Origin of the sequence: Streptomyces sp. RKND-216 (genome assembly GCF_004795255.1) — a bacterium.
Lineage (GTDB): Bacteria > Actinomycetota > Actinomycetes > Streptomycetales > Streptomycetaceae > Streptomyces > Streptomyces hazeniae.
Genome location: NZ_SSBQ01000002.1, coordinates 3,692,580 through 3,747,500, shown reverse-complemented (window position 1 = coordinate 3,747,500; position 54,921 = coordinate 3,692,580). Strand labels below are relative to the sequence as shown.

Below are 54,921 nucleotides of genomic sequence, written 5' to 3'. Positions count from 1 at the left end.
CCCTGTCGCTTTCCTTCGAAAAGGTGGCGACCTCGAAGCTTCAGAAGTTCAGTGATGATGCTCCCACGCTGACCGCGTTTGGGGCAACTTCACCAATCTACACCCCCTGGAGCACCGCGTCAACGGTTCCCTGGGGGCTCGGAAAGCGTAGCAGGTTGATCGCCCCCGATGCACATCAGGCGACGACGGGCGCCTCGGCCGTCCTGTCGGCCGCTTCGACGTCTCCCGTCTCGCCCGCGCGAGCGGCCCGGCGGCCCACCGCGTAGACGTAGACGAGGAACGCGACTTCCGCGGCGACTCCGACGGCGATGCGTGCCCACGTCGGCAGGCCGGAGGGGGTCACGAAGCCCTCGATGGCGCCCGACACCGCCAGCACGGCGGCCAGGCCGAGAGCCATGCCCAGTGCGGATCTGCCCTCTTGCGCGAGCGCGGCTCGTCGGGTTCGCGGTCCGGGGTCGATCACGGTCCACCCGAGTCTCAGGCCCGTTCCGGCGGCGACGAAGACGGCGGTCAGTTCGAGGAGGCCGTGGGGGAGGACCAGACCGAGGAAGGTGTCCAGCCGCCCTGCGGAGGACATGAGTCCGATGCCGATGCCGAGGTTCAGCATGTTCTGGAACAGCACCCACAGGACGGGGATGCCGAGCAGCACACCGAAGACCAGGCAGATCGCCGCCGCGCGGGCGTTGTTCGTCCACACCTGGGCCGCGAAGGAGGTCGCCGGATGACTGGAGTAGTAGGACTCGTACTGGCCGCCCGGGCGGGTCAGCTCCCGTAGTTCGTCCGGCGCGGCGATGGCCGCCTGGATCTCCGGGTGCGCGCCGATCCACCAACCGAGAGCAGCTGCCACGACCGTGGAGAGCAGCGCAGTGGGGACCCACCAGTGCCGCGCGCGATAGACAGCAGCCGGGAATCCGGCCGCGAAGAAGCGCCCGACGTCGCGCCAGGACGACCGGCGGGCGCCCGTCACGGTGCTGCGGGCCCGGGCGACGAGGCTCGTCAGGCGGCCGGTGAGCTCCGGGTCGGGCGAAGCAGACCTGACCTGGGAGAGATGGGTCGAGGTGCGCTGGTAGAGAGCGACCAGTTCGTCGGCCTCGGCGCCGGTCAGCTTGCGACGGCGGCGCAGCAGCGTCTCCAGGCGCTCCCAGTCCGCGCGGTGGGCAAAGACAAAGACGTCCAGGTCCATGCGGAGAGCTTGGCAGACTCGTTGGCGGGGGCGGCAGACTGTTGCTACCCGGAGCGACGACGTTCCGGCCGGGACCGGTGCCGCATCGAGGCGGAGGCCGTCGGTTCCGGGTTCAGGTTCCGGGGATTCATCGGTGGGCGAGGAGGGTGTGCCGGGTGAACGAGCTGGTGACGGGGGACGCGGTCGTCCTCGGGCTGCGGCCGGCGCGCCTGCCCAGCCGCGCCTGCGCGGTGCTGATCGACCTGCTGCTCGTGTGGTCGCTGTACGTCGCGCTGTCCCTGCTGCTGCTCAGCACCGTCTCCTCGCTGGACCTTGCGGCGGTGGCGGCGGTGCAGGTGGCGCTGTTCCTGCTGGTGCCGGTCGGGCTGCCGATCGCGGTCGAGACGCTGAGCCGCGGGCGGTCGGTGGGGAAGCTGGTGTTCGGCCTGCGCGTGGTGCGGGAGGACGGCGGCCCCGTGCGCTTCCGGCACGCGCTGACCCGTGGTGCCGTCGGGGTCGTGGAGATCCTGCTGACCTCGGGGGTGGTGGCGTGCGTCGCGTCACTGGTGTCGGAGCGTGGCCGACGGCTCGGCGACGTGTTCGCGGGGACGCTGGTCGTGCGGGAGCGGGTACCGTCCGTGCGCTCCGAGCAGGCTCCGCCGCCTCCGGTCCGGCTGGAGGGACGCTTCGCGGGGCTGGATCTGTCCGGGGTGCCGGAGGGGCTGTGGCTGGCGGTCCGGCAGTACCTGATGCGCGCGGGCCAGCTGGATCAGGCGGTGAGCCGGGGGATGGCGGAACGGCTCACGGCCGACCTCGCTGCCTGCACCGGCGCGCCGCCTCCTGCGGACGTGCCGCCACCCCACTACCTCGCGGGCGTGCTGGCGGAACGGCAGGCACGGGACGCCCGGCGCGCTTTCGGCCCGGCGGGCGCCGGAGCCGCGCGGGGAACGGCCCCGCGCTACGTCGGGGCCCCGGCGGCAGGAGCCGCCCCGTCGGCTGCGCCGTCCCTCGGACAGCGGTGGACTCCGCCGGGCGGGGACGCGCCCCGGGGTGGCTGCGGGGCGGGTGCCCGGTCCGCGGCTGCTCGCCGCTCTCAGGACCGGGCCGTGGACGGCGGCACGTCACCGGGCCCGGGCACCGGGTTCGTCCCTCCGGCCTGAGCGTCGCCGCGCGGGCGGCACGGGCCTCACGCCTCCCGGGGGTCCTCCCCGTGGGTCTGGTCGGGGTCCTGGTCGGGGTCCTGGTCATGATCCGCGAAGCCGGCGGGGATCTCCGGGAAGGTGGACGGCGGCGATTCCAGGTCCTCCAGCTCGACGCCCGGGGCTGCGAGCACCACGTCCCCCGCGAGGTGCACGGGTTGCTCCTCGCCGGTTTCCAGGTCGGTGACCTGGTAGTTCTCCACCGTTAGCGGGTCGTTGTCGGTGGCGTGTGCTTCCGTGGAACGCAGGTGCCAGGACCGGTCGAGGGTGCGGGGCGCGAGAACGGGGGGTGCGAAGGAGACGAGGCGAACGCGGGTGGCGGGGGCTCCGGGCCTGGGTCGCAGCAGGCGGGCCGTCGCCACGAGGAAGGCGGGGGAAGCTCCGGTGAAGCCGTGGGCCTTGGCGTTCCCCTCCTGCGCGTGCCGCCCGGCCGGGTCGGTGCGGACCCAGGTGACGCCGTCCATCGTGGCGCCGCGCACCTGCCAGTCACCGGCCCGCAGTTCGAGGCGAAGAGTGCGCCCGAGGGTGTCGAGGGTGAGGTCGACGGAACCGGCGGGATCGCCGGAGGGGGTGAGGAGCTGGGAGACGTACCTCCAACCGGAAGGGCCGGTGGCGCAGTGGAAGTGCTCCTCGCCGAGCGGGGCGTGGTCGTCGGGGTCGTGGAGGGAGTAGCGGCCGCGAGGCATGGCAGCGAGCCTACGTGCGTGCGCAAACGGGTACGCGCGGCGCCTGCCGACCGGCCGTGCCGGCCCGGCGGGCGGCCCGCGTGCGACGGGCGCAGGCCCCCGACCGGGAGGTCGGGGGCCTGCGGGGTGTGCGGTGGGCGGGGCCGGACGGACGGGCCCGGCCCGGCCGCTCAGTACCGGTAGTGGTCCGGCTTGTACGGGCCCTCGACGGGCACGCCGATGTAGTCCGCCTGTTCCGGGCGGAGCTCGGTCAGGCGGGCGCCCAGCGCCTCCAGGTGGAGGCGGGCGACCTTCTCGTCGAGCTGCTTGGGGAGCACGTACACGCCGGTGGGGTAGGCCTCCGGCTTGGTGAAGAGCTCGATCTGCGCGATGGTCTGGTTCGCGAACGAGTTGGACATCACGAACGACGGGTGGCCGGTGGCGTTGCCCAGGTTCAGCAGGCGGCCCTCCGACAGCAGGATGATCTTCTTGCCGTCCGGGAACGTCCAGGTGTGGACCTGCGGCTTCACCTCGTCCTTGACGATGCCCTCGATCGCGGCGAGGCCGGCCATGTCGATCTCGTTGTCGAAGTGGCCGATGTTGCCGACGATCGCCTGGTGCTTCATCCGGGCCATGTCGCCGGCCATGATGATGTCGCGGTTGCCGGTGGTGGTGATGAAGAGGTCCGCGGTGTCGAGGACGTCCTCGAGCCGAGCCACCTGGTAGCCGTCCATTGCGGCCTGGAGTGCGCAGATCGGGTCGATCTCGGTGACGATCACGCGGGCGCCCTGGCCGCGCAGGGACTCCGCGCAGCCCTTGCCGACGTCGCCGTAGCCGCAGACCACGGCGACCTTGCCGCCGATCAGGACGTCGGTGGCCCGGTTGATGCCGTCGACGAGCGAGTGGCGGCAGCCGTACTTGTTGTCGAACTTCGACTTGGTCACCGCGTCGTTCACGTTGATCGCCGGGAACAGCAGCGTGCCGGCCTGGTGCATCTCGTAGAGGCGGTGCACGCCGGTGGTGGTCTCCTCGGTGACCCCGCGGATCTCCGATGCCAGCTGCGTCCACTTCTGCGGGGTCTCGGCCAGCGTGCGGTTCAGCAGCTGGAGGATGACCCGGTGTTCGTCGTTCTCGGCGGTGTCGACCGAGGGGGCCGCGCCGGCCTTCTCGTACTCGACGCCCTTGTGGACGAGGAGGGTGGCGTCACCGCCGTCGTCCAGGATCATGTTCGGGCCGCCGGTCTCGGCGCCCGGCCAGGTCAGTGCCTGCTCGGTGCACCACCAGTACTCCTCCAGCGTCTCGCCCTTCCAGGCGAAGACGGGGACGCCCTGCGGGTTCTCGGGAGTCCCGTCCGGGCCGACGGCGACGGCCGCCGCCGCGTGGTCCTGGGTGGAGAAGATGTTGCAGGAGGCCCAGCGGACCTGCGCGCCCAGGGCGGTGAGGGTCTCGATGAGCACGGCCGTCTGCACGGTCATGTGCAGCGAGCCGGTGATCCGGGCGCCGGCCAGCGGCTGCTGAGCGGCGAACTCCTCGCGAATCGCCATCAGGCCGGGCATCTCGTGCTCGGCGAGGGTGATCTCCTTGCGGCCGAATACGGCCTGAGAGAGGTCTGCGACCTTGAAGTCGTGCGTCGACGTCGTGGCGGTCGTCGTCATGCGAACTGCATCTCCTCGGGGATGTCGAGGTAAGGCTGACTGTCCGTGCCGCGGCGCTTTCACGAGGCACACGCCGACGCGCGTGACGCATCACGACGCACGTGTCCCCTGCCCGCAGCCCAGTCCGTCGGAGGCCCTCTCTCCCTCGGTGGCCCGATCGTCCGGGCCGCCCGACCGCCATCAGCAGCGACGACTGTGTTGCTACGAATCTACACCGCCCGTCCAGTCGAACGGATGGGGTGGGGGAAACGCAAGGGCGGCTCGGGCTTCCGCCCGGCCGCCCTCACGCGTTCCCGCAGGTCAGACTCCGGCGTCCGCCTTCTCGGTGGCCGGCCGGTAGATGTCCGGTTCTAGGTAGATCACCCGAGCGATCGGCACCGCCTCGCGAATACGGGCCTCCGCCGCGTCGATCGCGCGGGCGACGTCGGCGGCCGAGTCGTGGTGCCGGACGGCGATCTTGGCCGCCACGAGCAGTTCCTCCGGGCCGAGGTGCAGAGTGCGCATGTGGATCACGCCGGTCACGGTCTCCTCGTCGACCAGCACCTCGCGGATCGCGCGGACCTGCGACGCGTCCGCGGACTCGCCCAGCAGCAGCGACTTGGTCTCGGCGGCGAGCACGATCGCGATCAGCACCAGCAGGACGCCGATGCAGATGGTGCCGAGGCCGTCCCAGAAGGAGTCGCCGGTGAGCACCGCGAGGCCCACGCCGAGGAGCGCGAGGAAGAGGCCGACGAGCGCGCCCAGGTCCTCCAGCAGCACGACCGGAAGCTCCGGCGCCTTGGCCCGGCGCACGAACTGCGTCCAGGTGAGGGAGCCGCGGACCGCGTTGGACTCCTGGATGGCGGTGCGGAAGGAGAACGCCTCCGCGATGATCGCGAAGACCAGCACGCCGACCGGCCACCACCAGTTGCTGAGTTCGTGGGGGTGAACGATCTTCTCGTAGCCCTCGTAGAGGGCGAAGACGCCACCGACCGAGAAGAGCACGATGGAGACGATGAAGCTGTAGATGTAGCGCTCGCGCCCGTAGCCGAACGGGTGCTCCTCGCTGGCGGTCTTCTTCGCCTTCTTGCCGCCGACCAGCAGGAGCGCCTGGTTGCTCGAGTCAGCCAGGGAGTGAACCCCTTCGGCGAGCATCGAGGACGAGCCGCTGAAGGCGAACGCCACGAACTTGGCCACCGCGATGGACAGGTTGGCTGCCAGGGCGGCGACGATCGCCTTCGTTCCGCCTGATGCACTCATGTGCGAAGGGTCCCTTTCTGGTGGAGGCCCAGCCGCCTCGTGTCAGACGGCCACTGTGGCGCGGAAGATCGTACCTTCGCCGGAAACGCGCGGACAGGCGGAGGCCGGAAGGTAGACGGATCGCCCCCGGGCCAGGCGGAGTTCGCCGCCCGGCTCCCCCGTGGTGCCGGACGGGTCCCCGCCCGCCGCGGCCTGCTGCCCCGCCTCGTCGACGAGGGTCACCTCCCCGTCCGTGCACAGCACGATCTGCGCCGCCGGCGCGTTCAGGCTCCGCGGTGCGCCGCCCGCCGCGAGGACGTGCCGGGACAGCCGGAACTCGCCGACGGGCGTCCGGTACACCTCCGCACCGTCAGCGTCGGCCTCGGGCACCAGCACACCCGGCCCGGTCGCCTCGAACCGCACAACGCGCAGCAGTTCGGGCACGTCCACGTGCTTCGGTGTGAGGCCGCAGCGCAGCACGTTGTCCGAGCTCGCCATGATCTCCACGCCCAGCCCGGACAGGTAGGCGTGCGGCACCCCGGCGTCGAGGTAGAGCGCCTCCCCCGGTCGCAGGCGGACGAAGTGGAGCAGCATCGCGGCCAGCAGGCCGGGATCGCCAGGATGGTGGCGCGCGATGCCCGCGTAGGCGGCGTAGTCCTCGGCGTGCGGTCCCGGTTCCCCGGCGAGGCGGCTCGCCGCGGCCGCCGCCTGCCGGACGGTGTCCGCGACCTCGTCACGGTCCGCGGAGAGGACAGCGGTGAGCACCTCGCGCAGGGCGGCCTCCTCGGGGCTGGCCCTCAGGATGTCGGCGTAGGGCTTGAGTCCGTCGACGTCCAGGGCGGCCAGCAGTCCGGCGGCCTCGGCGGCCGGCCGGAAGCCGCACAGCCCTTCGAACGGTGTGAGCGCGGCGAGGAGTTCGGGCTTGTGCTGGTCGTCCTTGTAGTTGCGGTGCGGCGCGTCGCGCGGGATGCCCCGGGCCTCCTCGTCCGCGAAGCCGGCGACGGCCTGCGCAGGGTCCGGGTGCACCTGGAGGGAGAGTGGCTGCGCGGCGGCGAGCAGCTTCAGCAGGAACGGCAGCCGGGGGCCGAAGGCGGCGACCGCGGCCGCGCCCAGCTCGCCCTCCGGGTCCGCGGCGATCACCTCGGAGAGGGGGACCGGCCCGCTGCCCCGGTCGACCAGGGACGGCGCGCCCGGGTGGGCGCCCATCCACAGCTCCGCCTGCGGTGCGCCCGTGGGGTGTTCGCCGAGCAGCTCGGGCAGGGCGGTGGGCGAGCCCCAGGCGTAGGGGCGAACGGTGTTCTGCAGACGGTCCATGGGGTGACGGGCTTTCCGTGCGAGTGCGTGTACGTGCCGCCGGCGGGCCCCGGCCTGGGGTGCGGCGGCGGCCGCACCGCCGCGACGGCCGGGTCAGGATGCGTCGCCGAGAGCGAGCGTGAGGTAAACGGCGGCGAAATCCAGCGTGGCGATCAGTTCCGCGGCGGCCTGCAGGGGGTCGCTGCCCTCGCCGGGCTCCAGCTCGCTGAGCGGCGTGCCCCGCGTGTACGCGAGGTCGCGGGCCGCCACCACGGCGGAGTCCGCGCCGGGCGCGTGCTCGCGGAGCAGCACGACACGGGTGTGCAGTGGTTCCTGTGAGTCGACGCGATCGCGGAAGAAGTCGTCCTCCGCAGATCCTCCGGGGGTGAACGCGTCAGCGAGCAGGCGGCCGTGCACCTCGATCGCCTCCGGCAGCGCGGCCACCAGTGCGGGACGCCCCGCCTGCGCGGCCAGCACGGTGGCGGAGTGCCGGGCGGCGGCGCCCGCGACCGGGCCCTCGCTCCACAGCAGCGGCAGGGCTCCGGCGAGTTCGGCGGCGAGGGTCTTGGCGGGGTTGCCGTACGTCTCCACGGCCGGGCCGCAGCGCTCGGCCACCTCGTCGAGCCGGTCGGCCAGCGCCTCCAGCGCCGCCCACGGCGCTGGAAGCAGGCCGAGTCGGTCGGTCAGCGCGAGGAGGGGGGTGAGCAGGGCCCACAGGGTGCCGGGGGCGGTACGTGCCAGGCCCCCGGTGCCGGTGGGCGCGTCGGCGTCGAGAGAGCCCGCAGACGGGCCGGGGGCCAGGGGTACGGCCAGGCCGTGTGTCTCGGTGACCGCCTCGGCCACCGGCGTGCGGGGCGGGACCACACCGACGACGCTGCAGCCGCGCCGGTACGCCTGGTCGGTCAGCGCGGTGAGGCCCGGTTCGTCGCCGGACGGCGAGGTGAGCAGCAGCAGGTCCAGCGGGCCGGCCCAGCCCGGCAGTGCCCAGCGCAGCGCACCCGGCGCGGGGAGGTCACCGGTGGGGTGCACCAGGTTCACTGTCACGGTGCCGTTGCCCAGGGCGTCGAGGAGTTCCGCGACGCAGGCGGTCACCGGTCCGGGGCCCGCCACCAGGACGGAACGAGGGCGGCCGTCCGGACGCAGGTCGGCGAGGCCGGCCTCGTGGGCCTGCCGTACGGCGGTGCGGACGCGGGCGCCCGACCCGGCGGCGTCGCGCAGCAGGCCGTCGGCGTCGGCGCGGGCGAGTGCGTCCGGGTCGTCCAGCAGCGACTCGTCGAGCATCGTACGGAGCCTCCTGTCGGTCGAACGCGGATGGCGTCGGACGTCGCCGGGGCCGCGCGGCCGTGGGGTGTGCGGGTGTGCCGGCGCGGGGTGCGCTGCCGGTGGGCGGTGCGGGTGCACGGGTGCGGGCACCCGCCGCGGCGCCCGGTGGCGGCGTCAGGCCGGGGTGCGGGCCTCGTCGACGAGCAGGACCGGGATGCCGTCCCGGACCGGGTAGGCGAGGCCGCACGTGGAGCTGGTGCACACCAGCTCGGCGGTGGCGCCGGGCTTGTCGGTGCTCCCCGCCGGGGCCGTGGCGGCCGCCTCCGCGGAGGTCTCCTCCTCGCGGAGCGGGGCGTGGCACGCCGGGCAGGCGAGGATTTGGAGAAGGCCGGCTTCGAGCGGCATGGACGGTCCCTTCGCGAGGCGGGCTCGGCTGTGGGGTCAGGGTACCGCTGCGGGCCGGACGGCCGGGTCGCCCGTAAGGCCGCACCGCAGGGAGCGCTCCGTCCCGCCCGTCCCGTGCCCCTGGGCCATCGCCTCCGGGGCCCCGGTGCACCCCGGCTGCGGCGGCGCGGCACCACCAGGCTGCGCCGTCGAACGACGCGCCACCACAGCCGAGTTGGAGTGCCGCTCCGGAGCGACGGCACCGGGCGGGCGCCCGGGCAGAGAGCCGTACGGGCTCGGCCGCGGGCACCGTCGGACGGAGCGCACCGCCGGCGAGGGCTTCCGCCGCGGTCGGCCGACTGCTCGGCGGGCGAGGAGCCCCTCAGGCGCGGAGGAGGCCGAGGGCCTCGTCGCGGATGCGGGAGACCGTCGCGGCGTCGCGGGCCTCGACGTTGAGGCGCAGGAGGGGCTCGGTGTTGGAGGGGCGGAGGTTGAACCACCAGTCGTCGGCGGTGACGGTCAGGCCGTCGAGTTCGTCGAGGGAGACGCCCTCGCGCCCGGCGTAGGCCTCGCGGACGGCGGCCATGCTGGCGGCCTGGTCGTCGACGATGCTGTTGATCTCCCCCGACGCGGCGTACCGGTCGTAGCGGGAGACCAGGTCGGACAGCGGCCCGTCCTGGCCGCCGAGGGCGGCGAGGACGTGCAGCGCGGCGAGCATGCCGGTGTCGGCGTTCCAGAAGTCGCGGAAGTAGTAGTGCGCGGAGTGCTCGCCGCCGAAGAGGGCGCCGGTGCGTGCCATCTCCTCCTTGATGAACGAGTGCCCGACCCGGGTGCGTACCGGCGTGCCCCCGGCCTCGCGCACGATCTCGGGCACGGACCACGAGGTGATGCAGTTGTGGATCACCGTGGAGCCGGGATCCTTGGCGAGTTCGCGCTCGGCGACGAGTGCGGTGATGGCGGAAGGGGAGACGGGGTCGCCGTCTCCGTCGACGACGAAGCAGCGGTCGGCGTCGCCGTCGAAGGCGAGACCGATGTCGGCCCCGGTCTCGCGGACGCGGGCCTGCAGGTCGACGATGTTCTTCGGGTCGAGCGGGTTGGCCTCGTGGTTCGGGAAGGTGCCGTCCAGCTCGAAGTACAGCGCGTCGAGTTCGAGCGGCAGGCCCTCGAAGACAGTGGGCACGGTGTGGCCGCCCATGCCGTTGCCCGCGTCGACGACGACCTTCAGGGGCCGGATGCTGCGGAGGTCGACGAGGGCGCGCAAGTGGTCGGCGTAGGCGCCGAGCACGTCGCGCCGGGTGACCGTGCCCGGGGTGGCGTCGGTGGCGGGAAGCCCGGACGCGGCCCAGGTCTCGACGCGTGCACGGATGTCGGCGAGTCCGGTGTCCTGGCCGACGGGTGCGGCCCCGGCGCGGCACATCTTGATGCCGTTGTACTGCGCGGGGTTGTGCGAGGCGGTGAACATGGCGCCGGGCAGGCCGAAATGGCCGCTGGCGAAGTAGAGCTGGTCGGTGGAGCAGAGCCCGATCTCCATGACGTCCGCCCCGCGTCCGGCGGCACCCCGGGCGAAGGAGCCGGACAGGCCCGGCGAGGAGGGCCGCATGTCGTGACCGACGACGATCACTTCGGCGCCCGTCACCTGCACGAACGCGGCGCCGAAGAGTTCGGCGAGGTGCTCGTCCCACTGGTCCGGTACGACGCCGCGCACGTCGTACGCCTTCACGATCTGCGACAGGTCTGTCACGGCCACCCTGCACTCCCGAGGTCGACGGCGGGCCGCCAATCTACCCGGCACACCACCGCGGCGCCGGTGGCGGGAGGGCGGCGTCGTCGGTCAGGAGTCGGGGGAGCGCAGCACCCGCAGGTGGCCGCGTCGGGCGACCTCCATCGGGTCGGTGTCGCGGCGCCGCGGCCCGGACGGGTCGGCGGGCGGGGCGTCGGCGCCGGGGCGGCCGCGGGTGCGTGCGGCCTCGCGGACGGCGTCGGCCAGGGCTTCCAGGTCGTCGCCGCTGGGGCGGACGTGCGCCGGGTCGAGGGCGAGCCGTACGACCTCCCAGCCGCGCGGGGCGGTGAGGCGTTCGGAGTGCTCGGCGCACAGGTCGTAGCAGTGCGGTTCGGCGTAGGTCGCGAGTGGCCCGAGGACGGCGGTCGAATCCGCGTAGACGTACGTCAGCGTGGCCACGGCGGGGCGGCCGCACGCGGTGCGTGAACAGCGACGTACAGGACTCACGACGTTGGACGGTACCGCACTTGTGAGCGGGCTGCGACGACTCTCCTTCAGCTCACCCGGCCGTGTCGTCCGCTTCGCCGGAAACGCCCCACTGGTGGGGAGCCGTACTGACCTGCGGCCCGGTCCGGGCCACCGGGCGGACGGGCGGACGGCCCCCGCCGGGCGGGCCGGACGGCGGTCGCGGAGGTGCGGCGAAACGGTCGTTCCGCGCGAGATCACCGGTCGGGGGACGAACGGAGACGGACGGCAAAGCGCACCGGAACGGTCGCCCGGCGACACCTCCGCCCGTCCGTGCGGTCCTTTCCGCCGCACGGGGGCTCCGGAGGGGTGCCGACCCGGGTGGGACGGCTACGCTTTTTCGGTGATGAGCGACGCCGTCCCGCCCCGGGTCTCCGACCGGCGGCCGCGCCACCGGGACCGACACGGCCGCGGCATGCGCGGGCCGGTCGCCCCGCCACAGGTGCCGCTGGCCGTGAGCAGGTCGGAGGCCTTCGACGATCTGGTTCGCGACTCGGCGCACCGGCTGGAGCGGCACTGGCCGCAGCTGGCGGGCGTCGACTTCGCCGTCCAGGAGGTGCCGCGCGCCGACGGCCTGCCCGCCGACGGCGTGACCGTGCCGCTGGGGCGCCTGGTGCCGGCGCACGGACACCGGCCGGACTGCGTGGTGGTCTACCGGCGCCCGGTGGAGCTGCGCACGAAGAGCCGCGACGAGCGCGCGCTGCTGGTGCACGAGGTCGTGGTGGAGCAGGTCGCCGAGTTGCTCGGCCTCTCCCCCGAGTCCGTCGACCCCCGGTACGGACAGGACTGAGCCGGACCGGACTGAGCCGGACCGGTCCGGAGCGGACGGACCGAGGCGGGCCCCGGACCGGACGGGCCGGCCGGGGCGGCGCAGGCGCCGGTCCGGACCGTCCGGTGGCTCAGCGCTGCAGGACGGAGAGGTCCTGTCCGGCCTCCGGTACGGCGACCCGGCCACGGTCGTCCGGCAGCGTCTGCACGGTGAACGCCGGCACGCCGCCGTCCTCCTCGGCGAGGGTGCGGGCGGCGTAGACCGTGCCGCCGGAGAGGCGTTCCACGGTCAGCGCGTAGGTGCCCTCGGCGCCCTTCGGACGTGGAGCCTCGACAGCGGTGGTGGTGCCCGGCTTCAGCGTGTAGGTGCTGCTCTGCGGGGACCCGCCCTCGCTGCCTGCGGAGGCGGTGACGCGAACCTTCGCCTGGCCGTCGAGGGCGAGGAGGGAGAGCGTGGAGCCCTTTTCCTGGTTGTCCGCTGCGGTCGCGCGCTGTTCGACCGGCTGGGTGCCGGTGAGGAATGCGGTCTCCTGCTCGCCCTTCTTCCCGCGGGTGATCCGCGCGGCGGCGACGATAGGCGTCTCGTCCCCGCTCTCGGTCGGGGTGAGGACCAGCGAGGCGGCGGCGCCCTGGGTGAGGTCGTCGAGGTCGACGGCGGCGGTCATGCCGGCCTTCACGTGCAGCGTCTCGAGGCCGGCCGGAGTGATGGTGCCGTTGGGCGTGGCGACGCCCACCTTGAGGTCGGCGTCGCTGTCGCCGGGGGCGTGCACCGCCAGGCGTACGGAGGTGGCGTCGGCGGGGATACCGGGGAGCACGGCGGTGGGCCGCGGCACGCCTGCGGGCGGCAGCCAGTCGCCGCCGAGCTTCTCGTCGGACGCGTGCACCTGTGCGGAGACCCGGCCGGCGCGGACCACGGCGTGCACAGTGACGTTGGTGACGGGCTCGTCGGTCAGCGTGGACAGCAGCACCGGCAGCGTCGAGCGCGGCGGCACGGTCAGGCCCCGCCCGTTCTCCCCCGGCAGGGCGCCGTCCTTGCTGTGCAGTTCCAGGTCCACGACGGCCGCGGTGTCGTCCGGGTTGGTCAAGTGGACGAAGTCCTGCCGGTCCTCGGCGGTGCTGGCGCCGGGGAACCAGAAGTCCGTGTCGGGGGCCGAGCAGGCAGTGCCGTGCAGACCGCGCCCGGTACCGGCGCTGACGACGGTGGTCTGCTGCACCGTCCAGCCGGGCGCGAACGGCCCGTCGGCGGAGCCGGCGAGGGCCGGCGCGTCGGCGCTGCCGTCGGTGTCGGTGACGGGCGTGCCGGGCTTCTTCAACGGCAGTACGGGGTCCGGCTGTTCGCCTTCACCGTCCTGCGGGTCCTTGTCGTCCTTGCCATCGCCCTTGTCGTCCTTGCCGCCCTTCTCCGGGTCGTCGGTGAGACCGGTGTCCTTCTCCGGGACCGGCAGCAGCGCGGCCTCGCCCTCGCCCTCGGTCTTGTTCGGCGGGCTGAAGGCCGTGTAACGGGTCTCAGCCAGGTCGGAGGAGGACGGCTCGGGGCAGACGAGAGTGGACCGCTGCACCGGCAACCGTTCGGCGACGGGCGCCTGGTCCGGGCTCTGCGGCGCGGGCGCGGTCAGCGCGGCGACTCCGGTGACCGCCGCGAGCGCCGTCGTCACGCCGATGAGGGTGAGGGTGGTGCGGTTCACTGGTTCTCACTCCTGTCGCCGTACGGCGTTCCTCCGCCGGTCCGGGGGTCGTAGCCGTAACTCTGCGGGGGCTGCTGCGGCTGCTGCCCGTCCCACTCGCCGTACTGCTGTCCGGGCACGTACGGCTGCTGCGCGTACGGCTCCTGACCGTCGCCGTCGTATCCCGTGTACGGGTCGTCCCCGTAGCCGCCCTGCGCGGGGACGGTGGCCTGACCGTACGGGTCGGGGTATCCGGTGCCGTACTGGTCGGCGTACTGGCCGTAGGGGACCTGCTCGGGCATCGGGGGCGCGGGCGGCTGCTCGAAGCCCGGCTCGGCGTCGGCCGGTCCGTCGGCGTCGGGGCTGTGTCCGGGTACTCCGTCGGCCGGGTCCGGCTCCGCGGCCGTCCGGTCCGCGCCCTCGGCCTCGGCGGCCGCGGCCCGCAGGCGGCGGGCGCGGCGGCCCTCCCCGGCGACGGGCTCCGCCGGGACGGTCTCCTCCTCGGGCAGGTCGTCGTCCACGTCGCGGCGCCGGCCGGGCAGCGCGAGCACGAGGACGACGAGGACCAGCGCGGCCTGCGTCCACAGCCACACGGTGTGGGTGACCGGAGTCTCGTAGGTGAGGTCCAGGCGGCCGCCCTCGGCGGGGAGTTCGAAGCCCTGCGCCCAGCCGTCGACGGTGACGGCGGTCAGTTCGCGGCCGTCCAGTGTGGCGCGCCAGCCGGTGTCCGCACGGTCGGCAACGCGCAGCACGCGCCCGTCGGAGCCCGACGGGAGGTCGGTGTGCGCCTCGACCGGCCCGGCGGGCACGAGTACCGGCCCCGGCGCGGCGCCGGTTCCGTCCCCGGACTTCTCCTCGCCGGGGACGATCCGGATCCGGGCCACCTCGGCGTCCACCCGCCACAGGGCGCTGCCGTCCTCCTGGCTGAGCCGGGTGAGGCCGGGTGTGGCGTCCAGCGTGCGGCTCAACTGCCGCGGCGCGCCCTCCCGGACGAGCACGTAGGCCACGGCGTAGTCACCGAGGCGCCTGGTCTGCTCGGCGCCGGAGCCGGCGACGAGGTGCGCGACGGTCTCGTCGAAGCGGGTGTCGCGGACGGCCGCGGCCGCGAGGTCGGCGTCGCCGAGGCGGGCGCCGGAGCCACGGACCACGGCGTAGGACACCTGGCCGGTGGCGGTCGCGTCGCCGCCTTCCTCTCCGTCGAGGACGAGGGTGCGGGCCTGGTCCTCGGTGTTGCTCTCCTCGGCGACGAAGGCGGGGACCTGGACGGGGCTGCGTCGGGTCAGCGGCTCGTGCGCGCCGTCGATCATCCAGCCGACAGCGGACAGCAGGGGCGCGGCGACGGCGGCGGCGGCGATCAGCGCGGCGACCGGCTGCTTCCAGCCGAAGTTCTGCGAGGCAACCCGTTCGCGTGCGCCCTCGGCGCCGACGGCGGCGGCGGCCAGCAGCGCGATCCCGTAGACCAGGGTGGCGGGGCCGGCCCAGCCCTGGGCGTTCGCGAGCCCCGCGAAGACCAGGCCCGTGAGGGCGACGGTCCAGGCGGCGCGTACGGGCGTCTGCCGGTCGGCGCGCAGCAGTGCGGCGAGCGCGGCCAGCACGATGCCCGCGAGCAGCAGTCCCCCGGCCGCGCCGGGGCCGCCTGGGGAGAGGGTGGCCAGGTCGAGCGCGTCGGCGGCACCGGTGCCGTAGGGCAGCCCCGCCTCGGTGAAGAGGCGGGAGGGACTGGTCAGCAGGGCGAGCGACCAGGGGGCGAGCAGCAGGGCCGGGGTGACGGCGACGACCGCGGCGCGGAGTGCGGCGCCCGCGACGCCGTCGCCGCGGCGCTGCGCGAGCACCACCGGGGCGAGGGCGAGGAGTACGCCGATCGGCCAGGTCACGGGCGTGAAGGCGGTGGTGAAGGTGAGCAGCAGCGCGTACGCCCAGACGGCGCGCCAGGAGGGCCGTCCGCGCAGGCCGCTCGCGGCCACGGCGGTGCGGGCGAGCAGGGGCAGCACGACGGCGAGTACCGCCGTGCCGATGCGGCCGCCCGCGAGGGCGCCGGTGGCGGCGGGCAGGAAGGCGTACGCGACGGCGGCCCAGGCGCGCACCAGGCGGGAGTCGACGAGCGGCCGGGAGGCGAAGTAGGCGGTGAGGCCGGCCAGCGGCACGGAGCAGACCAGCAGCAGGGTGAGCGCGGTGCCGGTGCTGCCGAAGAGGAGGGTGGCGACGAGCGCGAGCACCGCGAGGTAGGGCGGCGCGGTCTGGGTGCCGCCGATGCCCACGGGGTGCCAGGCGTCGGTGTACCGGGCCCACAGGTCGGACACGCTCTCCGGCGCGGGAAGGAGTGCGCCGCCGGCGAGGGAGCCGCCGGAGAGCAGCGCACGGCAGGCGATCAGCGAGACGAGCAGCAGGACGGCGAAGAGCAGCGGTCCGGGCTTCTGCGCGAGGCGCTTCATCCGGGCGAACTGCTCGACCTCGAGGAAGTCGGCGTCCTCGTCGGTCGGTCCCGACTCGACGGCGCCGTGCCGGCCGCCGGAGGACCGTTCGGGTTCGGCGCGGCCGGCGAAGTTGCTGACGACCTGTTCGACGGTGGCCCGTACGGTCGCGCCGGGCGGCGGGAAGAGCGGGCGCAGGTCGCGGTGGTCGACCACCGGCTTGCCCCGGCGCCTGCGGGCCCCGAGGATGCGCACCGGCCGCAGCAGGGTGCCGACCAGGCCGGACACCTCGTCCAGCGCCTGGCCGGGGACCTTGCCGACGAGATAGGCGAGGGTGCGCAGCAGAGTGCCGAAGACGAGCCGCAGCAGCACCCACGGCAGCCCGCGGGCGGGGGCGTTGGCCAGCATCGTGTAGACGGCGCCCGCCTTGTCCACCTTGTGCGGGCTGGCGCCTCCGCCGCGCCCGACGCAGTCGACGGGACGGCGTTCGCGGGAGGCGGCCTCGGCGTGCCGCATGTGGGCGTCGGGGACGACGAGCACGCGGTGGCCGGCGGCGTTGGCGCGCCAGCACAGGTCGACGTCGTCGCGCATCAGTGGCAGACGGCGGTCGAAGCCGCCGAGTGCGAGGAAGACGTCGCGGCGGATCAGCATGCCGGCGGTGGACACCGACAGCACCGGGCGCACCTGGTCGTGCTGGCCCTGGTCCTGCTCGCGGCGTTCGATGCCGGTCCAGCGACGGCCGCTGTTGGCGATGGTGACGCCGGTCTCGAGGAGCTGACGGCTGTCGTACCAGCTGCGCAGCTTGGGGCCGGCGACGGTGGCGGACGGATCGGCGTCCACGACCCGCAGCAGGTGGTGCAGGGCGTCGGGGGCCGGGGCGCAGTCGTCGTGCAGGAGCCAGAGCCACTGCACGGGTTCGCCGTGCGGCAGCTCGGGCATGTCGTACGCCTCGTCGTGCCAGGTGCGGGTGACGGGGTCCCAGCCGCTGGGGCGCTTGAGGTACGGCAGGTCGTCGGGGGTGAGTTCGCCCGCGGTGCGGACGGCCTCCTCGACGGCCGCGCCGAAGCCCGTGCGCCGGGCCATGTGCAGGACCCGGTCGGTACCGAGGGCGTCGGTGACCAGGCGGGCGGAGTCGTCGGCGCTTCCGGTGTCGGCGGCGATGACGTTCTGGACCGGGCGCTCCTGCCCGATCAGTCCCGACAGTGCTTCGGGCAGCCAGCGCGCGCCGTCGTGGGAGACGAGCACGGCGGTGACGACGTGCCGGGGGAAGTCAGGTGTGGCCGCCTGGTGTTGGGCCGCCGAATGACTGTGCACGGACATCGAGGTACAGGCCCCGTTTGAGTGGACGGCGGTGGACGCGCGCCCCCGCGAGGCGGGGCCGGACGCGTCTCGGACGGGCCCACACTAGAGGAGTGGCGCCGAGGTGGCGCCGTCCGCCCGCGTACGGGGCTCCGCCGCGCTCGCGGAGTGCGGGCGGAGAGCGGGATCGCCGCCGGTGCAGGCCTCCGCTCGCCGCCCCGTCGCGTCGCGCCGTCCGCCGCCCCGCGTCACGGCCGCCGGGACGTCACCGGTGGTCGGCCACCGCGGGTCGGCCACCGCGGGTCAGACCGCAGCTTTTTTCAGCCGTCGGCGCTCGCGCTCGGACAGTCCGCCCCAGATTCCGAAACGTTCGTCGTTGGCGAGTGCGTATTCGAGACACTCGGACCGGACTTCGCACGCGAGACAGACCTTCTTCGCCTCTCGCGTGGAACCGCCCTTCTCGGGAAAGAACGACTCGGGATCGGTCTGGGCGCACAGCGCGCGCTCCTGCCAGCCGAGTTCCTCGTCCGCCTCTTCGACCAGCAGTTGCTCCACCAGCTCGGTCATGTGCGCGCCCCTCGTCTGTCTTTGCTTCCCCGTGATGTCGTCGTTATCGATCCCGCCTGAACGACACGTGTGAAATTACAAGTGCGCCGATCCGGGAGGGTCAAGCTGAGATCTGCTATTGAGCCCGATATTCACTCTGCGGAACCAAGAGCTTGCAGAAAGTGTTCAATTCTCCACAAACTATGACAGTCGTACCGGGCGATCCGCCCGTGGCACTCTCCCGCCCTGAGTGACGACTCAGCCGTCGATCACGTTCCCGACCGCAGACCGAAGCGAAGCGGATCACAACCGGATCACAGATTCACAACGGCGCTCACGGGCCGGGATGGTGCGCCATGTGTCCGCGATCACCGGAACACAAACCCTTCTGTCCCCGACGTCACTCGAAGCGGTGAGACCTTCGCCGCCAAACGCGACATCCGGTTGACACCGCCCACGGGCTCCGGTCTCCTTGTGCCCATGCCCGTGACCCGCTCGCTCACTCCGGCCCGCCGCGGCGGGATCCCTGGTGCTGCGTCCGGTCACTGTCGCTGTCACTGCTGTTGAGGCACCCGAGGTACCCACACCCCCCTCCCCTCCGGCACGAAGGCGACTTTCCCCGTGAACAGCGACGTCCAGATCGCCGGCGACCTGCTCGCCGTCCGCCACCTCCTCCAGCCCGCGCCCGCGCACCCGACGACCGTCGCGGAGTTCGCCGGGCTGGCCCGCACCCTGGCCGCCGACCGCGCGTCGTGGGCGCCGCTGGTGCGCTACGACGCCACCACCCGCTGGTACCACCGGCTGCGCACCGGCCCCGGCTACGAGGTGTGGCTGCTCAGCTGGCTGCCCGGGCAGGGCAGCGGACGGCACGACCACGGCCCGTCGTCCGGCGTGCTGACCGTGCTGGAGGGCGAGCTCACCGAGCACTCCCGCGGCGGCACCAGACGGCTGCGGTCCGGCGCGCAGCGGGTCTTCGCCCCCGGCTACGTGCACGAGGCCGTCAACACCGGCCTCGAACCGGCCGTCACCCTGCACGTCTACTTCCCGGGCCTCACGCAGATGCCCATGCACGCCCCCGTCCGCCCGGAGGCCGTGCCCTCCGCAGCCGTACCCGCCACGGCCGTGCGGCCGGACGGCGCGACGACCGCCCGCTGAGCCCCGGCTGCCTGCGGCCGGGCCGGGCTGCAAGACTGTCCGTCATGCAGCGCATCGTGGTTCTGGCCGGGGGTATCGGCGGCGCCCGCTTCCTCCGCGGCCTCCAGTCCGCCGCACCGGACGCGGACATCACCGTCATCGGCAACACCGGGGACGACATCCACCTCTTCGGGCTGAAGATCTGCCCCGACCTCGACACCGTGATGTACACGCTCGGCGGCGGCATCCACGAGGAGCAGGGCTGGGGCCGCGCGGGCGAGACGTTCGCGGTGAAGGAGGAGCTGGCCGCGTACGGCGTCCAGCCCCAGTGGTTCGGGCTCGGCGACCGGGACGTCGCCACGCACCTCGTCCGCACGCAGATGCTCGGCGCCGGCTATCCCCTCAGCGCCGTCACCGAGGCGCTGTGCGCGCGCTGGCGACCGGGCGTGCGGCTGCTTCCGATGACGGACGACCGGGTCGAGACGCACGTCGCCGTCGAGGAGGGCGGCGAACGCAAGGCGCTCCACTTCCAGGAGTACTGGATCCGGCTGCGCGCCGAGCCGGACGCGCAGGCCGTCGTGCCCGTCGGCGCCGACCAGGCCGAGCCCGCGCCCGGTGTCCTGGAGGCCATCGCCGAGGCGGACGTGGTGCTGTTCCCGCCGTCGAACCCGGTGGTGAGCATCGGCACGATCCTCGCCGTACCCGGCATCCGGGAGGCCATCGCCGAGGCCGGCGTGCCGGTCGTGGGCCTCTCCCCCATCGTGGGTGACGCGCCGGTCCGCGGCATGGCCGACAAGGTGCTCGCCGCGATCGGCGTCCGGTCCACCGCCGCGGCCGTCGCCCGGCACTACGGCTCCGGGCTGCTCGACGGGTGGCTCGTCGACACGGTCGACGCGGGCGCGGTCGACGAGGTCGAGGAGGCCGGCATCCGCTGCCGGGCGGTGCCGCTGATGATGAGCGACCCGGAGGCGACCGCACGGATGGCGTCGGACGCGCTGGCACTCGCCGAGGAGGTGCGGGCATGACCGCGCCGGAGCACCGCGACGCCCGCCCCGGCTACCGCGTCTGGGCGCTGCCCGGAATCCCCGAGGTGCGCGAGGGCGACGACCTGGTGAAGCTGATCGCCGAAGCGGCCGCGGCCGAGGGCCTCGACGGCCTGATGGACGGCGACGTACTCGTCGTCACCTCGAAGATCGTCAGCAAGGCGGAAGGCCGTACGGTCGCCGCCGACGACCGGGAGGCCTCCATCGACGCCGAGACCGTACGCGTCGTCGCACGACGCGGGCCTGCGCGGATCGTCGAGACCCGGCACGGCTTCGTGATGGCCGCCGCGGGCGTCGACGCGTCCAACACCCCGGCCGGAACCGTGCTGTTGCTGCCCGAGGACCCCGACGATTCCGCCGCCCGTATCCGGGACGGCCTGTACGACGTACTGGGCGCGCGAGTGGGCGTCGTCGTCACCGACACCTTCGGACGCCCCTGGCGCGAGGGGCAAACCGACGTGGCGATCGGCGCGGCCGGCGTGCGCGTCCTGGAGGATCTGCGCGGCGGCGTCGACTCGTACGGCAATCCGCTGGGCGTCACGGTCACCGCCGTCGGCGACGAACTGGCCGCGGCTGGCGAACTGGTGAAGGGCAAGGCCGACGGGCGACCGGTCGCGGTCGTGCGCGGCATGGGGCGGCACGTGCTCGGCGCCGGAGACCGGGACACCACGGCGCAGCCCCTCGTACGGGACGCGGCGCTGGACATGTTCCGGCTCGGCACCTCCGAGGCCGTACGGGAGGCGGTGACCGGGCGGCGCACCGTGCGCGAGTTCACCGACGAGCCGGTGGACGGCGCGGCGGTGCGCCGGGCCGTCGCGGCGGCCGTCACCGCACCCGCGCCGCACCACACCACGCCCTGGCGGTTCGTCCTGCTGGAGTCCGAGGCGTCGCGGCTGCGGCTGCTGGACGCGATGCGGGACGCCTGGATCGCCGACCTGCAGGCCGACGGCAGGAGCGAGGAGAGCATCGCCAAGCGCGTGCGGCGCGGCGACGTGCTGCGCAACGCGCCTTACCTGGCGGTGCCGTGCATGGTGGCGGACGGGTCGCACACCTACCCGGACGCACGTCGGGCCACCGCCGAACGCGAGATGTTCGTCGTCGCCCACGGTGCGGGCATCCAGAACTTCCTGGTGGCGCTGGCCGGCGAGCAGCTCGGGTCGGCGTGGATCTCCTCGACGATGTTCTGCCGCGACGTGGTGCGCGAGGTGCTCGAGCTGCCCGGGACGTGGGAGCCGATGGGCGCGGTGGCGATCGGTCACGCGGCGGGCGCACCGAAGGCACGGCCGGCACGGAGCGCCGAGGCGTTCACGGTGGTGCGCTGAGACGTCCCCGGCCGCTCCGGTGCGCCGGGCGTCGGCTGCCCCTCCCCGGCCCGGCGCTCCCCGCCTCAGAGCGTGGCGATGTCGGTGCGGGGCATCTTGGGCACGCGGCGCGGCGGGATGCGGCCGGTCGTGAGCAGGAGCCGGGCCGCGCGGTGGCGCTGGCCCTGCGCCGCGTAGGGAGCCAGCAGTTCCAGCATGCCGTCGTCGTCGCAGCCCCGGCGTCCGGTCAGGGCGTAGCCCACGATGCCCGGCAGGTGCAGGTCGCCGACCGTCAGCGCGTCGGCCGCGCCGTTGCTGCGCTGCAGCGTCTCCGCAGCGGTCCACGGGCCGATGCCGGGGATGGCGCAGAGCCGGGCGACCGCCGCGTCGAGGTCCATGCGTGCGGCCTCCTCCATGCGCGACCAGCGCTGCACGGCACGCAGGATCGTCGCGGAGCGCTTGGAATCGACCCCGGCGCGGTGCCACTCCCAGGAGGGAATCAGCGCCCAGGTCCGCGGCGCGGGCAGGACGTGCAGGTCCTCGCGCGGGCCGGGTGCCGGCTCACCGAAGCGGCGCACCAGGCGGCGCCAGGCACGGTGCGCCTCCTCCGCGGTGACCTTCTGCTCCAGCACCGACGGGATCAGCGACTCCATCACCAGGCCGGTGCGGACGAGCCGCAGGCCGGGGTTGCGGCGGTGCGCCTCGCGCAGCAGGTCGTGGTGGGCCACGAACGCGCCGGGGTCGTCGTCGGCGCCGAGCAGCGCCGGAAGCCGGTCCAGCGACCATTCCGCGCCGGTCCCCCACGCCTCCGCCTCGACGCGGACGCCGGACCCGCCGCCCCGGGCGGCGATCCGCAGCGTGACCGGCCCGGCGGGCGTCCGCATGGTGCGCCACACCGCGCCGTCCACCACCCGGCAGGTGGGGTCGTACGGGCCGCGACGCAGCACGTGCAGACTGCTCAGCAGGTCGTACGGCCCTTCGGGGTCCCATCGGCGGCGGACGCCGGACCGGGACGGGCGCACGCCGGGCGCCTCCGGCCTCGGCCGGGACAGCCCGTCGGCCGGGGACGGCCTGTCTCCTCGTCGGGCCATCGTCGCCACCGCCTCACGTCACGTCCGCCGCGTCTCTCGCTCACTGGTCGGAGGAGAACCGCACCGCACCGGCCCCGATGCGTGCACCGCACCATATGCGGATGCCGTCGCGCAGCTCGTTGTCGGGGCCGACCTCCGCGCGGTCGCCGATGACGGCGCCGTCCAGTACGGTGCGCGCACCGATGCGCGCGCCCGCGCCGATCAAGGAGTCGCGTACGACGGCGTCCGGCTCCACGACCGCGTCGTCGAGCAGGGTGCTGCCCTCGACGCGGGCTCCGGTGCCGACGACCGCGCCCGCGCCGACGGCGGTGCCGCCGGAGAGCTTGGCGTCCTCGGCGACGGTCGCTCCGTCCAGCACCAGGCACGCGCCGCGGCGGCCCGGCACGGCCGGCGAGGGAGCGTGCCCCAGCACCAGGTCGGCGGAGCCGCGGACGAAGGCCTGCGGGGTGCCGAGGTCCAGCCAGTAGGTGGAGTCGACCATGCCCTGGAGGTGGGCGCCGTCGGCGAGCAGGCCGGGAAAGGTCTCGCGTTCGACGGACACCGGACGGTCGTGGGGGATCGTGTCGATCACGGACCGCTGGAACACGTACGCGCCCGCGTTGATCTGGTCGGTGACGATCTCCTCGGGCGTCTGCGGCTTCTCCAGGAAGGCGGTGACGCGCCCGTCGTCGTCAGTCGGGACGAGCCCGAACGCGCGCGGGTCGGCCACCCGCGTGAGGTGCAGGGACACGTCGGCTCCGGTGTCGGCGTGCGTGCGGACCAGCGCGCGGATGTCCAGGCCGGTGAGAATGTCGCCGTTGAAGACGAGCACCGGTTCGTCCGGCCCGGAGGTGAGGCGGGAGGCGACGTTGCGCAGGGCCCCGCCGGTGCCCAGCGGCTCCTCCTCGGTGACGTACTCCAGGTGCAGGCCGAGGTCGGAGCCGTCGCCGAAGTACGGCTCGAACACCTCCGCGAGGTAGGAGGTGGCCATCACCACGTGCTCGACCCCGGCGGCGCGGGCACGGGCGAGCTGATGGGTGAGGAAGGGCACCCCCGCGGCCGGGACCATCGGCTTGGGCGTGTGCACCGTGAGCGGCCGCAGCCGGGTGCCCTTGCCTCCGACGAGGAGAATCGCCTCAGTCAACGTCGTCTCTGCTTCCTGCCGGGACCGGTCCGTCTCGTCCGCCACGCCTGCGCCCCCCTGACACCGGGGCCGTCGGCGGGCCGGCGCCGCGCGGCATGACGTGGGACGCGCCGTCGGCCGCGCGGGGTTGACCGACGGGTTGCCGTCGACGGGGATCCGGCCGGGCCGACGCCGACCGCCGCCCCGGTTCTTCGGAGCGTGCGGGGCCGGGACCCGGGCGCCGGGCGTTCGGCAGCCAGTCTATGCGGACGGCGCCGCCCGTCCCGGCCCGCGGGTGAGCGCTTCCGGCCCGCCGGCCCACCGACCCGCAGTACGCCCGTCGGCGCGGGGAGGACGCCTCCTTCGAGGTCAGCGCCCCTGGAGCTTGGCGGCGAGCTTCCGGACGGCGCCCAGATCCCCGTAGAGCTGCTTGCCGGGGCAGGCGGTGGAGAAGCCGTCCCGGTGGCCGGAGATGGTGCGCATCCTGACCTTGGCGCCCTTGCTGTACTTGCCGCCCTCGGACGTCATACGGGTGCGGCCCTCGGCGTTGACGCCGTAGAGCCCGAGCTTCCAGGCGGTGAGCTTGGCGATGGCGTCGGTGGCCTTCTTCGGCGGGTTCTTGCTGCTGAAGTCGCCGAGGACGGCGACGCCCATGCTGGCGTTGTTGAAGCCGAGAGTGTGGGCGCCGCGCACCGGCTGGGTGACCCCGCCGGCCCGGCCCTCGTAGAGGGTGCCGCACTTGTCGACGAGGAAGTTGTAGCCGATGTCGCGCCAGCCGAGGCTCTTGACGTGGTAGCGGTAGATTCCGCGGATGACCTTGGGCGCTTCCTTGCAGCTGTAGCCGTTGCTGCCCGCGGTGTGGTGGACGAAGGCCATCTTCACGTCGTCGCCGTACGCGTAGCCGCTCTCGCGCACGCTCTCGTCGGCACCCCAGCCGCTGCGGATGACGATGCCGGGCCGGGGCCCGACGTGCGGCTTGCCGTCCGCCGCCCGCACCTCGGGGGTGAGGTCGTGCTCGGCCGCGTCCGCCAGGGTCTCCTCCATGGTCAGCGCGGGCAGCCGGCCCGGCGCGGCGGCGGCCTTCTCCCCGGCCGACTCCTCCCGGGCCGGAGTCTCCTCGGCGGCCTGCTCCTCGACGGGCGCCTTCTCGGCGGCCCGCTTCTCCGCAGGCTCCTTCTCGGTGCCCTGCTTCTCCGCGGGCTCGTCCTCCGCGAGGCTCTGCGCCCCGCCGCCTCGCGGAGCGCCGGCTCGTGCGCTCGTGCCCGGTACGTCGGAGGCCGGACGTCCGCCGGCGGCGTCGGCGATCCGGGCCGGGGCGTCACCGGGGTCGACCAGTTCCATCCGCAGGCCGCGCGGGAGTTCGCCGTGCTCGGGGCGGACCTGCACCTGGACGCCGTCCGAACGGCCGACCCACAGGGGCGGGGTGGAGCCGCGCTGCGCGCCGTCCTCGCCGCCGGCCCGGTGGGACGGCGTCGGGGCGTGTTCGCTGTGCGTGGCGAGGGTCCGCCAGCCCGACCAGTCGCCCGTCGCCGCATTCCGGGTACGGATGCGCACGTCGGCGTCGAGCCGCTCCCGGGGTCCTGCCAGACGATGCCGACCAGGGAGAAGGGGCGCACGGTGCGCTGTTCCAGACCGACCGTGTCTCCCGGAGCGGCTCGTCCGTCCACTTCCCCGGGACGGGCCTCGTGCGGGTGCGGGGCGCTGCCCGAGCGCCGGGAACCGGTCGGGTCGCCGTGGGACGCGACTCGGGCGAGCGGCAGCGACTGCGTGCTGCCGGGCATGCCGGTGACGGGGGATGCGAGCGACGCGTCCCGCTGCGCGGCGCCGGGGGTCCGGACGTCGCCGGGCGCGACCGCCGCGGCGGCCGGCTGCAGCAGGAGAGTCACGGTGGACAGAACACCGAGCGAGGTGGCGAGAAGTGCACGCATACATACGACAATGAGCCGATTAGCCCGCTTCTGTCCATCCGGAAACTGACACGCCGTCGGCCCCGGAACGCTCGAACAGGTGCCCCGCGCGGCGGGTGACGTTCCGTCGGACGCGTAACCTGGCCCCGATGAACGCCACCGACCGCACCCCCGCCGACCTGCTGTCTTCCGCGCTCGCCGCCGACCCTGCGCGCCCGCTGGTGACCTTTTACGACGACGCCACCGGCGAACGCGTGGAACTCTCCGTCGCGACCCTCGCCAATTGGGTGGCGAAGACCGGCAACCTACTCCAGGACGACCTGTCCGCCGCGCCCGGCGACCGGCTCGCGCTGCTGCTCCCGGCGCACTGGCAGACCGCCGTCTGGCTGCTCGCCTGCTCCGCCGTCGGGGTGACCGTGGACCTGCACGGCGACCCGTCCGGTGCGGATCTCGCCGTCGCCGGCCCGGACGCCCTCGACGCGGCACGCGCCTGTGGCGGCGAACGGGTGGCCCTCGCGCTGCGGCCGATGGGCACCCGCTTCCCGCAGCCCCCGGAGGGCTTCGCGGACTACGCGGTGGAGGTCCCCGGCCAGGGCGACCGCTTCACGCCGTACGCCCCGGTGGACGCCGACACCACCGCGCTCGTCCTCCCCGGCGGCGAGGAGCTGACCGGGGCGCAGCTCGTCGAGCGGGCACGCGCGGACGCGGCGGGGCTCGGCCTGGAAGCCGGCTCGCGACTGCTGACGCGCCTGCCGTACGACGACTGGGCCGGGGTGTCGGCCGGGCTGTACGCGCCGCTCGCCGCCGGGGCGTCCGTGGTGCTGTGCCGGAACGCGGACGGGCTGGACGCCGCCGCGCTGGAGCACCGCCGCGACGCCGAACGGGTCACCCACACCGCCGGCTGACGCGCTCCCGCCACGCTCGTCGGCAGGGCCGTCGCGACCGTCGGCGTCACATCGGCGCGACCGTGCGTACAACCCTTGGCCCGTCCCGCACGTCTGTCTGAGTGACCGGCTTCCGTACGGCCACCCGGCGGCCTGGCGCCCGAACTCCGCCTGCGCCACCCGCGCGCCGCCCGTACGTCCGCACGCCGCCCGAGCCACCCGGCTCCGCTGCGGTGCGCCGGTCCGCCCGCGCACCAGCGAACCCCGGACGGACGGACGCCCACGTGACCACGCACACCGGCCCCATCGGCGACGACGGAACGGCCGCCACCCCGGCGGCCTCCCCGGAGACCACCGAAGCCGGACCGGCGAACTCCGCTTCCCGGCCGCGCCCCTCGGACCGGCGGCGCCGCGCACTGCGCTGGGTGGCCTTCGGCACGTCGGCGGCGCTGCTGACCGGCGCCGGCACGGCGTGGGCGGTGCTGCGGGACCTCGACGGCAACATCCGCACCGACACCTCGACCGCCCGCGAACTGGCCCGCCACGCGGGCGAACGCCCCGACCCGACGGCGGGCGAGACGCGGAACGTCCTGCTGCTGGGCTCCGACAGCCGGGAGGGGCGTAACTCCGGCTACGGCGACGCGATCGGCGCCCGCAGCGACACCACGATCCTGCTGCACCTGCCGGCCGACCGCAGCCACGCCACCGCCGTGTCGATCCCGCGCGACCTGATGGTCGACGTCCCCGAGTGCCGCCGGTCCGACGGCACCACCACCCGGGCGCAGTTCGCCCAGTTCAACTGGGCGTTCCAGTTCGGCGGCGCGGCCTGCACCATCCGCACCGTGGAGAGGCTGACCGGGGTGCGGATCGACCACCACCTGATCGTCGACTTCAAGGGCTTCAAGAACATCGTGAACGCCGTCGGGGGCGTCGAGGTCTGCCTGCCGCACGACGTCCACGACCGGGACGCCAGCCTGGACCTGGAGGCGGGGCGGCAGACGCTGAACGGCAAGCAGGCGCTCGGCTACGTGCGGGCCCGCAAGGCCTTCGACGGCAGCGACACCCAACGCATCGGCCGCCAGCAGGACTTCCTCGCCTCGCTGCTGGACGAGGTGCGCGAGGAAGGGGTGCTGACCGACCCGTCCAAGCTCTACCCGCTGCTCGACGCCGCCACGTCGGCACTGACCGCGGACGAGGGCCTGGACTCGCTCCGCGAGCTGTACGGGCTGGTGCGGAGCCTGCGGGAGACGCCCGAGGGCGAGGTGCACTTCCTCACTGTGCCCCGGCAGCCCCACACCCTCGACCCGAACCGGGACGAACTCGTACAGCCCGCCGCAAACCAGCTGTTCGAAAGGCTGCGCGACGGAGAACCCGCGCGCGTGACACACACCACAACACCAGGAGCGACGCCCGACTCGTCGCCGGAGCCAGAATCCCCTTACCGTGAGGCCTCCGATGCCACCGGCGTATGCGGCGGGGACGGTGCACGGAATGGGGGGAATTGACCTACTAGGAGCTGGCGATGCCGGTCACCGGCATCGCCGACCGCCCGGACCGCCGGATATGGTGAGCGATCCGGTCCGCCCCTCGCCGGGGCGCCAGGCGCACAATGGAGGACACTCGCAATCGTGGACGCGCAAGGCCGGCGACACGCAGGCGACATCGACCCCGCAGACCAGTGGGTGTTCAACCCGAGCACCGGCACCTACGAACTGCAGTCGGGCCCTGCTGCCGACAACTCCCGCCACACGTACGGCAACGGCGACCGCATGACGGCGCCACGCCAGAGAACGTCCTCCTCCACGAAGCCTACCGACCGTCAACGCGCGGCGACCGACGGCTACGTACCGCCGCAGCGCGGACGCCGCCGCACCCGCCCGCAGGACGACGGCGAGCACCCCCGTTCCGGGGACGACGGCGGCGGGCCGCGCGCCAGCCGCCGCAAGCCCCGCCCGAAATCGACCGGGAAGAAGCGCGCCCTGCAGTGGGGCGGAGGCATACTCGGCATGCTCCTGCTGGTCGGCTGCGCGAGCGTGGCCTGGACGTACTACCGGCTGAACGGCAACCTCACGACCGTCGACGTCGGCATCGACAACCCGGCGGTCTCCGACGGCCCGCTGAACATCCTGCTCATCGGCACCGACTCCCGGCAGGGCAAGGGCAACGACGGCTACGGCGACGCGGAGAGCGTCGGCCACGCCGACACCACGCTGCTCTTCCACGTCTCCGCCGACCGCTCCAACGCCACGGTGCTCTCCATCCCGCGCGACCTGATGGTCGACGTCCCCGACTGCCCGGTGACGCAGGAGGACGGCTCCAAGAAGATCATCCCCGGTACCCAGAACGTGCGCTTCAACACCAGCCTGGGCCAGTTCGGCAGGGACCCGGGCTGCACCTGGCGCACGGTGCATGAAGTGACGGGCGTCCAGCCCAACCACTTCATGCTGGCGGACTTCAACGCGGTGAAGGAACTCTCCACTGCCGTCGGTGGCGTCGGGGTATGCCTCGAACACCCCGTCAAGGACCCCAAGTCCCACCTGGACCTCCCCGCCGGACGCAGCGTCGTCGAGGGCGAACAGGCCCTGGCCTTCGTACGGACGAGGAAGTCGATCGGCTTCTCCAGCGACCTGGACCGGATCAAGCTCCAGCAGCAGTTCCTGAGTTCCATGGTGCGCAAGATGAAGTCCAGCGACACCCTCACCGACCCGGGCAAGCTGTTCGACCTGGCGGACGTGGCCACCAAGTCGCTGACGGTGGACGACGGCATCGGCGGGGTGGACAAGCTGATCGCCCTCGCCAAGGACCTGCGTCGGATCGACACGAAGAACATCAGCTTCGTCACCGCGCCGGTGCTGGACAACCCGGAGGACCCGAACACGGTCATACTGGACCCGAACAAGGCCCAGCCGCTCTTCCGCATGGTCCAGCAGGACAAGTCCCTGACGAAGACCGACAAGGGCAAGAAGAAGGCGAAGAAGGACCAGGGCGCCGACCTGTCGAAGGTCGAGAAGGCGCCCGCGTCCGAGGTGCGGGTCGACGTGCTCAACGGCGGCGCCCCGGCCGGGTCCGCGCAGACCACGCTCACCTGGCTCCAGACCGAACAGGGCGTGCCGCTCTCCACCAACGCGGGCAACGCCCCGAAGGAGCTGGAGAAGACGACGCTCGAATACGCCCCGAACCAGGCCTCTCAGGCCGCCGCCCTGGCGGAGATGATGGGGCTGCCCTCCTCGGCGCTGAAGCAGACCTCCGGGGACGCCGGACCGCAGGAGGGGATGACCCTCACGCTCGGCGCGGACTTCGTCGAACCGGGCGTGAAACTGGAGGCGCCCGACAAGGCCCCCGTGGACGCCGTCAACGCCGGCGACAAGTCCCTCTGCGCCGGATAGCGCGGACCCCCTGCCGCCTCCCGGGAGGCGGCAGGGGACGTACAACACCACATCAGGACGGAGAGGTCTCGTGCGGCAGCAGGACGACATCCGGCACAGCAGGAGACGTTCGGATGCGCCCTCGGCCGGCGATCTGGGCTGGGACGACGGTCTCTACGACGACTCCCACCGCCCTCCCCACCCGCGCAGCGGCGACCACGACGAGCCCGGCGAGCCCGGCGAGCCCGGCGAGCCCGGCGACGACTCCGGGGAGATATCCGGCGGCGGGCGGAAGCGTCCGCGGCGCCGCACCCTGCGCTGGATCGCCATCGGCCTCGCCGTCCTCGTCCTCGTCACGTCCGGCGGCGGTTACCTCTACTACCAGCACCTGAACGGCAACCTCCGTACCGGCGAGCGCAGCGCCTCCGACAGCGGTCTCACCGCCCCCGGACCCAACGCGCAGGGCGACACCCCGCTCAACATCCTCGTCCTCGGCTCCGACAGCCGGAACTCCGACGCCAACCTCGAACTGGGCGGCAGCAGGGACAGCGTCGGGCAGAAGCCCCTGGCCGACGTCCAGATGCTGCTGCACATCTCCGCCGACCGCTCGGACGCCTCGATGATCAGCATCCCCCGCGACACCCGGGTGGACATCCCCGAGTGCAGCGACGCCGACACCGGGAAGACATACCCGGAGACCAACGGGCTGATCAACACCACCCTGGGCCGCGGCGGTCCCGGCTGCACGCTCGCCACTTGGGAGAAGCTGACCGGCGTCTACATCCACCACTGGGTGACCGTCGACTTCGCGGGCGTCGTGGCCATGGCCGACGCGGTCGGCGGCGTCGAGGTCTGCGTCGAGCACAACGTGTGGGACCGGCCGCTGCCAGGCGCGGGCGGCGGATCGGGGCTGAAGCTCACCGCCGGCACACACGAGATCAAGGGCGAGACCGCCCTCCAGTGGCTGCGCACCCGGCACGCCTTCCACAGCGACATCGGCCGCGCCAAGGCCCAGCACATGTACCTCAACTCGATGCTGCGGAAGCTCAAGTCGCAGAACGTCTTCACCAACACCGGACGGCTCCTGGACCTGGCGGAGTCCGCCACGAAGGCCCTCACCGTCTCGAACGAGATCGGCTCGGTGAAGGACCTCTACAACGTAGGCGTCCAGTTCCAGAACGTGCCGACCGACCGCGTCACGATGGCGACCATGCCGACCGTCCAGGACCCGTCGAACCCGAACCACCTGCTGCCCGGCGAGGACGCCTCGCACCTCTGGGCGATGCTGCGCGACGACGTGCCGCTGGACGGAAACGGCGAGAAGGCGGACACGGAGGGCGACGACGGGAAGGCGCCGGGCGCCGGGGCGTCGCAGGGGCCGGAAGCGCAGACCGCCTCCGCGATCCCGGTGCGGGTGCTCAACGGCACCGGCAGCGACGGCGAGCCGGCCGTCGGCGGGCGCGCCGGCAGCGTCACGCAGCAGCTCCAGGCGGCGGGCTTCGGCCAGGCCATCACCGTCGCCACGCCGCAGCCGCAGGCGGACACCACGCTCACCTACCCGGAGTCGGGTGGCGAGCAGTCCCGCGCCGACGCGCTCTCCGTGGCGAAGGAACTCCGCATCCCCGAGGACGCGGTGAAGGCGTCGTCCCAGGTGCAGTCCGTCACCCTCGTCGTGGGCGACGACTGGCGTGAGGGCACCTCCTACGAGGCGCCCGGCGCCGGTTCCGTCCCCGACAGCGCCGACCCCCTCAACGCCTCCGACGACAGCGGGACGTGCATGCCCGTGTACGAGCCCTACCGCTGGTGACTCCGCCGCCCAGAAGGTGACCGGAATACCCTTTGTGCGCGCCTTACGCGCCGTGGAACGATCGGGCCCGCACGACCTCGTCGGGCTCGCTCGACGGGCACGGACGGAATTCCGACCGAGGGGGGACTTCGGCATGCTCAGGAACGCGACACGTGTGCTCACCGCGCTCGCGATCGCCGCGGCGGCGACGCTTCTGGGACCGGCGGGCACCGCGCAGGCGGCCGCCCACGGCTGCAACGGCACGCAGATCGACAGCTGGAACAACTACCACAACGGCACCCGGGTGGCCACGACGTACCTGTACTGGGACGGCACGTACAACTGCGTGGCGGCCGTGAAGCGGGGCGACTACTACGGGAAGCGGTCCCGCATCGCGGTCCAGGCGTGGACGGACGCCACGGGATACGTCGGCGAGGACGACGGCCACTACCTCTACTACGCCAATTACCGCTTCTACGGGAAGAACCGCTGCATCGCCGTGGAGACGGCGATGTGGAACTTCTCCGGCAGCAACATCGTGCAGGACCACGTCCCGCCGTCCGGCTGGTTCCACTGCGGGTGACGTGCGCGCCCGCCCATGACGACGCCCCCGCCGGTCGGCGGGGGCGTCGTCGCGTCGCTGGTTCCGGTCAGCGCGGCGTGGTCGCCGTGGGGGCGGGGCGGCGGGAGGCGATGACGCGGCGCGCGAGCTTGCGCGGGCTGGTGAGGAAGCCCCAGCCCCACGACATGTGCATGGTCGCCAGCGCCACCGGGATGCGTACCCGGGCGGCGAGCGGCAGCCCGCGCCCGGCCGGGACGGAGCCGGCCGTGATGGCGGCGAGGTAGCCGGCGGGCACGGCGAACGCCCACGGGGTGAGCGTCGCGCCCGCGACGAGCCCGGCGGCGATGGCGCAGAGTGCGGTGGGCGGCGCGAGGTAGCGGAGGTTGATGGAGCCGGCGTGGTAGCGGGCGACGACGTGCCGCCAGCGCCCGTAGTTGCGGTACTGCAGCGCCAGCGCCCGCACGTTCGGCCGCGGCCGGTAGGAGACGCGCAGCTCGGGCGAGAACCAGATGCGCCCGCCGGCCTCCCGGATGCGGAAGTTCAGCTCCCAGTCCTGCGCCCGGACGAACTCCTCGTTGTAGCCGCCCTGCTGCTCCAGCACCTCGCGGCGGAAGACCCCCAGGTAGACCGTCTCGGCCTCGCCCGCCTCGCCGCCGGTGTGGAAGGCGGCGTTGCCGACGCCGATCCTCGCGGTCATCGCGGCGGCGACGGCCTGCTCCCAGGCGTTCTCGCCCTCGGCGTGCATGAGACCGCCGACGTTGGCGGCGCCGGTCTCCGCCAGCAGCCGCACGGCGGTGGCGATGTAGTCCGGGGAGAGCATGCCGTGTCCGTCGACCCGCACCACGACGGGGTGCCGGGACGCCCGGATCGCGGCGTTGAGTGCCGCGGGCGTGCGGCCGGTGGGGTTCGGGACCGTCTTCACCCGCGCGTCCTCGGCGACCAGTTCCGCGGCGATCTCGTCCGTGCGGTCCGTGGACGGGCCGAGGGCGATGACGACCTCCAGCTCGCCGTCGTACTCCTGGCCGAGGATGTGGCGCACGGAGTCGCGCAGGTGCCGCTCCTCGTCGAGGACGGGCATGATCACGGACACGGCGGGGGAAACACGGGGATTCACGGCGGCCACGTTACCGCGAACGAGGGACACGCCCGCACGCCAGCCGGGTGCCCGGGGGGCCGCGGCGCGGCGTGTGACCCGGTCGGGCCGGTCATACGTGCCTACAGTCCCGGTCACGACGCCGATACGTCCGGGTCGTCCGCCGTGGAGGTGCCGCTTGCCCCTGTCCCCCCGTCCCCGCTCCCGCCGCGACGCCGACCTCCCCCAGGGCCCGTCGGGCCCGGGGGACGCCTCCCTGGGCCGGCGGCGGGGCAGAGGGCGCGCGCGCTGGGGGATCCGCGTCGCGGTCGGCGGCTCCGCGCTGGTGCTGCTGACCAGCGGCGTCGGACACCTGGTGGTGAACGGGCTGGAGGGCGGGGTGAACCGCATCAACGCGTTCGCCGGTCTCACCGACCGGCCGGAGTCCACCGGCAACGGCCTCAACTTCCTCGTCGTCGGCGTCGACGACCGGCACGAGCTGAGCGAGCGGCAACGTGACCGGTACAAGCTGGGCGGCGCCTCGTGCGACTGCACGGACACCCTGATGCTGGTGCACGTCTCGGAGGACCGCGACCGGCTCAGTGTGGTCAGCATCCCGCGCGACTCGTACGTGGAGCTGCCCCCGCACACCGACGGCCGGACGAAGGAGCGCCACGACGCGCTCCCCGCGAAGATCAACTCGGCCTATGCGCACGGCGGCCCGCATCTGACCGTGCGGGCCGTGGAAAAGCTGACCGACGTGCACATCGACCACTACCTGGAGGTCGACTTCACCAGCTTCGTGAAGACCGTGGACGTGCTCGGCGGCATCAAGGTGTGCACCGTGCGCCCGCTGCAGGACTCCTACTCCGGCCTCGACCTGCCCGCCGGTACGTCCACGCTGGACGGCGGCGAGGCGCTGAGTTACGTCCGGGCCCGGCACGTGGACGGCGGCTCGGACTTCGGGCGGATGCACCGTCAGCAGCGGTTCATCGCCGCCGTCATCGAGAAGGCGACCAGCAACGGCGTGCTGACCAGCCCGGTACAGCTGAGCAAGGTGACCTCCACGATGCTGGAGTCGGTGCGCGCCGACCGGAACTTCGGCACCGACGAGATGCTGGCCCTCGCGGAGGCCATGCGAGGCTTCACCCCCTCCGCGTCGGAGTTCGTGTCGGTGCCCGTCGCGGACCCGAGCCACGCCGTCGAGGGCGTCGGCTCGACCGTGCGGTGGAACGAGAAGAAGGCGGCCCGGCTGTTCGAGGCCGTCCGTCAGGACAGGCCGCTGGCCGGGCACGACACCGCGAAGAACGCCGGCGGCAGCGGCAATCCCGGTGGCGGCGGCACGACCGGACGGCGGGCCGAACCCACCCTCGTGGACGTGCCGCCTGCACAGGTCCGGGTCCAGGTGCAGAACGGCACCACCCGGTCCGGTCTGGCCGGACGCGCCGACACGGCCCTGCGGGAGACGGGTTTCCGCACCACCGGGCTGCCGCGCAACGCCGAGACGCAGGACGTACGGCGGACGGTGATCGCGTACGACCCGCGCTGGGACCGCTCGGTGCGGACGGTCGCCGCGGCCTTCCCCGACGCGAAACTCCGTGCGGAGCCGGGACGCGGGCCTCTGATGGAGGTCACGCTGGGGAAGGGGTTCGCCGAGGTGCACCCGGTCCGGGCGGCCGACCCGTTCGCGGCGGAGAAACACGACGGCGACCAGGGCAAGGGCTTCGAGGCCGTCACCGGCGACGAAGTCGCCTGCGACTAGTCGCAGGCGACTCGTAAGGTTGGGGACGCGGAAGCGTCAGCCGAGGCGGCGCCAGGCGGCGTGCAGACGGCGCGCGTCCCGGAGGCGCTGTTCGTACGTGGCCCCGACGGCGAGCAGCAGCAGCCCGGCGACGGCGGGCGGCAGCCAGCGCGGGAGGAGGCCGACGGCCTGCGCCAGATACGGCGCGAGCTCGTGCGCGGCGACGAGCGCGAGCGCGGCACCGCCGAGCAGCAGCGGCGCCTGAAGGCGGAACCGGGCACCGAGCAGCGTCACGGCCAGCGCGCCGATGCCGAGCAGCAGCGGGCGCAGCCCGTGCGGGTCGCCGAGCAGGGCGACCAGGCTGGGCAGCAGCGCGAGGGTCAGGGCGGGGGCGTAGGCCGCCCACGAGGACAGGCCCGGCTGGGCGCGGAGCCGCAGCAGGCCCATGGCCAGCGCGGCGACGGCCGGGGGCAGGGTGTACGCCTCGGGCACCTCCACGTCGGAGGCGTACAGCCGCACCCACGTGGCCAGCAGGAACAACGCGGTCGCGACGTACGCCGCAGGACGGCGGTCCTCGCGCACCGCGACGCACCCGGCCAGCACGCCGCACAGGGCGAGCGCCAGGGCGAGCAGCGACGCGTCTGCGGCGGCCGGCAGCAACGACCAGCCGGCGACGACGTATCCGGCGCCTTCCACGGCCAGCGACACGACGGCCCCCGGCGCGAGGAAGCCGGAGGGCACGGCGGCGGTGCCGGTACCGGTGCTGGTGCCGGTACCGGTGCTGGTGCCGGTGGTCGGGCGGGCCAGGCGAGCGGCCACCCAGGCGGCGACTGCCGCGAAGGCGAACACGGCGAAGGCCGCCCGCTCGTGCGGGACGTCCAGGGCGACGGGCACCGCCCACGCGAAACCGGCCGCGTACAGCACGGCCACCGCCGCGCACAGCGCGGCCACGGCGACCTCGGTGGCGAAGCCGCCCCCGGGACGGGCCCCTGCGCTCGGGGCGCTCGGCGAAACGGCGCCGCCCGGCGGGACGGACACGCCGTCCCGCGTCGGCCGGGCGGTGTGCCGCCGCGCCGACAGGACCGCGGCGGCCGTGAAGGCGGCACTCAGCACGGGCAGCGTCACCAGCGTGGCCGTGCGGTCCGTCAGGGCCCAGCCGAGCGCGGTCAGCGAGGTCACGACCGCCGCGCCGAGGGCGGTGGCGGCGCTCAACCGGTCCCCCGTGCCGGTAGCGGCGAGGCCGAGCAGGGCCACGACCAGCGCCACGAGCACCACGCGCACCGCCGCGTAGGGCAGGTCCAGAGCCGTCGGCGCGACGGCGACGCCCGCCGCACCCAGGACGAGCGCACCGAGGGCGGCCGCACGCCGCACCCCGTCCGGCACCGGCACCGGTACGGACACCCGGCCCGCGACCGCCAGGACCGAGGCGCAGACCCCGAGGACCACCACGGTTCCGGCGTCGCCGGTCCAGTGGGCGTCGAAAGCGCTCGCGTCCCGGGGCACTCCCCGCCACGGAGACTCCGCCCACCCCAGCGGCGCGAACAGCGCGTACGCCAGGGGCGGGGCCGCGTACAGCAGCGCACAGGCATGGACCCCGGCCGCGGCGAGGAGCAGGCCCGCCCGCGGCGACCTCCTCGGTTCCGCGGCGACGCCGGTCTTCCCCCGCCTCCGTACGCCGGGCACGACCGCCGCGAGCAGCACGGCGCACAGCAGGTAGCCCGGGGCCACCCAGGTGACGGACGGCACGAGCGTGCGCACCAGTCCACCGGTGGCCGCGACGGCGAGCAGTCCGGCCGCGCAGCCCAGCGCCACCGCGTAGGTGCGCCGCCGCCACCCGGCGGAGAGCAGCACGGCTGCCGCGGCGAGCAGCAGCGCGCCCGCCTCCACGGCGCTCGCCGGGTCCTGCGCGGCCAGCGACAGCCACCCGGCGAGCAGGAGGGCCGGTATGCCGGTGAGCAGCGCCGTGACCGAGGCGGTGACACGCACCGCCTGCGACGGGCGCCTGGCGCCCGTCCACGGCGCGACCGCGAGCAGCGTGTCAGCGGCGGCCGTGGCAAGCAGGGCCCATGCCGTGCCGTGCAGCCCGGCACCCGCCGCGCCGGCCCACAGCGGCACCGGCAACTGAGCGAGCACGACCGCGGCCGGTACCGGCCCGCGCAGCCCCGGCCGGGGCACGAGGGTGCCGTACACCGCCCACAGACCGGCGACGACCGCGACGGCGGTCGCCGTGTAGGCGAGGGCCTCGGTGTGCTGGAGCCGGACCTGCCGGAGCGCGTAGGCGTCGAGGAGCAGCAGCACCAGGGCCACCCAGCCCACCGCTTCGGCGGTGGCGTTCAGGGTGCGGCGCAGCAGGAGGACGGGGCCGGCGACGGCGGCGAGGGTCACGGTGGCGAGAACGGCGGCCCGGCCGCCGATGCCCATCTCGCCCCAGCTGAAGAGCGTGAAGGCGAGGGCGGCGACGGTGAGCAGAACGCCGCCGAGGGCCAGCAGCACGTTGCGGGCGGTGCCCGGCGAGGTCTCTCTGCCGGGCCCGGACGGCGGCACGGCGCCGTGCCGGGGCGGCCCGAAAGCGGCAGGCGGGCCGAACCCCGCGGGGCCGTACGCGGGCGGGCCGAAGCCCGGCGGACCGTCGGACTGCGGTCCGTTCGCCGTGGCCCGGGCCGCCTTGGCGCGCAGCTCGCCCAGCAGCCGCCGCCGCTCCGCGAGCAGCGTGCCGCGCTGGTGGTCGAGACGGTGCAGCTCGCCCTCGACCCACCGCACGCGGCCGAAGACCGGTCCGGTGACGGGCAGCCCGCAGTGCGGGCAGTTCGCCGCGGACGCGGCCGGGGCGGGCAGCGGCCGCCCGCAGTCCGGGCAGGGAGCGTTCGGCGTGCGGTTCGTCATACGCGGCAGGTTCCCGCGCCGGGCGCGCGGGCGGAATCCGTCGGGGTACTCAGACCACGGATGAGTACGCCGTGCGCAGCCGCCGCGAAGACTTCGCCGGGGTGTTGCCGGCCTGCACCGCGCCTTTGACCTCGGGAGAAGCCCCCGAGTACGTTCGGATGCTCTGACCGATCGGCCATCCGACGACGGAGTGGAGAGCCTCCCGTGGAAGCGCCCACCTCACACACCCTCAGCAGCACGAACGTTCTGGCGCTGGAGGTGCCGGGCTGGCTCCGGGACAACGGCGAGGCGATCATCGCCGGCGCCGCCAGCATTCTGGCGATCATCCTCGGCGCCCTCCTCGTCCGCGCCCTCGCCAAGCGGGCCATCGCCCGCGTCGTCGCCCGCATCCTCCAGCCCCCGAAGGGGGAGGAGGACGGCACACCGCGCCGCAACGGCCGCGGGCCCGCCGTGCTCCAGCGCGACGCCGGGCGGGCGCGCGAGCGCCGCGAGCAGCGTGCCAGGACCATCGGCGCGGTGCTCAGCAGCATCGTGACCGTGGTGATCGGCATCATGGCGCTGGCCATGGTGCTCGGCGAGGTCGGCATCGCGCTCGGCCCGCTGCTGGCCAGCGCCGGTGTCGTGGGTCTGGCCATCGGCTTCGGCGCGCAGAGCCTGGTGGCCGACTACCTCTCCGGCCTGCTGATCATGGTCGAGGACCAGTACGGCGTCGGTGACACCGTCGACCTCGGCGAGGCGATCGGTGAGGTGGAGCACGTGGGCCTGCGACTCACCCAGGTCCGTGACCTGACCGGTGGCCTGTGGCACATCCGCAACGGCGAGATCCGGCGCGTGAAGAACGACAGCCAGGACTGGGCGCGTGCCGTCCTCGACGTCGGCGTGGCGTACGACTCCAACCTGGACACCGTGTACGAGGTGCTGGAGCGCACCGGCCGCGAGCTGCACGAGGACCCGGAGCAGGGCGCGCTGCTGCTGGAGGAGCCATCCGTGTGGGGCGTGCAGTCGCTGGACGCGGACTCCGTCGTGGTGCGGATGGCCGTGAAGACGCGGCCGCTGAAGCAGTGGGGCGTCACCCGCGAGATGCGCCGCCGGGTCAAGGACAACCTGGACGCGGCGGGCGTGGAGATCCCGTTCCCGCAGCGCACGGTGTGGATGCGGCACGAGGACGCCCGCGCCGCCGTGCCGAAGGGCCGGGACGCCGCCGCCGTGACGCGCTGAGCGATCCGCACCGCGCCTCCCCGGCTCCGCCGGGGACGGCCGCCGCCGTCAGTCGTCGAGCCCCTCCGCGGCACGCTTCTCGCGCAGCTCCTTGATGGCGCGGCGGCGCGCGAGCCGGTGGGTGCGCCGGATCTGCGCCTCCTGGTAGCGGCGCTTGTCCTGCTCCGTCTCCGGCACGACCTGCGGGACGGGGCGCGGCCTGCCGTTCTCGTCGACCGCGGCGAACACCAGGTAGGCGCTGCCCACCTGAACCGCCGGGGTGGACTCGTTCCACCGCTCGGCCAGTACCCGCACCCCGACCTCCATGGAGGACCGGCCGGTCCAGTTGACCTGCGCCTTCACGTGCACCAGGTCGCCGACGTGCACGGGGTTGAGGAAGACCATCTCGTCCATCGATGCGGTGACCGCCGGCCCGCCCGAGTGCCGTCCGGCGACCGCGCCCGCCGCGTCGTCGACGAACTTCATGATCACCCCGCCGTGGACGGTGCCCAGCAGGTTGGTGTCGGCCGCGGTCATGATCTGGCTGAGGGTGGTGCGTGCGGCGGCGGTCGGCTTGCCCGGGAGGGCGCCGTCCGCACCGGCGGATGCCTGTTCGGTCATGACGGCCACTTTAGGCCGGGACGAATCGGGACCCCGCACCCCCGGTTTTTCGACAGGTCTGCTACAGCCCCGCCCCGATTCCGACCCCGCCCTGTGCGGCGGCCACGGGGCCGGGCACACTGCCGTGCATGAACCAGTGGCCCGACGGATGGATCGACGAACCTCGCGACCGGTACGGGCGCGGCTCCGCCGCCTCCGAGCCGGAGGGCGCCCGCGCCATGCCGCACGTCCGGCGTCCCCCGACCGTGCCGCCGCAGGGCGGGCCGCGGTATGACGACGGGTACGGGGACGGGTCGGTCCACGACTCCGGCTACAGCCAGGGCCAGGTCTACGGCGGACGGGGCGGCGGCGACCGCGGCGGCTACGTGGGAGCCCCCGAGCCCGGCCGCCCGCGCGCGTCCGCCGGCACCCGCTTCAAGCGCATCCTGGTGACCGTCGTCGTGGTGCTGCTGGTGTGGTCGGTCGGCACCTACTTCTGGGCCGACTCCAAGCTGCGCCGCGAGGTGGACCTGGGCATAGTCCAGGATCGGCCGGAGGACGGCGAGGGGACGACGTACCTGATCGTCGGCTCGGACAGCCGCGAGGGGCTGACCGAGGAGGAGATGAAGGAGCTGCACACCGGCGGCCCGACCGACGGCGGCCGCACGGACACCATGATGATCCTGCACGTCGGGCCGGAGGGGAACACGCTGGTCTCGCTCCCCCGCGACTCCTACGTCACCATCCCGGAATTCACCGGCTCCGAGAGCGGCAAGGAGTTCGCCTCGCCGGGGCAGAGCAAGCTGAACGCGTCCTACTCGATGGACGGTCCCACGCTGCTGACGCGCACGGTGGAGTACAACACCGGCCTCAAGATCGACCACTACGCGGAGATCGGCTTCGGCGGCTTCGCCAAGATCGTGGACGCGGTCGGCGGCGTCGAGATGGACATCCCCCGCGACATCAAGGACAAGAACTCCGGCGCCGACTTCAAGGCCGGCAAGCAGACCCTCGACGGCAAGCAGGCCCTCGCCTTCGTCCGCAACCGCTACGAGGCGGGCAGCGACCTGGAGCGGACCAAGAACCAGCAGAAGTTCCTCTCCGCGCTGGCCAGCCAGACGGCGACACCGTCCACGGTCCTCAACCCGTTCAGGCTGTACCCCACGATGGGCGCCGGGCTGGACACTCTCAAGGTCGACAAGGACATGAGCCTGTTCGACCTGGCGGAGATGTTCTGGGCCATGAAGAGCGTCAGCGGCGGCGAGGGCAAGTCCCTGAACATGCCGCTCAGCGGATCCGCGCCCGGCGGCTCGCTCAGGTGGGACATGGCGCGCGTCGAGCAGTTGGTGGAGCAGATGAACTCCGGCGCGAAGGTCACGGTCGAAGGCGGCCAGTGACCCGTACCGCCACGCGGTGCCCGGCGGGTGCGACTCCGAGGAGCGGGGTCGCACCCGCCGCCGCATGCTGAGGGCGCAACAGGCCCCGAGGCGGCAGGCCCAGGCGGAGGTCGTCTCGTGCTGCGGCGGCGGCAGGACCCGGTGTTCCCGCCGGGGCCGGGCGTCGCGGCGGGCGCCGGACTCCGTCAGCAGGCGCAGAGGCAGAAGGGGTGGCCGGCGGGATCGGCGTAGACGCGCCAGTCACGCTTGCCGCCGCCGTCCCCCTCGAGGAGCCGTGCGCCCAGCGCGAGCACCTGCCGCTCCGCCTCGTCCAGGCGGTCCTTCGTCACGTCCAGATCGAGGTGGAACTGCTGTGGGTGCTCGTTGCCCGGCCACTGCGGCGGAACGTGGCCCGGCGCCTCCTGGAACGCGAGCGTCCGGCCGTGCGGCCCGATCAGCTCGACCCAGTCCGGCTCGTCCCCCACATCCACCTGCCAGCCCAGCACCGCGCCGTAGAACTCGGCGAGCGCCTTGGGGTCCGGACAGTCGAGCACGGTGACGCCCATGGTGGCGACGGCCATGACGGGCTCCTCCCTGTAGGCACGATGGTTACCGCCAATAGCGTGCTAGCAGTAACGCGGTTACCTCATGATGGCCGCTGATGGGTAACCTGGCAAGCATGGGAGACCGCAGAGCGCCGCAGCAGCTCGCTCTGGTGCAGGACCTGGTCAACACCTGGGACATCGAGGGCGACCGCGACGCGTTCGACCGCCCCGACGGCCTTGAGGAGTTCGTCGCCGCACACGGCCTGCGGGGGATGCGCCTGGCCGCCGGCGACCTGCCCGCACTGCGGGAACTCCGCGAGGCGCTGCGCGCGGCGTGCCTCGCCCACGCGGGCTGCGACCTGCCCGAGGCGACCTCACGCACGCTGGACGCGATGCTGGCGGACGCACCGCTGGTGCTCGCCGTCACCGCCGACGGAGGTGCGCGCCTGCGCCCCGCCCCGGGGCTCGCCGGCGCCGCGCTCTTCACCTCCCGCATCGCGGCGGACATCGCCGCCGCGGCGGCCGACGGCAGCTGGCAGCGCCTCAAGGCGTGCGAGGCCGAGGACTGCCTGTGGGCCTTCTACGACCGCAGCCCGGCCGGCCGGGGCCGCTGGTGCTCCATGCAGCTCTGCGGCAGCCGCGCGAAGATGCGCGCCTACCGCGACCGCCGTCGTACGGGCTCCGCCGGCCCGTCGCACGGCACGGGCTCACCGGACCCGAGGTCCGAGGTCCCGCCGTGATCCGCTGACCCGGCCGGGGCGCACCAGCGTGCGCCCGCGTGTTCGTCGGCAGGCGCCGGCGCGTCGGCCGGAGGCGGGAGCCGCCGCCGGGCTCAGGCCGTCGGCCGGCCCAGTGCGCGGAACGTCCAGCCGGCCTTCCGCCACAGCGCGGCGTCCAGGGTGTTGCGGCCGTCCAGGATGCGCCGTTCCGCCACCGCGTCCGCCAGCACCGCCGGGTCCAGCTCGCCGAACTCGCGCCACTCCGTCAGGTGCAGCACCACGTCCGCCCCGCGCACCGCCGCCAGGGCGCTGTCCGCGTACCCGAGCGTCGGGAAGAGGCGGCGGGCGTTCTCCATGCCCTTCGGGTCGTAGACGGTCACCTGCGCACCCTGGAGGTGAAGCTGACCTGCGACGTTCAGCGCGGGCGAGTCCCGCACGTCGTCGGAGTCCGGCTTGAAGGTGGCGCCGAGCACCGCGACCCGCTTGCCGAGCAGCCCGCCGCCGACGGCCTCCCGGGCCAGCTCGACCATGTGACCCCTGCGCCGCATGTTGATCGAGTCGATCTCGCGCAGGAAGGTCAGTGCCTGGTCGGCGCCCAGCTCACCGGCGCGGGCCATGAACGCCCGCAGGTCCTTCGGCAGGCAGCCGCCGCCGAAGCCGATACCGGCGCGCAGGAACTTGCGCCCGATCCGCTCGTCGTGGCCGATGGCCTCGGCCAGCTTCACCACGTCGCCGTCGGCGGCCTCGCACACCTCGGCCATCGCGTTGATGAAGGAGATCTTCGTGGCGAGGAAGGAGTTCGCCGCGGCCTTCACCAGCTCGGCGGTCGGGAAGTCCGTGACCACGAACGGCGAACCCTCGGCGATCGGCTTCGCGTACACCTCGCGCAGCAGGGCCTCCGCTCGCTCGCTGCGGACGCCGACCACGATGCGGTCCGGGTGCAGCGTGTCGTCGACGGCGAACCCCTCGCGCAGGAACTCCGGGTTCCAGGCCAGCTCGACCTCGCCCTCCCCGGCCGGCGACAGCTCCGCGAGGCGCGCGGCGAGCCGGTCCGCGCTGCCCACCGGCACGGTGGACTTGCCGACCACCAGCGCCCGGCGGCGCAGCAGCGGCGCGAGCGACTCGATCGCCGAGTCCACGTAGCTCATGTCGGCGGCGTACTCGCCGTGCCGCTGCGGGGTGTTCACGCAGACGAAGTGCACGTCGCCGAAGTCGGCGACCTCCTCGTAGGAGGTGGTGAAGCGAAGCCGCCCGCTGGCGCCCTCGAGACCGGCCACGTGCCGCCGCAGCAAGTCCTCCAGGCCCGGCTCGTACATCGGCACCTCGCCGCGCGAGAGCATCTCGATCTTCTCGGGCAGCACGTCCAGTCCCAGCACCTCGAAGCCGAGATCGGCCATCGCGGCGGCGTGGGTCGCACCGAGGTAGCCGGTGCCGATCACGGTGATCCTGGGCGGGGCCTGGTGGGCCATGGCTACTCCTGGACGACGGGGCGAAACGGTGGGGTGCCCGCAGCATATCTAGGGATACCCGGAGAGGTAGCTCACGTGGGCTCGGCGAGAAAAGCGCCTAGAATCCGTGTTACTTAACGGTCATTAGCATCCCGGGAGTGAGACACCGTGGCAGGAGTCCCCGACTTCGACCTCTACCGGCCGGCCGAGGAGCACGACATGCTCCGCGACTCGGTGCGCGCACTCGTCGAGGCCAAGATCGCGCCATTCGCGACGGCGGTGGACGAGGAGGCCCGCTTCCCCCAGGAAGCGCTCGACGCCCTCGTGGCGAACGACCTGCACGCCGTGCACGTCCCGGAGGCGTACGGCGGTGCGGGCGCGGACGCCCTGGCGACCGTCATCGTCATCGAGGAGGTCGCGCGCGCCTGCGCCTCGTCCTCCCTGATCCCGGCGGTCAACAAGCTGGGCTCGCTCCCGGTGATCCTCTCCGGATCCGAGGAGCTGAAGAAGAGGTACATGACGCCGCTGGCCAAGGGCGACGCGATGTTCTCCTACTGCCTCAGCGAGCCCGACGCCGGCTCCGACGCGGGCGGCATGAAGACCCGCGCGGTACGTGACGGAGACCACTACGTCCTGAACGGCGTCAAGCGCTGGATCACCAACGCCGGCGTCTCCGAGTTCTACACGGTCATGGCCGTGACGGACGCGGAGAAGAAGACCCGCGGCGGCATATCGGCCTTCGTGATCGAGAAGAACGACGAGGGCGTCTCCTTCGGCGCCCCGGAGAAGAAACTCGGCATCAAGGGCTCCCCCACCCGCGAGGTCTACCTCGACAACGTGCGCGTCCCCGCCGACCGCATGATCGGCGACGAGGGCACCGGCTTCGCCACGGCGATGAAGACCCTCGACCACACTCGCATCACCATCGCCGCCCAGGCCCTCGGCATCGCCCAGGGCGCCCTGGACTACGCCAAGGGCTACGTCAGGGAACGCAAGCAGTTCGGCAAGCCGATCGGCGACTTCCAGGGCGTGCAGTTCATGCTGGCCGACATGGCCATGAAGCTGGAGGCCGCCCGCCAGCTGACGTACGCGGCCGCCGCGAAGTCCGAACGGGTGGACGCCGACCTGACGTTCTTCGGCGCCGCGGCCAAGTGCTACGCCTCCGACGCCGCGATGGAGATCACCACCGACGCGGTCCAGCTCCTCGGCGGTTACGGCTACACCCGCGACTACCCGCTGGAGCGCATGATGCGCGACGCGAAGATCACCCAGATCTACGAGGGCACCAACCAGGTCCAGCGCATCGTCATGGCCCGCAACCTGCCCTGACCTGCGCCTCTTCCCGGACGCCCCCGCCCCCGGCGGGGGCGTCCCGCGTGGCGCCCCGCCCGACCGGGCCCGTCGACCGCCCGGCGGCGTGCGGTGATCGCGTCTGCGTCGGGTCGCCGGCACATTCTCCTCGGTATCGGTGGCGCTCACGTGCGGATTCGGCTTGACTCGAGCGACGGAGGTCGAGGGCCGGGAAGCCGCGAGGAGGGTGCCGTGCTGGAGGTCTGGCAGGGGGTCGCGCTGGTCGCGGCGACGCTGCTCACAGGTGTGATGGCCGGGCTCTACTTCGCGTTCTCCATCGCGGTGATGCCGGGGCTCGGCGCGTGCGACGACCGTACGTTCACCGAGGCCATGCGGGCGGTCAACCGCAAGATCCTCAACGGCTGGTTCGGCCTGGCGTTCGCGGGCGCGCCCGTCGTGGTGCTCGTCGCGGGCGTGCTGCATCTCGGCGGCGAGACGACGCGCGTGTCGTTCTGGACGCTCGCCGCCTTCCTCCTCTACGCGTTCACCCTCGCGATCACCTTCCGCGTGAACGTGCCGCTGAACAACGATCTGGACGCCGCGGCGCCGGACGAACCGACGGGCGCGCGGCAGGCGTTCGAACGTCGCTGGGTCCGCTGGAACCACGCCCGCACCCTGCTCGGCATCGCCTCCCTCGGCTGCCTCGCCTGGGCCCTCGTCGTCCACGGCGGCCAGGGCTGAGAGCGCCGAGGCGAGGGGGACGCGGTCAGGCGGGGGCGTAGGCGTCGAGAGCGGGAGCGAGGAGGGCGAAGGCGCGTTCGGCCTCGTCGTGGAGGACGGCGGCGATCTCCGGGTTGGTGCGCCCGGCGAGCGTGAGGGCCATGATGCGGTCGAACAGCACGCGGTGGACGCCGCCGAGCAGGGCGGCTGCGGTGCGCGGCGTGATGGCGTCGGCGGAGACGCCGGTGGCATCGGCGAGGGCGGCGGCGAGCCGGTGCTCGCGCTGGTCGTGAAGGCCGCGCAGGCAGGTCGTCAGGGTGGCACTGTCCGCGATCATGCGGGTGAACTCGAACCCGGCGAAGCCGGCGACGGGGTCCTGCGCGGCGACGGCGGCCAGGAAGGTCCGCCGCAGTGCCGCGAGGGCGGTCTCCCCGGGCGCGCGGGCGGCGACGGTGCGGGCCAGGGCTCCGACGAACTCCTCCTGGTGGTCGAAGGCCAGATCCTCCTTGTACGGGAAGTAGTTGGTGACCGTCTTCTTCGCCACGCGGGCGGCGTCGGCGATCTCGGCGATGGTGGTGCGCTCGAAGCCCTGCTCGATGAAGAGAACGGTGGCCCGGTCGGAGATCAGCTGCCGCGTCTCGCGCTTCTTGGCCTCGCGCAGGCCGGGAGCCGCAACGGCCTGTGTCGTGCTGCCCGTGGCGGTGGTCGACTCGATTCCCATGGACGGAAATACTACCCCGAGCCTACTTTTTCCTTGACACACTCCTTACCACCGTCGTAAATTTACCTTCGGACTACGCTATGTCCCTCCATCGCTGACTTCACCGCCGGCCCCACCACCCCGGAAGGAACGCCTTTGACCGAGACACCGGAGACCGGCGAGACACCCTTCGACCGCGCCGCCGAGTTCGACCGGCAGGTCCGCACCCTGATCGACCGCGGGTACCCGTCCCTGGCGGGCGTGGGCCCGGAGGCGTTCGCCGCCGCCGTCGCCCCGCTGCGCGACCGGGCCACGGCGACGACCGGCCTCCGTGACATCGCCGGCGGACTTATACCGTTCCTCCTGGTCGTCACGCGGGGCGCGGCCCCGATCGAGGAGACGATGCCGCGCACCACCCTGCATCGCGGTCGCCTCCCCGGGTTCGTGGACCACTCCTTCGAGCCGGGCTCCCTGGAGCGTTTCGTCGCCCCCGAGGAGATCGAACTGCCGGACGGCGATGTCTACCTGCTGCTCGACGTCGAGCGCGGGGAGGAGTTCTGCGGCGTCGTGCCCGGCGAGGCGATGAAGACCGTCGCGGAGCGGAAGCGGACGCCGCTCACCATCGAGGAGGGCGTCGCCCTCGTCACGCACTTCCCCGAGGTGCTGGCGAAGAACAAGTGCTTCTCCCTGGGCGGCTCGCGGTGCGGCGACCGCCGCGTACCGGCCCTCTGGATCAGCAGGAGGGCACCGAAGCTGGGCTGGTGCTGGGAGGGCAACCCGCACACCTGGCTGGGCATGGCCTCCGCCGGTGCGCGCTCGGCAGGCTGAGCGACCGCGCCGCACACCGGAGGACCCCGGCACCGCCCTCCTGACAGGGCGGCGCCGGGGTCCCGGGCGGAGGCGGTTCAGCCGTCGAGCTGCTGGAGCGTCGCGATGGAGGGCCCGCGACGGGTCCTCAGGTCCGCGGCGACGGCCTCGGCATCGCGGAGTACGCGGACCGCGTTGGACCAGGTCAGCTTGGCCAGGTCGGCGTCGGACCAGCCGCGGCGCAGCAGCTCCGCGATCAGGTGGGGGTAGCCGGCGACGTCGTCCAGGCCGGAGGGCGTGAACGCGGTGCCGTCGTAGTCGCCGCCGATGCCGATGTGGTCGATGCCGGCGACCTCGCGCATGTGGTCGAGGTGGTCGGCCACGGTCGACGGGGTGGCGACCGGGCGCGGGTTGGCCTCCTCGAAGGCGCGCTGGACCTTCTTGCCCTCGGCGCTGAGATCGAGGTGGTGCAGGCCATGGGCGCGCATGTTCTCGTCGGCGGCCCGCGTCCAGGCGACGGCCTCCGGCAGCACGAACTTGGGCACGAAGGTGGCCATCGCCACGCCGCCGTTGCGCGGCAGCAGTTCCAGCACGTCGTCGGGGATGTTGCGCGGGTGGTCGCAGACGGCCCGGGAGGAGGAGTGCGAGAAGATCACCGGCGCCTCGGTGACGCGCAGCGCGTGGCGCATCGTGGTGGCGGCGACGTGGGAGAGGTCGACGAGCATGCCGCAGCGGTTCATCTCGCGGACGACCTCCTCGCCGAAGCGGGAGAGGCCGTCGTGGCGCGGGTCGTCCGTCGCGGAGTCGGCCCAGTCGATGGTGTCGTTGTGGGTGAGCGTCATGTAGCGGACGCCCAGCTCGTGGAACGCGCGCAGCGTGGCGAGGGAGTTGCCGATGGAGTGGCCGCCCTCGGCGCCCATCAGCGACGCGATGCGCCCCTGCGCCCGCGCGGCCTCCATCTCGTCGGCGGTACCCGCGAACGCGAGGTCGCCGGGATAGCGGTCGAGCAGCTGCCGTACGACGTCGATCTGTTCGAGGGTGGCGCTGACGGCGGCGTCTCCGGTGAGGTCGGTGCGCACGTACACCGACCAGAACTGCGCGCCGACGCCTCCGGCCCGCAGTCGCGGGATGTCGGTGTGCAGGTGGGCGGAGGTGTCGCCGGCGATGTCGCGCCGGTCGATGTCGTAGGCGACCTGCTCGCGCAGCGCCCAGGGCAGGTCGTTGTGACCGTCCACGACGGGGTGTTCGGCGAGCAGGGCCCGCGCCCGGTCGAGGTGTGCGGCGGCGTCGTTCATCGGGCTCCCCCTCCGAAGCCGAAGCCGTCCTCGGCGGCCGCGACCTTGGCACGCAGCCGCCGGCCCTTCTCGGTGGCCTGCTCGTTGAGGTCGTCCAGGAAGGAGGTCATCCGTTCCCGCAGGTCCGGGTCCTGTGCGGCGAGCATGCGGACGGCGAGCAGCCCTGCGTTGCGGGCGCCGCCGACGGAGACGGTGGCGACGGGGATCCCGGCCGGCATCTGCACGATGGACAGCAGCGAGTCCATGCCGTCCAGGTACTTCAGCGGCACGGGCACGCCGACGACCGGGAGCGGGGTGAGGGAGGCGAGCATGCCGGGCAGGTGGGCGGCGCCGCCGGCCCCGGCGATGATCGCTTTCAGGCCGCGGCCGGCGGCCTCCTCGCCGTAGCGGACCATCTCGCGCGGCATGCGGTGCGCGGAGACGACGTCCACCTCGTAGGGGACCTCGAACTCGTCGAGGGCCTTGGCGGCGGCTTCCATCACGGGCCAGTCGGAGTCCGAGCCCATGACGATGCCGACGACGGGTGCGCCGGGCCGGGAGGCGGACGGGGTGGCGGGTGGGGTCACTCCTGGATCGTCCCTCGCAGGTAGCCGGCGGCGTGGGCGGCGCGTTCGCGTACGTCGGCCAGGTCGTCGCCGTAGGTGTTGACGTGGCCGACCTTGCGGCCGGGCTTCACGTCCTTGCCGTACATGTGGATCTTGAGCTGCGGATCGCGGGCCATGCAGTGCAGGTACGCGGTGTACATGTCGGGGTAGTCGCCGCCGAGCACGTTGGCCATGACGGTCCAGTCGGCGCGCGGCCGCGGGTCGCCGAGCGGCAGGTCCAGCACCGCGCGCACGTGGTTGGCGAACTGCGAGGTGACGGCGCCGTCCATGGTCCAGTGGCCGGAGTTGTGCGGGCGCATGGCCAGCTCGTTGACGAGGATGCGGCCGTCGCGGGTCTCGAAGAGCTCCACCGCGAGGTGGCCGACGACGCCGAGTTCGGCGGCGACCTTCAGGGCGAGTTCCTGGGCGGCCCAGGCCCGTTCGGGGTCGAGGCCGGGCGCGGGCGCGATCACGGTGTCGCAGACCCCGTTGACCTGCACCGACTCCACGACGGGGTAGGCGACGGCTTGGCCGTGCGGGGAGCGCACGACGTTCGCGGCCAGTTCGCGCGCGAAGTCGACCTTCTCCTCGGCGAGCACCGGAACGCCGGCGCGGAACGGCTCGGCGGCCTCGTCGGCGCCGTCCACGACCCACACGCCCTTGCCGTCGTAGCCCCCGCGCACGGTCTTCAGCACCACCGGGAAGCCCGATCCCTCGGCGGCGAAGGCCGCCACGTCGGCCGGGTCGGCGACGATGCGGTGCCGCGGGCAGGGCACGCCGATCGCGTCGAGCCGGGCCCGCATGACGCCCTTGTCCTGGGCGTGCACCAGCGCGTCCGGACCGGGGCGTACGGGGATGCCCTCCGCCTCCAGGGCGCGCAGGTGCGCGGTAGGCACGTGCTCGTGGTCGAAGGTGACCACGTCACACCCGCGGGCGAAGGCGCGCAGCGTGTCCAGGTCGCGGTAGTCGCCGACGACGACGTCGCTCACCACCTGGGCCGCGGAGTCCTGCGGGGTGTCGGAGAGGAGCCTGAATCTGATGCCGAGGGGGATGCCGGCCTCGTGTGTCATACGGGCGAGCTGTCCGCCGCCGACCATGCCGACTACGGGGAACGTCACGGTCTCCAGCCTATCCGCCGCCGCCCGGCCCGGCCGTCGCCCCTCCCCTCGCAGGCAGGATCGCGCAGCGTCGTCGGCGCACTCCCGTCGGTCGCCGGGCGACGTGCGTCACGAGGCGGGGTGGACACGCCCTCCGCCCTTGCGTCCGGTGCGGGGTGCGGCCGAGGACACCTCGGCGGTGAGCGGCTCTTCCCGGTCTCCGTCCGGGCCTGACGGCCGGCGCCCTCCCGGCGGGTCGCGTCGTCGGCCCGGGCGGGGCTTGCCGTAGTACTCGAGGACGATGCCCGCGTTGGGGGTCCTGGTTAGCATGAGGCGGCGAACGCCTCCACGGAGGAGCCGACCAGAAACGGGGACCGAGCGATCGCTATGAGTGAAGGGCGCGGCGTCTCGGCACGCCTGCGGGGGCTCGCCCGCGAACTCGCAAAGTTCGGCACCGTCGGCGCTTTCGGCGTGCTGGTGAACGTCGTCGCCTTCAACCTGTGCATACGGGTGCTGGACCTGGCGACCGTACGCTCCGGGGTGATCGCCACGGCGGTGGCGATCGGCACCAACTACGTCGGCAACCGCTACTGGACGTACCGGCACGCCGACAAGAGCCGCGTGCAGCGGGAGCTGTCGCTGTTCCTCTTCTTCAGCGGCGTCGGCCTGGTGATCGAGAACGGCGTGCTGGCGTTGTCCCACTACGGCCTGGACTTCACCTCGCCGCTGGCGGACAACGTCGCCAAGAACGTGATCGGGCTCGGCCTGGGCACCGTGTTCCGGTTCTGGTCCTACCGCACCTGGGTCTTCCGCCATCGGGCCGGCGCACGGTCGGCTCCCACGGGCGGGACGGCCCCCTCGACCGACCCGCTCGACCCATCCGGCCCGGCGCAGGCGCCGACGCAGGCCGGCGTCCCCCTCCAGACCCGAGCGGCCCCCGCGGCGCCGGACCCGGGCGCCGCCGTGACGGTGTCAGACCGGCTGATCCGCGTCACGGCTCAGGAAGAGGGCGAAGACCGGCGGGTGCAGCTGTAGCAGCTCCAGCCGTCCGCCGTCGGCCTCGGCGAGGTCGCGTGCGACGGCGAGGCCCAGCCCGGTGGAGTTGTGGCCGCTGACGGTGCGTTCGAAGACTCGCGAGCCGAGCGTCGGGTCGACGCCCGGCCCTTCGTCGGTGACCTCCACGACGACCTGGTTGCCGGTGACGCGGGTGCGCAGCGCGACCGTGCCGCCGCCGTGCATCAGTGCGTTCTCGATGCAGGTGGCCAGCACCTGGGCCACCGCTCCCGGGGTGCCGACGACCCGCAGCCCCGTTTTGCCGGAGCGTACGATCGCCCGGCCGTCGACGCGGTAAGCGGGCTTCCACTCCTCCGTCTGCTGCTTGACGACCTCGTCGAGGTCGAAGGCGACGGCGGAGCCGGAGCGGGGGTCGCGGGAGTTGGTGAGGAGCCGCTGCACGACGTCGGTGAGGCGTTCGACCTGCGCCAGCGCGATGGTCGCCTCCTCCTTCACCGTGACCCGTTCCTCGGGGTCGTCGGTGTCGGCGGTGGCGATGATCTCCTCCAGCCGCATCGACAGGGCGGTGAGCGGAGTGCGGAGCTGGTGGGAGGCGTCGGCGGCGAGACGCCGCTCGGCGGTGATCATGCGGCCGATGCGTTCGGCGCTGGCGTCGAGCACGTCGGCGACCCGGTCCAGTTCCGGCACGCCGTACCGGCGGTGCCGGGGCCGGGGATCGCCGGAGCCGAGGCGTTCGGCGGTCTCGGCGAGGTCGGTGAGCGGGGCGGCGACGCGGTGCGCCTGCCGTACGGCGAGGATCGCGGCGGCGACGATCGCGAGCAGCGTGACGGCGAGGATGATCAGCAGGGTGCGGCCCACCTCCGCGCGCACCGCGCCCTCGGACTGCTGGACGACGACGGTCTCCCCCTGGGCACCGGCCTGCCGCGCCTCGATGACGTCGTCCTCGGGCTTGTCACCGAAGACGATGGGCGGGCGGCCGGGCACCTCGACGCGGATGTAGCGGTCGCCCTCGACCGTGGTGCGCAGCGTCTCCTCGGTGACGGGCTCCTCGTTGACCAGCCTGCTCTCCACCACGGACACCAGGCGCACGGCCTCGGAACGGACGCTCTCCTCGGCGCTCTCCTCGATGGTGCGGGACTCCACCACCACCAGGGAGACGCCGAAGACGGCGAGGACCACGAGCACCACGGCGAGGGTTGACTGGATCAGACGGCGGCGCATGGGGTGGAGGGCTCAGCTCTTCTCGAAACGGAAGCCGACCCCGCGCACGGTGGCGATGAAGCGCGGGTTGGCGGCGTCGTCGCCGAGCTTCTTGCGCAGCCAGGAGATGTGCATGTCGAGGGTCTTGGTCGACGACCACCAGGTGGTGTCCCAGACCTCGCGCATCAGCTGGTCGCGGGTGACGACCCGGCCCGCGTCCCGCACCAGCACCCGCAGCAGGTCGAACTCCTTGGCGGTGAGGTGAAGTTCCTCCTCGCCCATCCACGCGCGGTGCGACTCGGCGTCGATGCGTACGCCGTGCGTGGCGGGCGGGGCGGCGGCCTCGGTGGCGGCGCCCCGGCGCAGCAGGGCGCGGACCCGGGCGAGCAGCTCGGCGAGGCGGAAGGGCTTGGTGACGTAGTCGTCGGCGCCCGCGTCGAGGCCGACGACCGTGTCCACCTCGTCGGCCCGTGCGGTGAGGACCAGCACAGGGAACGCGTGGCCCTCGTTGCGCAGCCGCCGGCAGACCTCCAGGCCGTCCATGCCGGGCAGGCCCAGGTCCAGCACGACCAGGTCGATGGCGTCGCGCAGCCCGGCTTCCAGGGCGCCGGGGCCGTCCTCCCTGACCTCGACCTCGTATCCCTCCCGGCGCAGGGCTCTGGCCAGCGGTTCCGAGATGGACGCGTCATCCTCGGCGAGCAGTACACGGGTCATGGCCCGATGGTAGTCCTCGCAGCACAGGGGGTGGTGTGTCCCCGTTGCCCCGCGCCCGCAGCGGTGTCCCCGCACGCCGGCGCACGCGAACGGACCAGGCGCGGCGCCTCCCACCGCTCGGCCGGCAATCACCTCCGATAGTCGGACGGACACTGGGAATCACCGACTTGACCCTTCATTTACCTTCGGTTGCAAGGGAAAGTTTCAGCTTTCACCTGTGATCTGTGTCGCATTCACTTCCAATTCGGGCGGTGCCCTGCCGTAAGGTGTCGTCGATTCTGCAAGTCGACGCCGACCTCTGGCCGCCACCGCGGCGCAGGGCCTGTCGGCGTGCGGGCCTGTCTCCGGGCAGACCTGCTCTCCCCCCACCGGGCGCGCATCGCGCTTCTTGCCGCGCGTCCCGAGCGAGCAAGGAGCCACCAACCATGGCGTCCAGCCTGACGAAGGCCGGAACCGGTACCACCGGCGAACGGACCTTCTTCGGCCACCCGCGCGGTCTGGCCACCCTCTTCATGACCGAGATGTGGGAGCGTTTCAGCTTCTACGGCATGCGTGCCCTGCTGGTCCTCTACCTGACGGCTCAGGTGGCGGACGGCGGCCTGGCCATGAAGGCCTCGACGGCGACCGCGCTGTACGCCGTCTACAACGCCACGGTGTACCTGCTGGCACTGCCCGGCGGCTGGTTCGGCGACCGCGTCTGGGGTCCGCGCAAGACCACCGCCATCGCCGGCGGCATCATCATGACCGGCCACTTCCTGCTGGCCGTGCCGTTCAAGGCCTCGTTCTTCGTCGGCCTGGTCTTCATCGCGGCCGGTTCCGGTCTGCTGAAGTCCAACATCTCCACGATGGTCGGCCACCTCTACGACGGGCCGAACGACCCGCGCCGGGACGGCGGCTTCACCATCTTCTACATGGGCATCAACATCGGTGCCTTCCTCGCTCCGCTCGTCATCGGCACCGTCGGCCAGAAGGTCAACTGGCACCTCGGCTTCGCCATGGCCGGCGTCGGTATGGGCCTGGGGCTCATCCAGTTCCTGGTGGGTACCCGCAGCCTGTCCGCGCGCAGCAGCCTGGTCCCCTCGCCGCTGAGCGCCGACGAGAAGTCCGCGGCCGTCCGGAAGACGCTCATCGGCGTCGCGATCGCCGCGGTCTTCTACGGCACCATCACGCTCGCCGGCATCTTCAGCATCGACTGGGTGCTGTGGCCCATGTCCATCGCGGGCATCGCACTGCCGGCCCTGTACTTCGCCCGCATCCGCCGTGACCAGGACGTCACCCCGGACGAGCGGAAGAAGATGACCGGCTTCATCTGGTTCTTCATCGCCGCCGCGCTCTTCTGGCTGATCTTCGACCAGTCCGGCTCGACGCTGACCGTGTTCGCCAAGGAGTCGACGGCCTCCACGCTGTTCGGGTTCGCCTTCCCGGAGAGCTGGTTCCAGTCGCTGAACCCGCTGTACGTGATGGCGCTCGCCCCGGTCATCGCCGCCCTGTGGGTGAAGCTGGGCCGCCGCAACCCGACCACGACCACCAAGTTCGGCCTGGGCCTCACCGGCATCGGTCTGTCGTTCGGCGTGATGATGCTGGCCATGGGCGTCGCCGCCGCCACCGACGACAGGGTCTCGCCGCTGTGGCTGGCGAGCGTCTACCTCATCATGACCGTGGCGGAACTGTGCCTCTCCCCGGTCGGCCTCTCGGTCTCCACGAAGCTTGCCCCGGAGAAGTACTCCAGCCAGGTCATGGGCCTGTGGTTCCTGGCCGTCACGGCCGGCAACTGCCTGGCGTCCATCATGGCGCTGATCTTCGGTGAGAAGACCGGTTCGCCGGTGTACTTCGGAGTGATCGGTGCGCTCGCCGTCGTCGCGGGCATCGCCTTCCTCCTGAACCGCAAGAAGATCATCCGGCTCATGGGCGACGTGCACTGACGCGTCCTCCACGCACCACGGGTGAGGCCCCCGACCACAGAGCGATCCGG

At 73.2% G+C, this 54,921-nt stretch carries 45 protein-coding genes; 19 read left to right on the top strand and 26 right to left on the bottom strand.

Annotated elements, in window-relative coordinates; translation table 11 throughout:
- Positions 1-175: 175 nt before the first annotated feature.
- Positions 176-1,183, bottom strand: a complete 1,008-nt coding sequence (locus E4198_RS16725) for a stage II sporulation protein M (RefSeq protein ID WP_136183869.1) — start codon at positions 1,181-1,183, stop codon at positions 176-178.
- Positions 1,184-1,338: 155 nt separating this feature from the next.
- On the opposite strand from E4198_RS16725, the gene E4198_RS16720 reads away from it, so the two are divergent.
- On the top strand, positions 1,339-2,322 hold the full coding sequence (locus tag E4198_RS16720; RefSeq protein ID WP_136183868.1) for an RDD family protein: 984 nt from the start codon (positions 1,339-1,341) through the stop codon (positions 2,320-2,322).
- A gap of 26 nt (positions 2,323-2,348) precedes the next feature.
- Here the strand turns inward: E4198_RS16720 and E4198_RS16715 are convergent, their stop codons facing one another.
- From E4198_RS16715 to E4198_RS16680, 8 genes are all read right to left on the bottom strand, one after another.
- Positions 2,349-3,047: a hypothetical protein gene (locus E4198_RS16715; protein ID WP_247597717.1), complete on the bottom strand. Its 699-nt coding sequence runs from the start codon at positions 3,045-3,047 to the stop codon at positions 2,349-2,351.
- A 170-nt stretch (positions 3,048-3,217) separates the two neighbouring features.
- The gene (gene ahcY, locus E4198_RS16710) at positions 3,218-4,681 is read right to left on the bottom strand and encodes an adenosylhomocysteinase (RefSeq protein WP_136183867.1); all 1,464 of its coding nucleotides are present in this window, start codon (positions 4,679-4,681) and stop codon (positions 3,218-3,220) included.
- A gap of 300 nt (positions 4,682-4,981) precedes the next feature.
- Positions 4,982-5,920: a cation diffusion facilitator family transporter gene (locus E4198_RS16705; RefSeq protein ID WP_136183866.1), complete on the bottom strand. Its 939-nt coding sequence runs from the start codon at positions 5,918-5,920 to the stop codon at positions 4,982-4,984.
- Positions 5,921-5,962: 42 nt separating this feature from the next.
- Positions 5,963-7,213, bottom strand: coding sequence for a mannose-6-phosphate isomerase, class I (manA, locus tag E4198_RS16700; protein WP_136183865.1), 1,251 nt, complete (start codon positions 7,211-7,213; stop codon positions 5,963-5,965).
- Positions 7,214-7,306: 93 nt separating this feature from the next.
- Complete coding sequence (locus E4198_RS16695; RefSeq protein WP_136183864.1) at positions 7,307-8,473, bottom strand: SIS domain-containing protein; 1,167 nt, start codon at positions 8,471-8,473, stop codon at positions 7,307-7,309.
- Between the two features lie 156 nt (positions 8,474-8,629).
- Complete coding sequence (locus E4198_RS16690; protein ID WP_136183863.1) at positions 8,630-8,860, bottom strand: Trm112 family protein; 231 nt, start codon at positions 8,858-8,860, stop codon at positions 8,630-8,632.
- A 361-nt stretch (positions 8,861-9,221) separates the two neighbouring features.
- Entirely contained in the window at positions 9,222-10,580 is a 1,359-nt protein-coding gene (locus E4198_RS16685) for a phosphomannomutase/phosphoglucomutase (protein ID WP_136185438.1), read from the bottom strand.
- A gap of 90 nt (positions 10,581-10,670) precedes the next feature.
- The gene (locus E4198_RS16680) at positions 10,671-11,117 is read right to left on the bottom strand and encodes a DUF3499 domain-containing protein (RefSeq protein ID WP_078528992.1); all 447 of its coding nucleotides are present in this window, start codon (positions 11,115-11,117) and stop codon (positions 10,671-10,673) included.
- A 313-nt stretch (positions 11,118-11,430) separates the two neighbouring features.
- Here E4198_RS16680 and E4198_RS16675 point away from each other — a divergent pair, with 313 nt between their 5' ends.
- Positions 11,431-11,874 (top strand): metallopeptidase family protein, encoded by a 444-nt coding sequence (locus tag E4198_RS16675; RefSeq protein ID WP_136183862.1) that lies wholly within the window; start codon positions 11,431-11,433, stop codon positions 11,872-11,874.
- A 109-nt stretch (positions 11,875-11,983) separates the two neighbouring features.
- Here the strand turns inward: E4198_RS16675 and E4198_RS16670 are convergent, their stop codons facing one another.
- The 3 genes from E4198_RS16670 to E4198_RS16660 all read right to left on the bottom strand — a co-directional run bounded on the left by E4198_RS16670 (position 11,984) and on the right by E4198_RS16660 (position 17,793).
- Positions 11,984-13,537 (bottom strand): DUF5719 family protein, encoded by a 1,554-nt coding sequence (locus E4198_RS16670; RefSeq protein WP_136183861.1) that lies wholly within the window; start codon positions 13,535-13,537, stop codon positions 11,984-11,986.
- The gene (locus E4198_RS16665; RefSeq protein ID WP_136183860.1) at positions 13,534-17,247 is read right to left on the bottom strand and encodes a glycosyltransferase; all 3,714 of its coding nucleotides are present in this window, start codon (positions 17,245-17,247) and stop codon (positions 13,534-13,536) included. The genes E4198_RS16670 and E4198_RS16665 overlap by 4 nt, the downstream gene beginning before the upstream one ends.
- 282 nt (positions 17,248-17,529) lie before the next feature.
- Positions 17,530-17,793 carry a WhiB family transcriptional regulator gene (locus tag E4198_RS16660; protein ID WP_027763975.1) on the bottom strand — a complete coding sequence of 88 codons (264 nt, stop codon included), beginning with the start codon at positions 17,791-17,793 and terminating at the stop codon, positions 17,530-17,532.
- A gap of 600 nt (positions 17,794-18,393) precedes the next feature.
- Here E4198_RS16660 and E4198_RS16655 point away from each other — a divergent pair.
- From E4198_RS16655 to E4198_RS16645, 3 genes are read left to right on the top strand one after another with little or no spacing between them, the layout of a single operon-like run.
- Positions 18,394-18,927 carry a cysteine dioxygenase family protein gene (locus E4198_RS16655; protein ID WP_136183859.1) on the top strand — a complete coding sequence of 178 codons (534 nt, stop codon included), beginning with the start codon at positions 18,394-18,396 and terminating at the stop codon, positions 18,925-18,927.
- 44 nt (positions 18,928-18,971) lie between these two features.
- A complete protein-coding gene (gene cofD, locus E4198_RS16650; RefSeq protein WP_136183858.1) occupies positions 18,972-19,931 on the top strand; it encodes a 2-phospho-L-lactate transferase in 960 nt (319 codons plus the stop codon).
- Positions 19,928-21,271 carry a coenzyme F420-0:L-glutamate ligase gene (locus E4198_RS16645; RefSeq protein ID WP_136183857.1) on the top strand — a complete coding sequence of 448 codons (1,344 nt, stop codon included), beginning with the start codon at positions 19,928-19,930 and terminating at the stop codon, positions 21,269-21,271. The genes cofD and E4198_RS16645 overlap by 4 nt, the downstream gene beginning before the upstream one ends.
- 65 nt (positions 21,272-21,336) lie before the next feature.
- Here the strand turns inward: E4198_RS16645 and E4198_RS16640 are convergent, their stop codons facing one another.
- The 3 genes from E4198_RS16640 to E4198_RS25520 form a co-directional block, all read right to left on the bottom strand.
- Positions 21,337-22,215 (bottom strand): DNA-3-methyladenine glycosylase 2 family protein, encoded by an 879-nt coding sequence (locus tag E4198_RS16640; RefSeq protein WP_247597938.1) that lies wholly within the window; start codon positions 22,213-22,215, stop codon positions 21,337-21,339.
- A gap of 166 nt (positions 22,216-22,381) precedes the next feature.
- Positions 22,382-23,464, bottom strand: coding sequence for an NDP-sugar synthase (locus tag E4198_RS16635; RefSeq protein ID WP_136185437.1), 1,083 nt, complete (start codon positions 23,462-23,464; stop codon positions 22,382-22,384).
- 348 nt (positions 23,465-23,812) lie between these two features.
- The gene (locus E4198_RS25520; RefSeq protein ID WP_348771307.1) at positions 23,813-24,997 is read right to left on the bottom strand and encodes an N-acetylmuramoyl-L-alanine amidase; all 1,185 of its coding nucleotides are present in this window, start codon (positions 24,995-24,997) and stop codon (positions 23,813-23,815) included.
- A 502-nt stretch (positions 24,998-25,499) separates the two neighbouring features.
- On the opposite strand from E4198_RS25520, the gene E4198_RS16625 reads away from it, so the two are divergent.
- The 5 genes from E4198_RS16625 to E4198_RS16605 all read left to right on the top strand — a co-directional run bounded on the left by E4198_RS16625 (position 25,500) and on the right by E4198_RS16605 (position 31,968).
- Positions 25,500-26,255, top strand: coding sequence for a TIGR03089 family protein (locus E4198_RS16625; protein ID WP_136183855.1), 756 nt, complete (start codon positions 25,500-25,502; stop codon positions 26,253-26,255).
- 263 nt (positions 26,256-26,518) lie between these two features.
- Positions 26,519-27,739, top strand: coding sequence for an LCP family protein (locus E4198_RS16620; protein ID WP_136183854.1), 1,221 nt, complete (start codon positions 26,519-26,521; stop codon positions 27,737-27,739).
- Between the two features lie 123 nt (positions 27,740-27,862).
- The gene (locus tag E4198_RS16615) at positions 27,863-29,620 is read left to right on the top strand and encodes an LCP family protein (RefSeq protein WP_136183853.1); all 1,758 of its coding nucleotides are present in this window, start codon (positions 27,863-27,865) and stop codon (positions 29,618-29,620) included.
- 70 nt (positions 29,621-29,690) lie between these two features.
- Positions 29,691-31,406: an LCP family protein gene (locus E4198_RS16610; RefSeq protein WP_247597716.1), complete on the top strand. Its 1,716-nt coding sequence runs from the start codon at positions 29,691-29,693 to the stop codon at positions 31,404-31,406.
- A gap of 133 nt (positions 31,407-31,539) precedes the next feature.
- Complete coding sequence (locus E4198_RS16605; protein ID WP_136183852.1) at positions 31,540-31,968, top strand: hypothetical protein; 429 nt, start codon at positions 31,540-31,542, stop codon at positions 31,966-31,968.
- A 67-nt stretch (positions 31,969-32,035) separates the two neighbouring features.
- Here the strand turns inward: E4198_RS16605 and E4198_RS16600 are convergent, their stop codons facing one another.
- Positions 32,036-33,061 (bottom strand): glycosyltransferase family 2 protein, encoded by a 1,026-nt coding sequence (locus E4198_RS16600; RefSeq protein WP_281727990.1) that lies wholly within the window; start codon positions 33,059-33,061, stop codon positions 32,036-32,038.
- A gap of 157 nt (positions 33,062-33,218) precedes the next feature.
- On the opposite strand from E4198_RS16600, the gene E4198_RS16595 reads away from it, so the two are divergent.
- Positions 33,219-34,781 carry an LCP family protein gene (locus E4198_RS16595; RefSeq protein WP_348771306.1) on the top strand — a complete coding sequence of 521 codons (1,563 nt, stop codon included), beginning with the start codon at positions 33,219-33,221 and terminating at the stop codon, positions 34,779-34,781.
- Between the two features lie 36 nt (positions 34,782-34,817).
- Here E4198_RS16595 and E4198_RS16590 read toward each other — a convergent pair whose 3' ends face one another.
- Entirely contained in the window at positions 34,818-37,643 is a 2,826-nt protein-coding gene (locus tag E4198_RS16590) for a hypothetical protein (protein ID WP_168711455.1), read from the bottom strand.
- Positions 37,644-37,847: 204 nt separating this feature from the next.
- On the opposite strand from E4198_RS16590, the gene E4198_RS16585 reads away from it, so the two are divergent.
- The gene (locus E4198_RS16585; protein ID WP_136183850.1) at positions 37,848-38,861 is read left to right on the top strand and encodes a mechanosensitive ion channel family protein; all 1,014 of its coding nucleotides are present in this window, start codon (positions 37,848-37,850) and stop codon (positions 38,859-38,861) included.
- A 48-nt stretch (positions 38,862-38,909) separates the two neighbouring features.
- Here the strand turns inward: E4198_RS16585 and E4198_RS16580 are convergent, their stop codons facing one another.
- A complete protein-coding gene (locus E4198_RS16580) occupies positions 38,910-39,461 on the bottom strand; it encodes an acyl-CoA thioesterase (protein WP_136183849.1) in 552 nt (183 codons plus the stop codon).
- 128 nt (positions 39,462-39,589) lie between these two features.
- Here E4198_RS16580 and E4198_RS16575 point away from each other — a divergent pair, with 128 nt between their 5' ends.
- Positions 39,590-40,837 carry an LCP family protein gene (locus E4198_RS16575; RefSeq protein ID WP_136183848.1) on the top strand — a complete coding sequence of 416 codons (1,248 nt, stop codon included), beginning with the start codon at positions 39,590-39,592 and terminating at the stop codon, positions 40,835-40,837.
- 185 nt (positions 40,838-41,022) lie between these two features.
- On the opposite strand, the gene E4198_RS16570 is transcribed toward E4198_RS16575, so the two are convergent.
- Complete coding sequence (locus E4198_RS16570) at positions 41,023-41,397, bottom strand: VOC family protein (RefSeq protein WP_136183847.1); 375 nt, start codon at positions 41,395-41,397, stop codon at positions 41,023-41,025.
- Positions 41,398-41,495: 98 nt separating this feature from the next.
- On the opposite strand from E4198_RS16570, the gene E4198_RS16565 reads away from it, so the two are divergent.
- Positions 41,496-42,101, top strand: coding sequence for a CGNR zinc finger domain-containing protein (locus E4198_RS16565; RefSeq protein ID WP_136183846.1), 606 nt, complete (start codon positions 41,496-41,498; stop codon positions 42,099-42,101).
- A gap of 92 nt (positions 42,102-42,193) precedes the next feature.
- Here E4198_RS16565 and E4198_RS16560 read toward each other — a convergent pair whose 3' ends face one another.
- A complete protein-coding gene (locus E4198_RS16560) occupies positions 42,194-43,549 on the bottom strand; it encodes a UDP-glucose/GDP-mannose dehydrogenase family protein (protein WP_136183845.1) in 1,356 nt (451 codons plus the stop codon).
- Positions 43,550-43,696: 147 nt separating this feature from the next.
- Here E4198_RS16560 and E4198_RS16555 point away from each other — a divergent pair, with 147 nt between their 5' ends.
- Together E4198_RS16555 and E4198_RS16550 are read left to right on the top strand one after the other, a co-directional pair.
- Positions 43,697-44,857: an acyl-CoA dehydrogenase family protein gene (locus E4198_RS16555; protein WP_136183844.1), complete on the top strand. Its 1,161-nt coding sequence runs from the start codon at positions 43,697-43,699 to the stop codon at positions 44,855-44,857.
- A gap of 213 nt (positions 44,858-45,070) precedes the next feature.
- The gene (locus E4198_RS16550) at positions 45,071-45,559 is read left to right on the top strand and encodes an anthrone oxygenase family protein (RefSeq protein ID WP_311675567.1); all 489 of its coding nucleotides are present in this window, start codon (positions 45,071-45,073) and stop codon (positions 45,557-45,559) included.
- 25 nt (positions 45,560-45,584) lie between these two features.
- Here E4198_RS16550 and E4198_RS16545 read toward each other — a convergent pair whose 3' ends face one another.
- Positions 45,585-46,259 carry a TetR/AcrR family transcriptional regulator gene (locus tag E4198_RS16545; RefSeq protein ID WP_136183843.1) on the bottom strand — a complete coding sequence of 225 codons (675 nt, stop codon included), beginning with the start codon at positions 46,257-46,259 and terminating at the stop codon, positions 45,585-45,587.
- Between the two features lie 135 nt (positions 46,260-46,394).
- Between E4198_RS16545 and E4198_RS16540 the strand changes: the two genes are divergently transcribed.
- On the top strand, positions 46,395-47,066 hold the full coding sequence (locus E4198_RS16540; RefSeq protein ID WP_136183842.1) for a DUF5701 family protein: 672 nt from the start codon (positions 46,395-46,397) through the stop codon (positions 47,064-47,066).
- 77 nt (positions 47,067-47,143) lie between these two features.
- Here E4198_RS16540 and E4198_RS16535 read toward each other — a convergent pair whose 3' ends face one another.
- From E4198_RS16535 to E4198_RS16525, 3 genes are read right to left on the bottom strand one after another with little or no spacing between them, the layout of a single operon-like run.
- A complete protein-coding gene (locus E4198_RS16535; RefSeq protein ID WP_136183841.1) occupies positions 47,144-48,340 on the bottom strand; it encodes a dipeptidase in 1,197 nt (398 codons plus the stop codon).
- Positions 48,337-48,846 (bottom strand): 5-(carboxyamino)imidazole ribonucleotide mutase, encoded by a 510-nt coding sequence (gene purE, locus E4198_RS16530; protein ID WP_136185431.1) that lies wholly within the window; start codon positions 48,844-48,846, stop codon positions 48,337-48,339. Before purE ends, E4198_RS16535 begins: the two co-directional genes overlap by 4 nt.
- A gap of 56 nt (positions 48,847-48,902) precedes the next feature.
- Positions 48,903-50,042 carry a 5-(carboxyamino)imidazole ribonucleotide synthase gene (locus E4198_RS16525; protein WP_136183840.1) on the bottom strand — a complete coding sequence of 380 codons (1,140 nt, stop codon included), beginning with the start codon at positions 50,040-50,042 and terminating at the stop codon, positions 48,903-48,905.
- Positions 50,043-50,408: 366 nt separating this feature from the next.
- On the opposite strand from E4198_RS16525, the gene E4198_RS16520 reads away from it, so the two are divergent.
- Positions 50,409-51,056 carry a GtrA family protein gene (locus E4198_RS16520; protein ID WP_210732839.1) on the top strand — a complete coding sequence of 216 codons (648 nt, stop codon included), beginning with the start codon at positions 50,409-50,411 and terminating at the stop codon, positions 51,054-51,056.
- On the opposite strand, the gene E4198_RS16515 is transcribed toward E4198_RS16520, so the two are convergent.
- Both E4198_RS16515 and E4198_RS16510 read right to left on the bottom strand, forming a co-directional pair.
- Positions 50,994-52,256, bottom strand: coding sequence for an ATP-binding protein (locus E4198_RS16515; RefSeq protein ID WP_136183839.1), 1,263 nt, complete (start codon positions 52,254-52,256; stop codon positions 50,994-50,996). The genes E4198_RS16520 and E4198_RS16515 overlap by 63 nt on opposite strands.
- Before the next feature lie 12 nt (positions 52,257-52,268).
- On the bottom strand, positions 52,269-52,949 hold the full coding sequence (locus E4198_RS16510; protein ID WP_136183838.1) for a response regulator transcription factor: 681 nt from the start codon (positions 52,947-52,949) through the stop codon (positions 52,269-52,271).
- Positions 52,950-53,374: 425 nt separating this feature from the next.
- On the opposite strand from E4198_RS16510, the gene E4198_RS16505 reads away from it, so the two are divergent.
- The gene (locus tag E4198_RS16505; protein WP_136183837.1) at positions 53,375-54,871 is read left to right on the top strand and encodes an oligopeptide:H+ symporter; all 1,497 of its coding nucleotides are present in this window, start codon (positions 53,375-53,377) and stop codon (positions 54,869-54,871) included.
- Positions 54,872-54,921: the final 50 nt, after the last annotated feature.

What these genes read in the sequence shown, in the direction of transcription:
- E4198_RS16675 (WP_136183862.1), top strand. Translation starts at nt 11,431, where the DNA reads ATGAGCGACGCCGTCCCGCCCCGGGTCTCCGACCGGCGGCCGCGCCAC.
- E4198_RS16580 (WP_136183849.1), bottom strand. Translation starts at nt 39,461, where the DNA reads ATGACCGAACAGGCATCCGCCGGTGCGGACGGCGCCCTCCCGGGCAAG.
- E4198_RS16665 (WP_136183860.1), bottom strand. Translation starts at nt 17,247, where the DNA reads ATGTCCGTGCACAGTCATTCGGCGGCCCAACACCAGGCGGCCACACCT.
- E4198_RS16505 (WP_136183837.1), top strand. Translation starts at nt 53,375, where the DNA reads ATGGCGTCCAGCCTGACGAAGGCCGGAACCGGTACCACCGGCGAACGG.
- E4198_RS16510 (WP_136183838.1), bottom strand. Translation starts at nt 52,949, where the DNA reads ATGACCCGTGTACTGCTCGCCGAGGATGACGCGTCCATCTCGGAACCG.
- purE (WP_136185431.1), bottom strand. Translation starts at nt 48,846, where the DNA reads ATGGGCTCGGACTCCGACTGGCCCGTGATGGAAGCCGCCGCCAAGGCC.
- E4198_RS16660 (WP_027763975.1), bottom strand. Translation starts at nt 17,793, where the DNA reads ATGACCGAGCTGGTGGAGCAACTGCTGGTCGAAGAGGCGGACGAGGAA.
- E4198_RS16645 (WP_136183857.1), top strand. Translation starts at nt 19,928, where the DNA reads ATGACCGCGCCGGAGCACCGCGACGCCCGCCCCGGCTACCGCGTCTGG.
- manA (WP_136183865.1), bottom strand. Translation starts at nt 7,213, where the DNA reads ATGGACCGTCTGCAGAACACCGTTCGCCCCTACGCCTGGGGCTCGCCC.
- E4198_RS16690 (WP_136183863.1), bottom strand. Translation starts at nt 8,860, where the DNA reads ATGCCGCTCGAAGCCGGCCTTCTCCAAATCCTCGCCTGCCCGGCGTGC.
- E4198_RS16605 (WP_136183852.1), top strand. Translation starts at nt 31,540, where the DNA reads ATGCTCAGGAACGCGACACGTGTGCTCACCGCGCTCGCGATCGCCGCG.
- E4198_RS16590 (WP_168711455.1), bottom strand. Translation starts at nt 37,643, where the DNA reads ATGACGAACCGCACGCCGAACGCTCCCTGCCCGGACTGCGGGCGGCCG.
- E4198_RS16575 (WP_136183848.1), top strand. Translation starts at nt 39,590, where the DNA reads ATGAACCAGTGGCCCGACGGATGGATCGACGAACCTCGCGACCGGTAC.
- E4198_RS16515 (WP_136183839.1), bottom strand. Translation starts at nt 52,256, where the DNA reads ATGCGCCGCCGTCTGATCCAGTCAACCCTCGCCGTGGTGCTCGTGGTC.
- E4198_RS16560 (WP_136183845.1), bottom strand. Translation starts at nt 43,549, where the DNA reads ATGGCCCACCAGGCCCCGCCCAGGATCACCGTGATCGGCACCGGCTAC.
- E4198_RS16565 (WP_136183846.1), top strand. Translation starts at nt 41,496, where the DNA reads ATGGGAGACCGCAGAGCGCCGCAGCAGCTCGCTCTGGTGCAGGACCTG.
- E4198_RS16570 (WP_136183847.1), bottom strand. Translation starts at nt 41,397, where the DNA reads ATGGCCGTCGCCACCATGGGCGTCACCGTGCTCGACTGTCCGGACCCC.
- E4198_RS16535 (WP_136183841.1), bottom strand. Translation starts at nt 48,340, where the DNA reads ATGAACGACGCCGCCGCACACCTCGACCGGGCGCGGGCCCTGCTCGCC.
- E4198_RS16625 (WP_136183855.1), top strand. Translation starts at nt 25,500, where the DNA reads ATGAACGCCACCGACCGCACCCCCGCCGACCTGCTGTCTTCCGCGCTC.
- E4198_RS16520 (WP_210732839.1), top strand. Translation starts at nt 50,409, where the DNA reads ATGAGTGAAGGGCGCGGCGTCTCGGCACGCCTGCGGGGGCTCGCCCGC.
- E4198_RS16725 (WP_136183869.1), bottom strand. Translation starts at nt 1,183, where the DNA reads ATGGACCTGGACGTCTTTGTCTTTGCCCACCGCGCGGACTGGGAGCGC.
- ahcY (WP_136183867.1), bottom strand. Translation starts at nt 4,681, where the DNA reads ATGACGACGACCGCCACGACGTCGACGCACGACTTCAAGGTCGCAGAC.
- E4198_RS16545 (WP_136183843.1), bottom strand. Translation starts at nt 46,259, where the DNA reads ATGGGAATCGAGTCGACCACCGCCACGGGCAGCACGACACAGGCCGTT.
- E4198_RS16705 (WP_136183866.1), bottom strand. Translation starts at nt 5,920, where the DNA reads ATGAGTGCATCAGGCGGAACGAAGGCGATCGTCGCCGCCCTGGCAGCC.
- E4198_RS16715 (WP_247597717.1), bottom strand. Translation starts at nt 3,047, where the DNA reads ATGCCTCGCGGCCGCTACTCCCTCCACGACCCCGACGACCACGCCCCG.
- E4198_RS16695 (WP_136183864.1), bottom strand. Translation starts at nt 8,473, where the DNA reads ATGCTCGACGAGTCGCTGCTGGACGACCCGGACGCACTCGCCCGCGCC.
- cofD (WP_136183858.1), top strand. Translation starts at nt 18,972, where the DNA reads ATGCAGCGCATCGTGGTTCTGGCCGGGGGTATCGGCGGCGCCCGCTTC.